This is a genomic window from Delftia sp. JD2 (assembly GCF_001682645.1).
Classification (GTDB): domain Bacteria; phylum Pseudomonadota; class Gammaproteobacteria; order Burkholderiales; family Burkholderiaceae_C; genus Comamonas; species Comamonas acidovorans.
The window spans coordinates 1-55,738 of record NZ_LFJT01000038.1 but is presented as its reverse complement, the minus strand read 5'-3'; the positions used below and the strand labels follow the sequence as shown (position 1 = coordinate 55,738).

Below are 55,738 nucleotides of genomic sequence, written 5' to 3'. Positions count from 1 at the left end.
ACCCAGTCCACGCCGTACTTGCCTTCCAGTGCCTGGTAGACACCGATCTTCTGCATGGCCGACTTGATGGCCGCAGGGACTTCGGGCTTGACCATGTAGAACAGGTAGGAGACGACGACGCCTGCCAGTGCCAGCCAGAACGGCGCGGCCGTGAAGCCGTGCAGTGCCATGGGCACCCAGCCGTGGATCTTCTCGGCCAGTTCGGCCATGGCGCCGTGCTTTGCGCCATCGACGTGGATCACGCCCTTGAAGAAGTCACCGAACAGCATGGGCATCAGCGCGATGGCACCGATCACCACCGAGGGGATGGCCAGCAGCATCAGCGGACCGGTCACGACCAGGGGCGACTCGTGCGGCTTGGCATCGTGGCCATGGCCGTGGTGGTCGTCATGGGCATGATGGTCATCGTGGTGCGCGTCCGGGTTCTGGTCGTAGCGCTCCTTGCCGTGGAAGACGATGAAGTACAGGCGGAAGGAGTAGAAGGCCGTGATGAACACGCCGGCCAGCACCGCGAAGTTCGCGAAGCCTGCGCCCGGCAGGTTCGTGGCGTGCACGGCTTCGATGATGGCGTCCTTCGAGTAGAAGCCCGAGAAGAACGGCGTACCGATCAGCGCCAGGTTGCCCAGCAGGAAGGTGATCCAGGTGATGGGCATGTACTTGCGCACGCCGCCCATCCAACGGATGTCCTGGTTGTGGTGCATGCCCATGATCACCGAGCCGGCGCCAAGGAACAGCAGGGCCTTGAAGAAGGCGTGGGTCATCAGGTGGAACACGGCCACCGAGTAGGCGGAGGCACCCAGGGCCACGGTCATGTAGCCCAGCTGCGACAGCGTGGAGTACGCGATCACGCGCTTGATGTCGTTCTGGATGATGCCCAGCACGCCCATGAACAGCGCCGTGATGGAGCCGATCACCAGGATGAAGCTCAGTGCCGTGTCCGACAGCTCGTACAGCGGCGACATGCGCGAGACCATGAAGATGCCGGCCGTCACCATGGTGGCGGCGTGGATCAGTGCCGAGATGGGGGTCGGGCCTTCCATCGAATCGGGCAGCCAGGCGTGCAGCGGGAACTGTGCCGACTTGCCCATGGCGCCGATGAACAGGCAGATGGCCGTCACCGTCACCAGCAGCCAGCCGGTGCCCGGCAGCAGGGTGTTCTGGATCTCGGGCAGCTTGGCGAAGATTTCGCCGTAGTTCATGGTGCCGGTGTAGGCAGCGATCAGGCCGATGCCCAGGATGAAGCCGAAGTCACCCACACGGTTGACCAGGAAGGCCTTCATGTTGGCGAAGATGGCCGTGGGCTTGTTGTAGTAGAAGCCGATCAGCAGGTAGGACACCAGGCCCACGGCTTCCCAGCCGAAGAACAGCTGCAGCAGGTTGTTGCTCATGACGAGCATCAACATGGAGAACGTGAACAGCGAGATGTAGGAGAAGAAACGGTTGTAGCCGTCATCTTCTTGCATGTAGCCGATGGTGTAGATGTGCACCATCAGCGACACGAAGGTCACCACGCACATCATCATGGCCGTGATGCTGTCGATCAGGAAACCGACCTCCATCTTCAGGCCGCCGATTTCCATCCAGGTGTAGATGGACTGGTCGAAACGCGCGCCGTCGAAGATCACGCTGTTGAACGTGATGGCCGACAGGATGAAGGCGATCAGCACGCCCGCAATGGTGAGGGTATGGCTGCCGCCGCGACCGATCTTGTTGCCGCCGAAGGCCGTGCCCCAGATGCCCGCGAGCACGGAGCCCGCCAGCGGTGCCAGCGGCACCGCCAGGAGCATGGATGCAGAGAGTGTTTGACTCATTCTTAAGAACCTTGCAAGTTACGGCGGACTCAACCCTTGAGGGAGTTGAGATCTTCCGCATTGATGCTGGTCTTGTTGCGGAACAGAAGCACCAGGATCGCCAGACCGATGGCCGACTCGGCGGCTGCCACTGTCAGGATGAAGAACACGAACACCTGGCCGTGCATGTCACCCAGATAGCTGGAGAACGCCACGAAGTTGGTGTTGACGGCCAGGAGCATCAGCTCGATGGCCATCAGCAGCACGATCAGGTTCTTGCGGTTCAGAAAAATGCCAACGACGGAGAGCGCGAACAGCATGGCGCCCAGCGTCAAATAATGGCCCAAAGTCAACGTCATGCTTTTGTCTCCACGGCGGGGGTTGCCTCGGCGGCCGGTGCCTGCGGCGCCTGGGTGACCGGCACCTTGACCAGCTCGAGGCGATCCTTTGCGCGCACGCGGATCTGCTGGGCCGGGTTCACTGCCTTGCTGTCCTTGCGCTTGCGCAGGGTCAGGGCGATGGCGGCAATCATGGCCACCAGCAGGATCACGGCAGCGATCTCGACGGGGTACAGGTATTCGGTGTACAGCAGCTTGCCCAGGGCCTGGGTGTTGGAGTACTGCACGGTCTGGCCGGCAGCGTTGACCGTGGCCGCAATGGCCTTGGGCTCCTCGACGCCGCTGAAGCCGCCCATCAGCACCATGCCCATTTCAAAGGCAATCAGTGCGCCGATCAGGGCAGCGAAGGGGAAATGCTTCCAGAACCCCTGGCGCACGGCGTCGATGCGGATGTCCAGCATCATCACCACGAACAGGAACAGCACCATCACGGCGCCCAGGTAGACCAGCACCAGGGTCACGCCCAGGAACTCGGCCTTGAGCAGAAGCCAGATGCCGGCAGCCTGCGAGAAGGCCAGGATCAGGTTGAGCACGGCATGCACGGGGTTGCGTGCCGTGACGACCCGGAAGGCTGCAAACAGCAGCACGACCGAGAACAGATAGAAGAAACCAGTTTTGGCGTCCATGGATCGAATCTTTTCAAGTGATCAAGGAGCCGCTTCAGCGGTACTTGGCGTCCGCAGCCTTGGCGGCGGCAATCTCGGGTTCGTAGCGATCGCCAACGGCCAGCAGCATGTCCTTGGTGAAGTACAGGTCGCCGCGCTTTTCTCCGTGGTATTCGAAGATATGCGTCTCGACGATCGAGTCCACCGGGCAGCTTTCCTCGCAGAAGCCGCAGAAGATGCACTTGGTCAGGTCGATGTCGTAGCGCGTGGTGCGGCGCGAGCCGTCGTCACGCACATCGGACTCGATGGTGATGGCCATGGCCGGGCACACCGCCTCGCACAGCTTGCAGGCAATGCAGCGCTCTTCGCCGTTGTCATAACGGCGCAGGGCGTGCAGTCCGCGAAAACGCGGCGACAGGGGTGTCTTTTCCTCGGGGAACTGCACCGTGACCTTGCGGCGGAAGGTGTAGCGGCCAGTCAGGGCCATGCCCTTGGCCAGTTCCCAGAGCATGAAGCTCTTGAGGAAATCTTTGATCGAAAATGGGGTAGCAGCAACCGCAGACATTCTTGCTCCGCTCAGTTCCAGATGTTCCAAGGCGAGTGCATCCAGCCACCCACGACGACCAGCCACACCAGGGTGACGGGAATGAAGATCTTCCAGCCCAGACGCATGATCTGGTCATAGCGAAAGCGCGGGAAGGTGGCACGGATCCAGATGAACATGGACACGACCAGGAAAGTCTTCGCCGCCAGCCAGATCCATCCGGGGATGAACGACAGGAAGTCGAACGGAGGCAGCCAGCCGCCCAGGAACATCACCACGGCCAGAATGGACACCAGCCACATGCTGGCGTATTCGGCCAGGAAGAAGATGGCAAAGCCCATGCCCGAGTACTCGACCATGTGGCCGGCCACGATTTCGGCTTCGCCTTCGACCACGTCGAAGGGGTGGCGGTTGGTCTCGGCCACGGCCGAGATCAGGTACACCACGAAGATCGGCAGCAGCGGCAGCCAGTTCCACGACAGGACGCTGACACCCATGCTGGCGAATTGGCCCTGGCCCTGGCTCAGCACGATCTGCGTCAGATTCATGCTGCCCGTGACCATGATCACCACCAGGAAGCAGAAGCCCAGCGCGATTTCATAGCTGACCATCTGTGCCGAGGCACGCAGCGCGCCCAGGAAGGCGTACTTGGAGTTGGAGGCCCAGCCCGCAATGATCACGCCATAGACTTCGATGGACGTGATGGCCATGATCAGCAGCAGGCCGGCATTGACGTTGGCCAGGGCCACGTCGGGACCGAAGGGGATCGCCACCCATGCCGCCAGGGCGGGCATGATGGCCATCACCGGGCCCACGTAGAACAGGCCCTTGGCAGCAGCCGTGGGCTGGATCAGTTCCTTGGTCAGCAGCTTCAGGCCGTCGGCCAGAGGCTGCAGCAGACCGAAGGGACCCACGCGGTTGGGACCCATGCGAACCTGCATGAAGCCCAGCAGCTTGCGCTCCCACAGCGTCAGGTAGGCCACGGCGCCCATCAGCGGGGCGACGATGGCAACGATGCCCAGCAGGATCCAGAGCACGGGCCAAGCCACGTCGGTCCACCAGGGTGCGGCGATCAGGCCGGCACCGGCCGTCTTGAGTGCGTCTATCATGCGGCGCCTCCCTCACGAGCCTGACGTGCATCTGCCGTCAGTTGCAGCGATGTCGCGCGGCGCACGATGCTGTCGAGCTGATAAATGCTGGCCACCACGGGCGCGGCATGGCCGGCACCGTTGGCGATGGAATTCACGGCAGGAGCACCGTTGCCCAGCAGGTTGGCCGGCACGCTGGTGGCAGCGGCCGTGGCGGCTGCGAGCACGTCCTGCGACGTCTCGTAGTCCACGCCCTGCACGCCCAGCAGGTTGGCCAGCACGCGCAGCACCTTCCAGCCCGGACGGGCTTCGGCCAGCGGCTTGACCACGGCGTGGAAGCTCTGCAGGCGGCCTTCGGCGTTGACGAAGCTGCCCGAGGTTTCCGTGAACGGGGCGATGGGCAGCAGCACGTCGCTGAATTCCATGTTGGCCTTGAAGGGGCTCAGGGTCACGACCATCTCGGCCTTGCCCAGTGCCTCTGCGGCGCGGGCGCCGGCAGCGGAGTCGAACACGGGTTCGTTGTTCAGCAGCAGCACGGCCTTGAGGCCGCCGGCCAGCATCTGGCCTGCGTTCAGGCCCGAAGCGGCAGGCTGTGCGCCCACCCACTGTGCGCCCACCGTGTTGGCGGCTTCGGTCAGGTAGCCGACCGAGGCGCCGGTCTGCTCGGCAATCCAGTTGGCCAGCGACAGCAGGGTCGATGCCTGTGCGTGGTGCGCAGCGGCATTGCCCAGCAAGATGGCCTTGCGCTCGCCGCGCAGCAGCGCGGCGGCGATGGCCTGGGCCTCGGCATGCACGTCGGCGGCGGCCACGGGAGCGGCAACGCCCTTTTCCTGCGCCACGGCGGCGGCCACATCGGCCAGCGCCTGGGCCCAGTCCGGGGCGGCCACGATGGACGCCGTCACCGGCATGGCCCAGTCGTAGACACGCTCATTGATGGCGAGCACGGCGCAGCCCTGCTTGGCCGCCTGGCGGATGCGCTGCGCGAACAGCGGATGGTCCTTGCGCAGGTTGGAGCCCAGCACCAGGACGCCTTGCAGCTTGGACAGCGACGCGATGGGCGTGCCCAGCCACTGCACGCCCTGGGCGGCGGTGAACTCGGCATTGCGCAGGCGGTAGTCGATGTTTTCGCTACCCAGGCCGCGCACCAGCTTGCCGGCCAGGTACAGCTCTTCCAGCGTGCTGTGCGGGCTGACCAGCGAACCGATGGCGGAGGCGCCATGGTCGTTCTTGATCTGGCGCAGGCCGTTGGCCACGTATTCGAGGGCGGTCTGCCAATCGACTTCCTTCCACTCGCCGCCTTGCTTGAGCATGGGGCGGGTCAGGCGCTCGTCGCTGTTCAGGGCTTCGTAGGAGAAGCGATCGCGGTCGGCGATCCAGCACTCGTTGACCTCTTCGTTCTCGAAGGGCACGACGCGCAGAACCTTGTGGTTCTTGACCTGGACGATGAGGTTGGCACCCGTGGAATCATGGGGCGAGACCGACTTGCGGCGCGACAGCTCCCAGGTGCGGGCGCTGTAGCGGAAGGGCTTGCTGGTCAACGCGCCCACGGGGCAGATGTCGATCATGTTGCCCGACAGCTCGGAGTCCACCGTATCGCCCACCACCGTGGTGATCTCGGAGTGCTCGCCGCGGTTGATCATGCCCAGCTCCATCACGCCGGACACTTCCTGTCCGAAGCGCACGCAGCGGGTGCAGTGGATGCAGCGGCTCATCTCCTGCATGGAGATCAGCGGGCCCACGTCCTTGTGGAAGACCACGCGCTTTTCTTCCTCGTAGCGCGAGGCGGAGCTGCCGTAGCCCACGGCCAGATCCTGCAGCTGGCATTCGCCGCCCTGGTCGCAGATCGGGCAGTCCAGCGGGTGATTGATGAGCAGGAACTCCATCACCGACTGCTGTGCCTTGATCGCCTTCTCGCTCTTGGTGCGCACGATCATGCCCTGCGTCACGGGCGTGGCGCAGGCGGGCATGGGCTTGGGGGCTTTTTCCACATCCACCAGGCACATGCGGCAGTTGGCGGCGATGGAAAGTTTCTTGTGATAGCAGAAATGCGGGATGTAGGTGCCTGCCTTCTCGGCTGCATGCATGACCATGCAGCCTTCGGCGACCTCCACCTTTTTTCCGTCCAGTTCAATTTCAACCATATGCTTTTCTCGCGATCAGGCGGCGTGGACCGTCTGCTTGGAAGCGTTCTGGATCTTCGCTTCAAACTCGTGGCGGAAGTGCTTGATCATGGCGCGCACAGGCATCGCTGCCGCATCGCCCAGCGCACAGATCGTGCGCCCCATGATGTTCACGGACACCGAGTCCAACAGCTCGATGTCTTCAGGACGGCCTTCGCCGTGCTCGATTCGGTTGACCACGCGCCACAGCCAGCCCGTGCCTTCGCGGCAAGGGGTGCACTGGCCGCAGGACTCGTGCTGGTAGAAGTAGGACAGGCGCAGCAGGCTCTCGACCATGTCGCGCGAGTCGTCCATCACGATCACGGCGCCCGAGCCCAGCATGGAGCCGGCCTTGGCGATGGAATCGTAGTCCATCGTGCATTCCATGATGATGTCAGCCGGCAGCACGGGCGAGGACGATCCACCGGGGATCACCGCCTTGAGCTTGCGGCCCGTGCGCACGCCGCCGGCCAGCTCCAGCAGCTTGCTGAAGGGCGTGCCCAGCGGCACTTCGTAGTTGCCGGGCAGGTTCACGTCACCGCTGACCGAGAAGATCTTGGTGCCGCCGTTGTTGGGCTTGCCGCACTCCAGGTACGCAGCGCCGCCGTTGCGGATGATCCAGGGAACGGCCGCAAAGGTTTCGGTGTTGTTGATCGTGGTCGGCTTGCCGTACAGGCCGAAGCTGGCCGGGAACGGCGGCTTGAAGCGCGGCTGGCCCTTCTTGCCTTCCAGCGACTCCAGCAGCGCCGTCTCTTCGCCGCAGATGTAGGCGCCGAAGCCATGGTGCGCGTGCAGCTGGAAGCTGAAGCTGCTGCCCATGATGTTGTCACCCAGGTAGCCGGCAGCGCGGGCTTCCTCCAGCGCGGCCTCGAAGCGCTCATAGGCTTCGAAGATTTCGCCGTGGATGTAGTTGTAGCCCAGGGAGATGCCCATCGCGTAGGCGGCGATGATCATGCCCTCGATCACGATGTGCGGGTTGTGCACCAGGATGTCGCGGTCCTTGCAGGTGCCCGGCTCGCCTTCGTCCGAGTTGCAGACCAGGTGCTTCTGGCCAGGGAACTGGCGGGGCATGAAGCTCCACTTCAGGCCCGTGGGGAAACCTGCGCCGCCGCGGCCGCGCAGGCCCGATTCCTTGACGGTGGCGATCACCTGGTCCTGGGTCAGGCCTTCGCTGCCATCCTTGCCCAGGATCTTGCGCAGCGCCTGATAGCCGCCGCGTGCCTCGTAGTCCTTGATGGACCAGTTGGCGCCGGTCAGGTCGGCGTAGATCTGCGGATTGATGTGGCGGTCGTGAAAGCAGGTTTCGCTGCCCGAAGAGGCAAACTTGGCCAGGACCGATTGTGCGGCGGCGTTCATGCCTTGCCCTCCGCGGCGCGCAGGCCGTCGATCAATTCGTCGAGCTTCTCGTTGCTCATGAAGCTGCACATGCAGCGGTCGTTCACCAGCATCACCGGCGAATCCGCGCAGGCGCCCAGGCACTCGGACTGCTGCAGCGTGAACATGCCGTCAGGCGTGGTCTCGCCCATCTTGATGCCCAGGCGGGATTCCAGATGGTGCAGCGCCTTGTAGCCGTCGCGCAGCTGGCAAGGCAGGTTGGTGCAGACGTTCAGCTTGTACGTGCCCGTGGGGCGCTGGTTGTACATGTTGTAGAACGTGGTGACTTCATGCACCGCGATCTCGGCCATGCCCAGGAACTCGGCAATCACGGCCTCGCTCTCGGCGCTGACCCAGCCCTGCTCCTGCTGCACGATGGACAGGCAGGCCATCACGGCAGACTGCTTCTGGTCGGCCGGGTACTTGGCCACCTCGCGCGCAAAGCGCTCCTTGGTCGCTTCGGTAATCATCGGTCAACGTCTCCAAACACGATGTCCAGGGTACTCAGCACCATCACGGCGTCGGCCAGCATGTGGCCTCGGCACATTTCGTCCATGGCGGACAGATTGGCGAATCCCGGCGGACGGATCTTCAGGCGGTAGGGCTTGTTGGCCCCATCGCTCACGATGTAGATGCCGAACTCCCCCTTGGGGTGTTCGATGGCCGCGTAAGCCTCGCCTTCGGGCACGCGGAAACCTTCGGTGAAGAGCTTGAAGTGGTGGATCAGCTCTTCCATGTTGGACTTCATGCCTTCGCGCGGCGGCGGGGCAATCTTGTGGTTGTCCACGATCACCGGGCCCGGGTTGGCACGCAGCCAGTCCACGCACTGCTTGATGATGCGGTTGGACTGGCGCATTTCGGCCACGCGCACCAGGTAGCGGTCGTAGCAGTCGCCGGTCTTGCCCACGGGCACGTCGAAGTCCATGCGGTCATAGACCTCATAGGGTTGCGACTTGCGCATGTCCCAGGCCACGCCGGAGGCACGCAGCATCGGGCCGGTCAGGCCCAGGTTCATGGCACGCTCGGCCGTCACCACGCCGATGTCCACGTTGCGCTGCTTCCAGATGCGGTTGTCGGTCAGCAGGGTCTCGTACTCGTCCGCGCACTTGGGGAAGCGCTGCGTGAAGTCGTCGATGAAGTCCAGCAACGAGCCGTGGCGGTTGCGGTTCATGATCTCGACCGAGCGCGCATTGCGCACCTTGCTGGCCTTGTACTGCGGCATGGTGTCGGGCAGGTCGCGGTAGACGCCGCCCGGACGGAAATAGGCCGCGTGCATGCGCGCGCCCGAAACCGCCTCGTACATGTCCATGAGGTCTTCGCGCTCACGGAAGGTGTAGATCAGCGTCGTGGAGCTGCCCGCATCGTTGCCACTGGAGCCCAGCCACATCAGGTGATTCATGATGCGGGTGATCTCCGAATACATCACGCGGATGTACTGGGCGCGGATGGGCACCTCGATGCCCAGCAGCTTCTCGATGGCCAGGCAGTAGGCGTGCTCGTTGCACATCATGGACACGTAGTCCAGCCGGTCCATATAGGGCAGCGACTGGATGTAGGTCTTGCTCTCTGCCAGTTTTTCTGTCGCACGGTGCAGCAGACCGATGTGCGGGTCTGCGCGCTGCACCACTTCACCGTCGAGCTCCAGCACCAGGCGCAGCACGCCGTGCGCTGCCGGGTGCTGCGGACCAAAGTTCAGGGAATAGTTCTTGATTTCAGCCATGGTCGTCCATCAAAAAGGCGCCTGGAGCGCCTTCAGTGCAGGCCCCCGTAGTTGTCTTCGCGGATGATCCGCGGCGTGATCTCGCGGGGCTCGATGGTGACCGGCTGGTACACCACGCGCTGTTGCTCGGGGTCATAGCGCATTTCCACATGGCCCGACAGCGGGAAGTCCTTGCGGAAGGGATGGCCGATGAAGCCGTAGTCGGTCAGGATGCGGCGCAGGTCGTCATGGCCGTCGAAGACGATGCCGAACAGGTCGAACGCCTCGCGCTCGAACCAGTTCGCACCTGCCCAGACGGAAGTGACGGAAGCCACCACCGGGAAATCGTCGTCGGTGCAAAAGACACGAACGCGCAGGCGCTGGTTCAGGCTGATCGACAGCAGGTGGGATACCACGGCAAAGCGCGGGCCTTCACGCCCGACTTCTGCATAGGTGGAGTAGTCCACGCCGCACAGGTCCACCAGGACCTCGAACCGGCAATCCGGGGCGGTGTGCAGAACCTGCATGGCCTCCAGATACTGGGCGGCGGACACTTCGACCGTCACCTCGCCCAGGGCCACGGTCACGCTGCGCGCCTTGTCGCCCAAGGCAGCAGCCACCACATCCCGAAGCACTTCGGGGTGAATCGCAATAGCAGTCATCATCTAGCCCTTAGACGCGAGCGATGGTATGGGTGCGGCGGATCTTCTGCTGCAGCTGGATGATGCCGTAGATCAGGGCTTCCGCCGTGGGGGGGCAGCCAGGCACATAGACATCGACCGGCACGATGCGGTCACAGCCGCGCACCACGGAATAGCTGTAGTGGTAGTAGCCGCCGCCGTTGGCGCACGAGCCCATGGAGATGACCCAGCGGGGCTCGGACATCTGGTCATAGACCTTGCGCATGGCGGGCGCCATCTTGTTGCACAGGGTGCCGGCCACAATCATCAGGTCCGACTGCCGCGGGCTGGCACGGAAGACTTCCGAGCCAAAGCGACCGATGTCGTAACGCGCCGCCGCAGCGTGCATCATCTCCACCGCGCAGCAGGCCAGACCAAATGTCATGGGCCACAGCGAGCCCGTCTTGGCCCAGTTCACCACAGAGTCGTAACTCGTGGTGATGAAGCCTTCTTTCATCACGCCTTCGATCATCGTGTTTCCTTAGTGAACCCGCTTCAGTCCCAGTCCAACGCACCCTTCTTCCATTCGTAGACAAAGCCCACGACGAGAACGGTCAGGAAAATAAGGACAGCGGCGAAACCAGCCCCACCCACGTCCCGAAGCGCAACGGCCCAGGGCAGCAGAAAGGCGATTTCCAAATCAAACAGGATGAACAGGATGGCGACGAGGTAGTAGCGCACATCGAACTTCATGCGCGCGTCTTCGAAGGCCTCGAAGCCACATTCATAGGGGGAGTTCTTGGCGGCATCGGGTCGGTTCGGACCCAGCACATACCCCAGTACCAGGGGGACTACGCCGACACCCATGCCGACGAGAATGAACAAAAGAACGGGAAGATACTGGTCGATGTTCATCGTGTGCGGCTACCTTGAAAGGCATGCCCGCACCGATCAGCCTGATCAGCAGGGCAGGCTCTTAGTTATATCTTGGTGCCGTCGGCGAGACTCGAACTCGCACAGCTTTCGCCACTACCCCCTCAAGATAGCGTGTCTACCAATTTCACCACGACGGCAAGTCTTGATTTCGGCTGGCTCTTTATCTCCGTTGCAAAGATTCCGCCTACCGAACAATCTCTAGATTCTACTCTGAAAAACCCTCGGACCCGGAGGACCGAGGACTTTGTTCGAAATTATTTCGTGGGGATCTGGGCAGCGCCTTCAGCACCGGCAGCAGGCGCCTGGCCTGCAGCAGGAGCAGGCACTTCGCCAGCAGCGCCAGAGGCCGCAGGAGCCGGCGCCGTGATGGGTGCGGCACCTTCCAGCACGCTGCCCGAGCTGACGGGACGCGCATTGCTCAGATAGGCCAGCGCCAGCGTGGCCACGAAGAACACTGTGGCCAGGCCTGCCGTGGAGCGCGACAGGAAGTTGGCGCTGCCCGAGGCACCGAACAGGCTGCCGGAGCTGCCGCTGCCGAACGAGGCGCCCATGTCGGCACCCTTGCCGTGTTGAATCAGGATCAGGCCGATCATGCCGAGAGCCGACAGCATCTGAACGGCGAGGATCACGCTTGCGAATGCATTCATTGGTTGTACCTGCTAGTAACGCGAGAGCTAAAAAAGCGAATGGAAAAACCGCCCCGGCTTACTGGGCCGCAGCGATGATGGTCAGGAAATCGGCCGCCTTGAGCGACGCTCCGCCCACCAGGCCACCGTCAATGTCGGCCTGGGCCAGCAGCTGGGCTGCATTGGAGGCATTCATGCTGCCGCCGTACAGCAAGGCGATGCGATCGGCCTGCTGGCTGGCAGCCGCCAGCTGGGCGCGCAGCACGGCATGCACCTGCTGGGCCTGCTCCGGCGTGGCGGTCCTGCCGGTGCCAATGGCCCAGACGGGCTCATAGGCCACGACCAGCTCATTGATGCACTGGCCCACCTGGTGGATTACGGCCGCCAGTTGGCGCTTGACCACTTCTTCGGTCTGCCCCGCCTCGCGCTCCGCCAGCGTTTCACCCACACAGACGATGGGCGTGACGCCCTTGGCCAGCGCAGCCTGCGCCTTCAGCGCCACCACGGCATCGGTTTCGCCATGGTATTGGCGACGCTCCGAGTGCCCCACCAGCGTATAGCGCACGCCAAAATCCCGAAGCATTGCCGCCGACAGCTCGCCCGTATAGGCACCCGATTCATGCTGCGACACGTCCTGCGCGGCCACGCCGATGGCCGAGCCTTCAAGCTCGGCCTGGGCCTGGGCCAGATAGACGGCAGGCACGGCCACAGCCACGCCCGCATTACCCCCCTTGGGCAGACCCTCCTTGAGGGCCTTGAGCAAAACGGCATTGGCAGCCAGGCTGCCATTCATCTTCCAGTTGCCGACGATGAGTTTCTTCTTCATGGTTACCACGTCAAAACGATTTTGCCGGTGTGCTGACTCGACTCCATCAGCGCGTGCGCCTTGTCGGCATCAGCGGCAGCAAAGGTGCTATGGATCACAGGACGAATGCCGCCTGCCTCGATGAGCGGCCAGACCTCGCGGCGCAGGGCCTGGGCGATGGCTGCCTTGAAAGCCACAGGCCGCGGACGCAGTGTGGAGCCCGTCACCAGCAGACGGCGACGCAGGACCAGGCCCGCGTCGAACTCCGCCTTGATGCCACCCTGCACAGCAATAATGACCAGACGGCCATCCTCTGCCAGGCTTTGCACTTCGCGTGCCACATAGCCACCCGCCACCATGTCAAGGATCACGTCCACGCCCCTGCCTTCGGTGATGCGCTGCACCTCCGCGGCAAAGTCCTGGGTACGGTAGTTGATGGCATGGTCGGCCCCCAGCTTGAGGCAGTCGGCACACTTGGCGTCGGAGCCAGCGGTCACGATGACCGTGGCGCCGCGCGCCTTGGCCAACTGGATGGCCGTCACACCGATGCCGCTGCTGCCGCCCTGCACCAGCAGGGTTTCGCCCGCCTGCAAGGCACCGCGGTCGAACACATTGCTCCAGACGGTGAAGAAGGTCTCGGGCAATGCCGAAGCCTCCACCTCGCTGAGCCCTGCCGGGATGGGCAGGCACTGGGCCACGGGCGCAACGCAGTACTCCGCATAGCCACCGCCGGCCAGCAGCGCGCACACTCGGTCTCCCACGCGCAGGCCTGCCAGCCGCATGGCCTCGTCGTCGCCCGACACGATCACCCCGGCCACTTCCAGCCCGGGCAGGTCGGAGGCACCAGGCGGCGGAGCGTAGTGCCCCTTGCGCTGCAACACATCAGGGCGATTGACACCACTGGCCGACACCTGGATCAGCAACTCCTGCGCACCCGCAACGGGCAGCGGACGCTCGCCCAGGCGCAATACCTCGGGAGCACCAAAGTCCGTGAGTTCCACGGCACGCATGATTTGCTTTTCCATCTTTCGACCTCGCAATCCCTGTCAAAAATGCCACAAGCGCTGAACAGGTCAGCGCTTTTTGCCAGTCACCACATGCACCTGCAAGGCTACCCCCCTTTTGGGGAATGGCCTTGCCGGGCATTACTGCTGCTGTTGCTGTTGCTGCTCGCCCTCGGCAGCCGGACGGCCGCCGTCACGGGGCTCGCGGGGTTCACGCGGCTCGCGGAACTCGCGCTGCTGGCGGGGCTCACGCGGCTGGCGGAACTCACGCTCGGCAGGCGCGGGGCGCTCGCTGCGCTCCATGCCGGCAGGGCGCTCGGTCAGCGCCTTCAGCGACAGCTTGACACGACCCTTTTCGTCGGTCTCCATGACCTTGACCTTGATGATCTGGCCTTCCTGCAGGTAGTCGGCGACGCGCTCCACGCGCTCGTGGGCAATCTGGCTGATGTGCAGCAGACCGTCCTTGCCGGGCAGCAGGTTCACGAGAGCACCGAAGTCCAGGATCTTGGTGACCGGGCCTTCGTAGATCTTGCCGATTTCGACTTCGGCCGTGATCTCTTCGATGCGGCGCTTGGCTTCGTCAGCCTTGGCGGCATCGCTGGAAGCGATGGTGATGGTGCCGTCTTCGCCGATGTCGATCTGCGTGCCGGTCTCTTCGGTCAGCGCACGGATGGTGGAGCCGCCCTTGCCGATCACGTCACGGATCTTCTCGGGGTTGATCTTCATCGTGTACAGCTTGGGAGCGAAGGACGAGATCTCGGCCTTGGCTTCGCCCATGGCTTCCTGCATCTTGCCCAGGATGTGCATGCGCGCTTCCTTGGCCTGGGCCAGGGCGACCTGCATGATTTCCTTGGTGATGCCCTGGATCTTGATGTCCATCTGCAGCGCAGTGATGCCGCTGGTGGTGCCGGCCACCTTGAAGTCCATGTCGCCCAGGTGATCTTCATCGCCCAGGATGTCGGTCAGCACGGCGAAGCGGTTGTCTTCCTTGATCAGGCCCATGGCGATGCCGGCCACGTGGGCCTTCATCGGAACGCCTGCATCCATCATCGACAGGCAGCCGCCGCAGACCGAAGCCATGGACGAGGAGCCGTTGGACTCGGTGATTTCCGACACCACGCGGATGGTGTAGGGAAATTCTTCCTTGCTGGGCAGGCAGGCCGCCAGGGCGCGCTTGGCCAGACGGCCGTGGCCGATTTCGCGGCGCTTGGTCGAGCCCATGCGGCCCACTTCGCCGGTGGCAAAGGGAGGCATGTTGTAGTGGAACAGGAAGCGGTCCTCGAACTCGCCAGCCAGCGCGTCGATGCGTTGTGCATCGCGCTCGGTGCCCAGCGTGGACACGACCAGGGCCTGCGTCTCGCCGCGCGTGAACAGGGCCGAGCCGTGCGTGCGGGGCAGCACGGAGTTGCGGATTTCGATGGGGCGCACGGTGCGCGTGTCACGGCCGTCGATGCGCGGCTCGCCGGCCAGGATCTGGCTGCGAACGATGCGTGCCTCGATGTCGAACAGCATGCCTTCGACCTTGACGCCGTCGAACTCCACGCCCTGGGCCGTCAGGCCGGCCTTCACGGCGGCGTAGGCTTCGCGGCAGGCTTGCGTGCGGCTTTGCTTGTTGCGGATCTGGTAGGCCGTGCGCAGGGCTTCGTCGCCCAGTGCCGCCACCTTGGCGATCAGCTCTTCATCCTTGGCGGGAGCGACCCAGTCCCAGACGGGCTTGCCGGCTTCGCGCACCAGCTCGTGGATGGCTTCGATGGCGATGCGGCCTTGCTCGTGGCCAAAGACCACGGCGCCCAGCATCACGTCTTCAGGCAGTTGCTGCGCCTCGGACTCCACCATCAGCACGGCGGCTTCGGTACCGGCCACGACCAGATCCATCTGCGAATCCTTGCGCTGGGTCTGACCGGGGTTGAGCACGTACTCGCCATTGATGTAACCCACGCGGGCAGCACCGATGGGGCCATTGAAGGGAATGCCCGACACGGACAGGGCAGCCGAGGTGGCGATCAGGGCGGCGATGTCGGCATCGACTTCAGGGTTCAGCGACACGGTGTGGATGACCACGTGCACGTCGTTGTAGAAACCTTCGGGGAACAGCGGGCGGATCGGGCGGTCGATCAGGCGGCTGGTCAGGGTTTCGAGTTCGCTGGGCTTGGCTTCGCGCTTGAAGAAGCTGCCGGGGATCTTGCCTGCGGCGTAGGTCTTCTCGATGTAATCGACGGTCAGCGGGAAGAAGTCCTGGCCGGACTTGGCCTGCTTGGACGCCACCACGGTGGCAAGCACCACGGTGTCATCGATGTTGACCAGCACGGCGCCGGAAGCCTGGCGGGCGATCTCGCCGGTTTCCATGGTGACCGTGTGCTGGCCCCACTGGAAGGTCTTGGTGACTTTGTTGAAGATGGACATTGTTGCTCCTTTGGAATGGGTGGACCGATGCACTCATCGGGCCATGATGGAGAGCAATTCAGAACACGATGCCATTCCAGTGCTGGATTCACTGCTATCAAATCAGCAGCATTGGAATGACACAGCTTCGCTCTGTCTTGCATTCTCCGAAGTAAAAAACGCCTGAGCTAGACAGGCTAACTCAGGCGTTTTGATCTCCCACCGTGCTTACTTGCGCAGGCCCAGCTTGGCGATCAGTGCGGTGTAGCGATCAGCGTCCTTGGACTTGAGGTAGTCCAGCAGCTTGCGACGACGGCTCACCATGCGCAGCAGGCCGCGACGACCGTGGTGGTCCTTGGCGTGTTGCTTGAAGTGAGGGGTCAGCTCGTTGATGCGTGCGGTCAGCAGAGCCACTTGCACTTCTGGGCTGCCAGTATCGTTGGCAGAGCGTGCGTTGGACTTGACGACTTCAGCCTTCACGGAAGATGCGATCATTTTTTTTCCTTTGAAATTGGCCCCTCACAGACAAAAGCAGGGAGGCAGCCTTGGTTACTTGCGCCGGGACTGGAAAGGCCCCGACGTGCGTCTTGCACCATGCAAAACCCTGGGATTATAACAAGCGCGCCCTGTCCAGCATCCACACATGCTTTGTGGCCCCACACCGCGCCGGCCGACAGCCCGCCCAGAATGCCGCGAAACCTGCAGACATTCATAGATCACGGGAGGGCAACACCATGGCGACGCGTTTTTCATTCACTGCTGCAACCTGGCGCGCACATCGGCAGCAATGCACCCTGCTGTGCCTGGTCGCGGCCCTATGCCTGGCCCTGCCGGCCCAGGCGAGCCCTCACCGCTCCGACACATCGGCCGCGCAAGGCGCCAAGCGCAAAAAAGGCGGACAGCGGGTCCGTGTTCCAACCCAGCGCAGCAGTTCCGAGGAATCGCCCGAACAACGCGACAGGCGGCTGTACCGCGAATGCCAGGGCCGGCACAACGCCGGGGCATGCGCCGGATATACCCGGCCGCCACCCGGCAGACAGCAGCGCTGAGGGTTCTCCAAACAAAAACAGTCCTACCCCGGAGTCCGATAGCGGCAAAGCCGGCAACACCTTTTCACCATTGGATTTTTTTACGCATCGTCATGCCGAATGACCCTGCACCAACGGTACGACTCCTAATTGTTGAGGTCAGAAACAGATTTGTCTGAAAGACATGTACGAAGAACCCCAATAGATTGAGCGGCGCGCAAAGACAACCAGCGCTTCGCAAGCAGATCGACGGGGAGGGATTCAAGACATGTCATCGACCTGGCCTCAGGCCCACCCGGGCACACAAGGCTTCACGGCCATCGAGATGATGGTGGTCGTCGCCATCCTCGCCGTGCTCACCACGCTGGCAGCACCCAGCTTCCACCTCATCATCGAGCGATGGCGCGTTCGCCAGACCGTCGAGGGCCTGCAGTCGACGCTGCAATACGCGCGCTCCGAAGGCGTGCGGCGCGGGGGCGGCGTCTTCATCCAGAAACTACCCCAAGGCACCAACGGCTGCACTCTGGCTGCACGTCACGCGGACTGGGGCTGCGGCTGGGTGGTGTTCGTTGACCGCAATGGCAACAAGCGCTGGGATCCCCGGGAAGAACTGCAGCGCTTCGACACTCCCGCACGCACCCTTGTCATCCGTTCCAGATCCGCCGCCATCATCAGTGTGGACCGATGGGGACAAATGGGTGGATTCACTGCCATGGGCTTCGCCGTCGCCCCGTCTTCCGCCGGCCTCGTCTCCGCTGCAGCGAAAGGCATCTGCGTTTCGTCCGGCGGACGTATCCGGGTGGTCGGCCGGGAGGGCATTCCATGCGCCTGACAAGCACCCAAGCTCGGCACGCCAATGGCTTCACCCTGATCGAAACCCTGGTTGCCACCGTCGTCACGGCCTTGGGTGTTCTGGGAATCCTGAGCCTGCAGATGCGCACCCTGGCCGACACCCAAAGCGGCGTGCGCCGCGCTCAGGCCATCCGGCTGATAGAAGACTTCAGCGAGCGCACCCACGCCAATCCCAACTCCCTCGGGCAGATGGGCAACTACGAATCCGATTGGGATCACACCCCTGAATCCACCGCCGACTGCAGCGCCACACCATGCGACCCGGAAACGCTGGCCAGCTACAACCTCGCGCTGTGGAAGGCTTCCGTGCACCAACTGCTGCCAGGCGGAGCCGCCAAGGTCTTCCCTGCAGCAGACGACGTCAGCAACGGACGCCACCTGGGCATCGTGATCAGCTGGCGTGAAAACGAGAAATCCAGCAAAGCCGGCTACAAAAAACCCATCGGACTCCATAGCGATGGCACACACGGCGACGAAGCCATGGCCTGCCCCACCGGCAGAACCTGCCACCTGCAATACATAGCGCTCAGCGCTCGTTGCGCGCCATATCTTGCCAACAACGCAGTCCAGTTCTTCTGCGCAAGCCCATGAAGCACACCCGCATCGCCGCCGCAACGCTTATGCAGCCTGATCAACGCGGCCTGAGCCTGGTCGAACTGCTGGTGGGCCTTCTCCTGGGACTGTTGATCATCGGCGTGGCCCTGGGCGCACTCATGGCATCACGCGCCGTCTCCGGCACCGTCAGCGATGCCAGCCATCTGCAGCAGCAGGCATCCCACATCTTCCGGGTCATGGGCCGGCAGATCCGGCAGGCGGGGTCTCTTCGGCTGCTTCTCTCGTCTGCAAAACAGGGAACAGACACCGTTGACGTGGCGGACCCCGTTGCATTCGAGGCGAGCGCACAAGATTTCAACCCTGCGCACGACACCATCCTGGGCCTTGATGCGCCAGGCCGCGCTCAATACAAGCTCACCGTGGGCTACAGCAACTACACGCAACCGCTGCACGGCTCGGCCATCGAAACCTCACTGCAGCGCAATTGCCTGGGCCAGGCCAACAGCCACAACCTGATCCTGAGCCGCTTTGCGCTGGACGCCCGCAAAAACACCCTGCGCTGCACCGGAGCACCCTCTGCAGGAGCCCAGCCACTGGCCCAGAACGTCGCCAACTTCCAGGTGCGCTATCTGATCCAGTCGCCGAAAGGTGATGCACGCCTGCAGTACGTCAACGCAGCCGCCGTGGGCCAGGACTGGTCACGCGTCGTTGCCGCCGAGGTCTGTCTGGTGCTTTTCGGGATCGAAGTCATCAACATGCCCGCCGACAGCCGCTACACCGATTGCGCAAGCAGTGACGGCACAGCCGAATCCATCGACATGACCACGCTGCCGGCGCCCAGGACCCGGCGCCTGCACATGGTCTTTCGCAGCGTGTATCAGTTGCGCAGCCAGGGGATGGCTGGATGACCGCCAAAGCAGCCGGCATGCGGCATGCCCACACCTGTGCCGCGCAGCGCCAGAAAGGCGTCGCACTGTTCATCGTGATCACCCTGGTCATGCTTTCCATGCTGCTGGCACTTTGGGCATCGCGCAGCGCCCTGTTCAACGAAATGTTCGTGGGCAACGATGCCGACTACCAACGCGCCCTCGAAGCTGCACAGGCATTGCTGCAGGATGCCGAACTGGACATTCGAGGCGAACAGGCCAACGGCGCCGCCTGCATCGCCAACAGCAGCCAGCCATCCGTCTGCCGCAACGCTGCAACCATCACCCAGTTTCCCCAGGAAACCCAGCAGGTAGGTCTGCTGCTGGCCAACCTGAACCGAGCCACCCCCACAAGCTGCCGAGACGCCCTGTGCACCAAGCGCACAGGGCCTCAGGACTTCTGGAACAACGTGGACGAGACCAAAGGGATCACGCTGAGCCAGATGACCGCCCCCGATGTAGCCGCACGCTACGGCCAGTTCACGGGCGCCATTTCTGGAGGCAAGAGCAATCCCATCCTGGCAAGCCGTGAGACAGGAAAGGGGGGTTGGTACTGGATAGAGATCCTGCCCTATGACGCCAACGCAGGGAACTCAGGCCTCATCGCCAATGACTCACCCCGTCTGGCCCTCTACATGCAGCCCCAGGTGATCTATCGCATCACGGCCATCGCTCACGGCCGCAAGAGCGGCACCCAGGTGGTGTTGCAACAGACCTATGTCCGCCAGAAGCGCCGCGACTGATTCAGAACGTCTGACATGCCTTATCTCTTCCACCCTGGGCTCCGCCCCCTCCTGCTGCCAGCCGTGATCGCCGCACTCCTGGCCGCGCAAAACAGCCAGGCCCAACGCTTCTCTGAGGCAGGCACGCCAGTTTCCCTGGCACAGAGAGAAGACAACGAATTTGCCACGCCCATTGAAGACTGCCTGAGAGGCCAGACAGCCGATACCAAGGGCCGCAGCAGCTCCGCCACTTCCAACAGCAGCGTGATTGCACAGGCAGGCGTGGACATATTCACGGCCCGCTACAGTGCCAAAACCGCCTGGAGCGGCTGGATCAACGCAGAAACGGTCCAAGCCGACGGGAGCATCACCGCAGCAGCCGGCTGGCAAGGCAAAAGCACGGCTGACCACCTGGATGCACTCAGTGATCAACAGGTACTCAATGAACGCCTGATCCTGACCTGGAGTGACAGACTGCAAAGGGGCGTGTCCTTCCAATGGCATGAGCTGGACCGCCCCCAGAAGGCGTCTTTCGGCGTCGATGCCGAAGGCAGGGCAGACAAACTGGGCAAGCACAGGTTCAACTTCATACGTGGCGTCCGCCGCATGGAAGCTGCGGGACAACCGCCGCGCCCTGACCCGGCCCACCCTTTTCGCCAACGCGGCTCGCGCCAGGGCGATATCGTCAACTCCCAGATCTGGCACACCGGCCACCCCGTGGACAACTCGCCTTTGCCGGGCTATGCGGCCTATGCGCTCGCCCAGCAGAAGCGCCAGCCCATGATTTACGCGGGCGGCAACGACGGCATGCTGCACGGCTTTTCTGCCACTGACGGCAGCGAGAAGATCGCCTACATCCCCCGTGGCGTGATTTCGGGGCTGGCCCGCCTTTCCGATCTCGATTACGACACCCGGCATCGCTACTTCGTGGATGGCTCTGCCATGAGCGGCGACATCAACTCAGGCAGCCATGCATCCCCGCAGTGGCGCACCGTGCTGGCAGGCATGCCGGGCGCCGGTGCCAAAGGCTACTTTGTGCTGGACATCACGCACCCAGAGGCTTTCAACGAACACGGCGCCGGCACGCTGGTCCTGCTGGACCGCACCCAGGCCCGCAACAGCAATCCCGGTGACTGCGCCATCTCCGCCGACCTCTGGCAGCGCACCACTTGCCAGGAAGACAGGGACCTGGGCCATATCCTTGCAGCCCCCGTACGGGACGATGCCAACCCGCAACGCAGCATCCAGATCACGCAGTTGAACAACAACCGCTGGGCTCTGGTGACGGGCAACGGCTACCACAGCATCAACCAGCGACCCGTGCTGCTGATCCAGTACCTCGATGGCAATCAGGAGCTGCTGCGCATCGTGGCCACAGGTGACATCCCCACCGGCACCACACCGGAGACCACCAACAATGGGCTCTCCGCACCACGCCTCGTGGACATCAATGGCGATGGCCGGCCCGATGTGGTCTATGCGGGCGACCTCCAGGGCAATCTGTGGAAATTCATCATCGCCAGCGATGCCTCCTCCGCTTGGGGCATGGCCTTCAACGGCCGGCCGCTGTACACCGCCATGGGTGGCAGTTCGCCAACGGCCTCTCGCGCACTGCGCCAGCCCATTACCGCCCCTGCGTCCGTACGCGCCAATGACCGGTACAGCGTCACCACAGAACCCAAAGGAAGCGATGAACGCGTGACTGTGGGCGGCATGCTGGTGGCATTCGGCACAGGACGCAACATCACCCAGCAGGACACTGGCAACACGGCGGTGCAGAGCATCTATTCCATCCTCGACAACACCCGCTACAAGCTGCTCGCGGACGGCCGGGTACAGCCTTGCACGGGTGACTCGGACTCTGAGTGCAAGCTGCCTGCAGGGCAGCGTCCAGCCCCTGTATCCGGCATCGATGAGCTGGCCAAACGCTCGGTGAACCCTCAGACGCAAGGGATCGTAGGCCGTGGCACCTGGCGAGTGGACTCCACCACCGACCTCGACTGGACGCGGCACAAAGGCTGGTACATGGACCTTCCCCTGTCAGGCGAGCGCCTGCTCAAGCCGATGAGTTTCTACGACGGCAGCAACCTCCTCGCGATCTATAGCCAGATACCCGCCAGATCCTCCAGGCGTCCTGGTGAAGCCATAAGCCGCCCCGCTGACGCCTGCAATGTGAGCGAGGAAAGCCAATTTCTGACGCTCATGAACATCATGGATGGCAAGCGGCCCAGTGTTCCATTGATGGACAGCAACGGCGACGGCGTCTACGACACGGCGGATCAGGAAGCCTCGCGCACAACCGTGTCCGGGGGATCCCAGACGTTGCTCAAAAAAGGCCATCACGCCATTGGCTACGACACCGATGGCCGCCGCAACGTCCTCGCCCGCATGCCCGAGCAATCCCTGCGCCCCAGTTGGCGCCAAATGAAATGAGCCGCACAATGCGCCGCCCTCCTCCCCCGGGCTTCACACTCATAGAACTCATGATCGTCGTGGCCGTCATAGTCATCCTCGGCACCGTCGCCGTGCCCAGCTACAACGAATACATTCGCGGAGTCCACCGCGCCGATGCCCGCGCCGGCCTGCTGCAGGCCCAGCAATGGCTGGAGCGCGCAGCCACGGCCAACGGGGTCTACCCCACCAAGCTGCCTGCAGACCTGACTTGGACCCACGATTCCAGCAAGCGCTACACCATCGACTTTTTGGCAACCAGCGGCCACGACGACGACACTTACACCCTGATCGCCACGCGCCGTGGCTCCCAGCTCAACGACCGATGCGGCGATTTCACACTGACCCATACGGGCGAGCGCGATGCACGGAACCTGGGCGCGAATACCAAAGCGATAGAGTGCTGGGGACGGTAGCTGCGACCGCGTGCGATGCCTCAGGTGGAGCCGTCCATACCAAGCCGATCCGCTCCTACCTTCCGAAGAATCACCCGCAAGTCGTCGCCCACGCTTGCGACCGACTGGAATGACATGGCCTGCGCATCGGCGAGCCTGCTCAAAGAGGGCGTATCGGCCCAACCAGCCCCGCCCCACAGAAGCTTGGGGGCCAGATAGGCCAACCACTCATCCACCAGCCCTGCCTCGACAAGCGCTGCGTTGAGTCGATGACCCGCCTCGACGTGCAGTTCATTCACTTCCAGCCTCGCCAGATCGTGGATCATGGCCCGAACATCCACACGCCCCTGCCCATCAGGCATACACAGCAACTGCGCTCCACGCTCCACCAGCGCAAGCGCACGGCTTGACGCCAGATCACTGACTGCTGTGTAGATGACCACCTTGCGTTGCGCCGCAAACAGGGCTGCATCCGGAGGTGTCTGAAGCTGGCTATCCGCCACGATGAGGGCAGGCTGCCGAAACGTTTCGACCTCCCTGACATCCAGGCGAGGATTGTCGGCAAGCACCGTGCCTATGCCCGTGAGAATCGCACAGGAGCGAGCGCGCCAGGCATGGCCATCATGTCGGGCTTCGGCAGAGGTGATCCACTGACTCTGCCCATTGCTCAATGCAGTGATGCCATCCAGGGAGGCCGCCACTTTGGCGCGCACCCAAGGCCTACCCCGAAGCATGCGGCTGAAAAATCCCAGATTCAGTTCCCACGCCTGATCTGCGCCATCACCAATCTCAACCTCGACACCTGCGGCGCGCAGCCTCTCAAAGCCCTGTCCGCCCACGCGGGGATTGGGATCCGTTAACGACGCCACGACCTTGCCGATGCCAGCCTCGATCAGCGCATCGCAGCAAGGCCCTGTGCGGCCATGGTGGGCGCAGGGCTCCAGGGTCACATAGGCCGTGGCTCCCTGGGTGGAGTGCCCACGGGTCCGGGCATCGCGCAGGGCCATGACCTCCGCATGCGCCTGGCCTGCGGGCTGTGTGGCTCCCTGGCCCAGCAGGCGCCCCTGGGAGTCGACGATGACGCAGCCGACGCGGGGGTTGGGTGAGGTTCTGAACAGGGCGCTGGCGGCCAGTTCCTGGGCTTGCGCCATCCAGGGGGAGGACAAATTCAACCTCTTTCCAGGCAGTAGAAGATGGCCTGGATTGTCCTCCCAAAAGCCCTGTTTACTTCCAGCAGTAGTTCAACGCTGCCTGCTTGGTCGCAAACAGCGTGCTGCTGTAGTTCTTCAGGTCCTTTCGGCCATACTGGTCCAGGTAGTAGTCGCCGCAACGATCCCCCGCCATGGCGCTGCCGGCCTTACGCACGGCCTTGAGCGAATACACATCGCGCACACCATCGGTGACCACGACGCTAACGTCATAGACCGCACTGCCCTGCCCAGGCATGGGCGACACCGAGAAATACTTCGGGAACTGCGTGCCGTCGGTAACCGCGACATTGGCACTGCTCTTGTCATAGCGGAAGTTTTCCGAGTAGAAGCGCTCCATCCATTGCTGGGCAGAAGCCAGCATGGCGCTGACCTCCGCCCGCTTGGCCTTCGCCACGAACTCCTTGTACGAGGGATAGGCAATCGACGCCAGGATGGCGATGACCGCCACCACCACCATCATCTCGATCAGGGTGAAACCCTTCTGTCTGTCTTGTGAGGAAAGTCGATGCTTCATTGGTTGGTCCTCATGCCAGGCACATCGCGCCACTGCATGCGCGGCGAGGGGCTGTAGCACATGATGGCATCCGCACTGCGCCCAATCGCACGCTTGGCCAGTTGTCCCGGCCCGCACGGCGGAGGGGGATCGCATTTGTCACCTTTACAGCACTTTGGATCGCCAGGCTCGCATCCCTTGTATGGCTTTATCGAAATATCGCTCACCACCTTGATTTTCTGGTCCTCGATATCGCGCCCGCCAATATTCACCTTCTTGGGGCCCAAGATGATAGTTCCCTGCACGTTACGCTCAACAGCGCCTGAAATGGGATCCACGGTGTACATGGTTGCATTGGGTGTGTCCGAGCATTGATTAGTGCCGGACTTGGGCCTCACACCCACCATGGTCATGACACCGGCATCCAGTGAGGGATCGGACAACAAGGCTTCCGCTGCGCCTGGAAATGCCATGACCCAGCCGTCATGCTTGCTCCAGTCCAGTTCAACCCCGGATGACAGGTAAACATTGCCATTGCTGTCACGGGTATAGGTTCTTGTCGCCAACGTACGTCCATCCTTGTTGGGAAGCGGCCGGCCCGTCGGCATACCCGGACGATCCCAGATGCCAAACACCTTCTGGTTCAGACCCGTGGCAGGAAAGTCTCCCGTTTCGAAAGCATTGCCTGTACCGAACATCACCATGATTCCGCCGCGGCCCATGAACATGGTCCGTGGCGCCGTAGTGATGGGCAACGGCGTGATGGTGGTGGTGTTGCCGCTCACCGTGGTCTGCACGGCCTGGAAGAGGGGAAGATTCTCGGAAGCGCTTCCCTTGTAGGCCACGCGCCAGGCAGTGTCCGAAAGGCCGGAAATATCGAACTTCCACATGTTGCCTTTGAGGTCGCCGGCATACACCACATCTGCAGTTCCATTGCCATCCACGTCCTCCCAATGGGGCATGGACAGGCCATTGTCAGTGCCTGCGTCCGCAACGATCTTCTTGTACTGTCCATTCCAGCTGCCTGCGGTGGGACCATCCATATAAAGGATGAAAAGCGCGGATTTACCATTGGTGGACTTGTTGCCGTTGCCCAGCAGCAGCGCATATTTGCCGTTATTGAGCTTCACCACCGGGGTCGGCTGATTGGTCGCGGTATGGACTCCGACATCACCCGTGATGTAGCCCAGGTCCGGATCATCATCCGAAGTGAACTGCCACTTGAAGATATTCGCAGCATCCGACTCTGAATAATTGGCCGGATTCGCGGTGGTGATATCCAGGGCAAATACCGCACGACCACCGCGCCCCAGGGACGAGAAGGCATAGGTTCTCCAGACAGACTTTGAGCCCGATGCCACCTTCACATCTGCAGTAAATGGATTGCCATCCACGTACGGCCAGGCTGTACCTGAAGGTAAGCTCTCGGACGAGCCCAGCGTGAAATTGGCATTGTTCAGTTTGGTCCGGCTGGTCGTACCGCGTTGCAACGGAAGCTCGGCCAGGCGGTTGGCCAAGGCACCTGGAACATAGGCAAGCAATTCGGCACCGGTGTCTGCGTTGAACGCGTGCAGCATGCCGTCGTTGGCCGCCACCCACAATACCCGAGGCCGTTCGCGGTACTCGTTGTAATACTTGGCGTAATCGCCATCACCCACAACAAAGGCCTTGGGGCGATCCTGAAGCCATGGGGAGCCGTTGATGATGGGCCCCAGAAGTGTGGATCCGCGCTGGCGCAAAGCCGTGGCCCCCTCCTGAGACTGATCACCCCTCACATAGTTGAGCGCCACCTGGGCATTGTCTGTCGACAGCTTGTTCACAGAGGCTGTCGTCATCTGCTCCTTGTAGGCAGCAGGCAGCGAGTTCCAGCGGAATGGAGTTCCCGCACCGCCACTGTTCGTGATGATCTTGCGCCGATCTCCGGCCGCTGCAGCCTTCAGCAATGCACCGGCCTCCCATGAATATACGGTACTCACATTGCCCGAACCATCCACTTGGTAGGCTTCCAAGGCCCCCGAAGAGGTCGCACTGTCGAACTTGGCCACGTATTTGAAGGTGCCAGATGCAAATTGCATGGATGACACGGCGGGAGCTGCATTCGAATCCTTGGCTACTGCTTCAAGCACTCGGCGCAGCTGAGACTCCAGCAATTCCGGCCTGCGCGCCAGGAAGTAGCCGTCAGGCACGCCGTCCGAGCCGGCTGTGCCATCGCTGCCCACGCTGTCCCAGCTGGACTGGTCCGGCGGCATGCTCAGCGTGCGGTAGGTTCCGTCGGAGAGCTTTTCGCTGGACTTGAAATATCCGTACTTCGCTGCGTACCACAGCGGGTCCTTCACCAGCGCGTCCGTCTCGCCGACCATATTGAAGGTCTTGGTGACCAGGAAGTCCCTGTCCTTGACCGTGCAGTAGGACGGCAGAGTGATCTTGGTCTTGTCCGTGAATGTGACCGAGCCGTCGCCCGTTACGTTGCAGACGGTGGTCGCATAGGTTTCATTGGTACCGAACTTGGTGGCACGGTAGGTGGGGTCGCCGCACAGGTACTCGGAGGTCGCCGGCATGTTGGACAGGGCGTTGCCGCTGTTGTGCTGATGTGTCAGGTAGCGGCCATTGGCCGAGGTTCCATTGTTCTGGACGCCGATCACGCTGAAACCATGGGTGCCCGCAGCGCCCCCGCAGACGCCAGGAATATCGGTAGTGATCGAGATATCCCAGCCAGAGGGAGACTTGGAATTCTTGACAAGGTCATACCGCAGGAAACCCGTGATGTCCATGTCGTAGTCGCCGCCCATCAAGATATCGTTCCAGGTCACGATGAACGAGCCATACGTCTCTCCGGAGTTGATGGAGGCGAAGGTCAGCGGCGCACTGACGGCGCCATTGTTCTGCACGCTTTCGGGGGTGATGTAAACATACTTCCTGGGATTGCTTCCGGGGATGGGTACGTCGATACGCGGGGAGCCACCAGTCAGCGATGCTGCCATGGTGCGCACTTTCAGCGCATTTTCCACCTTCGCCAGGTCGGAGGGCGGGTTGCTCACAGTGCGGATCTTGCTGGTGTTTCCGTAGAGGGCGGCACCAGCGACCTGATAGGTCCCGCCCATGGCCGGCGCCTCGGGGCAAATGCCATTGACGCTGGACAGCTGGCCGATGGTCTTGGCAGAGCAGGAGTTCTTGTCATCGTTGGAAGTCAGGCCCTTGCCCGAGACCGAGCCCACCGAGCGAAGCGAGCCCGCAAGCCCTTCTGCCGTGCCGATGTTGTTGACATAGGAGTCCAGGCTTCCACTGCGATTCGACAACGTGGTGAAGGGGGTATCTGCTTGGCCATCGAAGCTCAGCGCATTCGACGAGAAGGCGAGAATATTGAGCGGTCGGCAGATGGCATTGCCGTACTTGGCTCTGGCATCGGTATTGGCAAGCGTATCTTCCCATTTCACGACAGGAAGGCCTGCATTGCTGTCATTCGAGGTACTGCTAGGATTGGTCGGCGAGGGCGTGGAGCCGTTGTAGGCATAGTATTGCAGCGCCTGGACCACCATTTCCCCTATGGGGTTGCCCCAGGCCGGCAAATCCCCGTCGGGGGATCCGCTGGGATTCTTGCCACTCCCATAGGAAGTTCCATTGCGACCATACAAAATGATGGAGTCAAAGGTCTTGATGGCACCCTTGCCCGTGTCCCGGGTGTCCACCTTCGCCGCACAACCTGCATTGGTACTATGGCAAAAAACACCAGTATTCCTGTTGATCTCGTCATCCAGGTCGCGGATGTTCTTACGCAATGCCCCGGCCGTATGATTCATGTCATAACTACCGGTAATAAGACCGAACTCCACACGGGCCGCAGAATTGCTGCTACTGGGATAACCGAACTCCTGCAGCAAACCATATGGCTTATAGTTCTTTGTGGAATCCGCTGGAAATGGCTGGCATCTTTCATCACCCAGGAGATTAGGGTCGCACACCTTGACATTGACATTCAGATCTGGCCCTATGCCAGAATAGGTAGCACCGTCATTGACTCGCGAAGGTATTTTTTCCTCATGCTTGACACCGCCATTACCTTTGTCTATGTCGCCATAGAATCGCGCGAGTTTTGGACCGAAAGTACCTGAATTATAATTATCAGGCGAATCACTCCAGCGGCACAGCTTGATTTCCACCGTGGACCAGAACCTGACATTACCCTTGACCATGCGCATGACAGGTTGCGAGGCCTTCGGATCTTCGCTACTTCCTGTGACGCACATGCTCAGACCGGCATACACCTTCGGATTGGCGCCCGTTGATTTTGTCAGATCTGTCGTACTGAAGGGTGTGAAATCCCGGATATCCGTCCCCTTGTAATACTTGACGAAGGAGTGCGCATCTTGGACGAGCCTGGAACCCATGAGCGTGGTCGAACCATTCGTGTCATCGCTGCGATATCCACCATACAGCATCTTGCGCACGGTATCCAACCGGGTCATGGTAGCCCAGTTGAGGAAGTTCCCACTCCAGTAGGACTGGCTTGAAGGACAGGTGTATTTGATGGATGTAACAGAGTTATTCGTTACATTGGTCTTATTGGCAAGCACCTTGGGATTAAACACCCCGCTTTCATACGCATAGCACTTAGTGGCATCGAAATACCCATAGTACTTGAACGATGAATTAAACGTGGTATCAATCACACCATCGCCATCAAGATCCTCGAAGTCCGTATATACCGGCCCGAACAGGGTATGGTCCTTGGATGCAGTAAGCATCACCATCGGCTTGTTCGCCGTTGTAACTATGTTGGGAGGAACACCTTCACGAGGCGTGGAAACCTCCACTGGCGTGGCACCGATGCCCACGTAAGCGAATACGGCGCACACCCCTCCCAGAGAGAGCAAAAATGATTTTCTATTATTCATTTGTTCCTCGGCCTTCATCAAGGAAAATAAACCGTCTGTACCACCACCTGAGTCCGCTGGGAGTATCCAAATCCGCGCGCAGTGACCCTGTACATGTAGGACCACTGGTTTGCGTTCTCACCTGTGGAAGTCACACTTTTCTCATCGAGATTCATTCGAACATGCTTGCGACGAAAAATCTCGATCAGATATTCCGGTTGCTGTGCAACACCCGTGAGCGCTGCAACGCCGGTATAGGTTCCCAGAGGAACGCCGCCCGTGAAGGCCTGGCAGTTATTGCTGGTAACGGGAGAACGCCCCGGCTTGGAATCCGGGTCGTCGTTCCACAACCCCCCTTTGCTGGTGGGCCACCAGGGCTCGGCCACGGCAGGGTTTGAGGTAGAAGCATTCGCCCACTCTGTGGATCCGTAACTGGCTTCGTCCTTGACACACAGGCCCATAGTGCAGGTTGCCGAGAAGTCGTTGGGATTGAGCTTGTCCGTTCCACGCGAGCAAGAAGCCTTGCTTCGCGTGGCAAAGGTCGGCGCCATGATGTCGCGCTCCGCATCACGAAGCGCAGACTCGGCCGCCTGCCGCGCAGCCTCCTGGTCCATCTGGTTGCGGGCCATCCCCTCCGACAATGTGGATTGCTTGACCATCCACAGCGTGATGCTGGTAATCGCAACCAGCACCAGCATGACCAATACCAGAGCCATCCCGCGCTGGCCTTGTTTCTTGATTGTTCTTGGCACAGACATAGTCCCGACCTAGTAGCTTTGCTTCAAGCTGTTGCGCACACCAAACACCTGCACGAGCGAAGTGTATGTTTCCCCCGGAGGTTGTTGCTTGGTTACACCCTGGCAGTCAACATACGTCTTTTCACTTCCTTTTTTATCTCCAATCCGAGTCTTTCCCTGAAGGGTTTTCGTTAAAATGCATGCCCTTACTGCAACGACCCGTGGCCAACCCAGATCACCCAATGCATTGACTTCGGTGGCCGTATAAAATCTATCAGGACTCAAAGACTTCGTTGTCGAATAGACACCATAGGTGAACTGCATATCCTCTATACCCGACAATAAGGGCATGTATGCGTCGCCATCGGACGACCCGTGCGGATTTTTCCCATTCCCGCTGCATACCAGGCTTTTTGTCTTCACTTCGGCTCGCCCTGCATAGGCCATACTGGCCTGAAGCGTATAGCGATTGGAACCGAACAGCGGCAGTCGCGGCGGGTTGCCATCGACAACATTCCCCCCTGAGGGGCTCTTGTTGCGTTCCAGATTGCTGGGATCCCTTGCCACGTCGGTTCCAGTACAGTCGAAACGGGAGCCAGATGCGCCCCCCATCGCATCCACCGTGAAATAATTGATGACCAGCGTATCTGCCCCACCATCTTCTGAATCACCGCAGGAACTGCTGGACGGATTCAACTTCGCACCATCACAACCATAGATTCCGGTCTGGAACGCCGGGGGAGGCCAATTGGCTTCAGGATTGGCCCAATCGGTGACGGCCCTTTTTGTAGCGGGAATAGGCGGATAGGTGTCATACATTCCCGTCTGTGTGACATCAACCGGAATGGGTGGCGAGGGTGCCGGATAGAATCCGGAGTTCATGATGGCACGTCCCAGCATCTGCATGGCAAAAACGCCTGTTTCATTGCTTGCCGTATTGCGGTCGAGCACGCGCTGAGAGTCGCTTGAGGCTATGTAGACATAGACAGCAGCCGCCATGATCATCAGGCTGATGGCCATCGCGACCAGCAGTTCGACCAAGGTCAACCCCGATTGGGATCTGCGTTGATATTTCATGGCATCAGGGCACAAAGGAAAAGCGGGAGCAACGCACCCCTTCAGGAGCCTTGGCCTCTTCAGGGCAGCAGGTCTGTTGCGCCATACCGGTCTGCTGCGCATTGCATACGGGTGCCTTCTTGAGAGCGATGTTTGACGTCCCATCGCTGGCAGTCGTCTTGTCCGTCAGCTCTTTGTCGAACCACATAAGGGTCAGTAGAAGGCCTGAAGGTTTGTTCCCCGACAACATCGCAGCCCCCTGGGGGACTGAATCACGAAGCTTCTTTCGCCAAGTCTGCAAATCGTAGACTGCACGTTCTTCCGGAGTACAGCTATTGGCAGCACAATCTTTATCGAGCGTCAAGGAATCCGTCTGCTGGGTTGCCCAGTCCGACCCAATCGCATACAACGACAGCTTATCTTCAGTCCCAGGCTGCAAGAAGCTGCCCCCCGCCGAATCCGCATTCACCCTGATCCTTTCCGACAGATCAAAGACCAGGCCCGTCATGGAGGCACGCGCCATGGTATTGATCCGGTACTTGGTGGTGGAAGCCTGCAGTCCCGCCACGCCCAGAAGGCCGATGGAAAGTACGACCAGCGCCACCATCATTTCCACCAGAGTCAATCCCCTGGAGTTTCTGCGGTCAGCAATGGGAGAGAACGGCATGGTCATGTCTCAGAAGTTGCTGCATTTCTTGTCACTGGGAATCTGCCTGGACCGTCCTTGCGCATCGATGCAGATATTGACCCCGTAGCTCTTGGTGTAGGTGTTCTGCTCATCTTTGTAGAGCAGGCTGAAGTTGGAGGAGCTGGGAAGCGACGGAGCGCCAGAGGCGTTGAACATCATTTTCCTGACCGCTGTGTCATCCGTGGAGTCCAGCAGAATCTCACCGCCGCTGGCCACTTTGGCAAAGATCAGGTCATTGCTCGCTGCAGGCGCATCCCGGCTCGCATCGCAGGCGGTATTAAGGAAGGCAATCCAGCCGACCTGCCAGTTCTTGCCAGCCACCGTACATGCAGGTGCTGCGTTGGCGGCGGTGCTGCTCATGCACAGCGTGACACAGGTATTCCTGCTGACCGCTTCGTTTCTGGAGCGCAGGATTCCGCTGGAAAACTCGTTGGCCACGCCATTCATCTGGTTCTTCACGATGAACTGGCTGATGGACGGCGCGGCCAATCCGGCCAGGACCGCCGCGATGGCCAGCGTCACCATGAGCTCCATCAAAGTGAAGCCCCGCTGCATGCCCCCCCGTGAAAACAAATGCTTGCATTTAGCCATACCCTATTGTCAGGCCTCTCATCTGCTTACAAGTGACCGCTCGGCGGCGCCGACGTGCCGCCCATCAAGGCGACGGACGGGTCTGGCAGGCGGACGCTCCATTTCGGCGACGCCTGCCCTGCAGGGGGCATGACAGAATCCTTGACGAATCCCACAGCAAACCCGGACAGCCCACCAACCGAAGCGCGCCATGCCCCTGCGATCTCCCTCCCTGAGTTGGCTTCGGCCCTGGCTTCTTTGCATTGCGCTGGCAGGATGCGGCGGCCTGCCCCAAGGCGTGGACCGGCATGTCACCAAAGCATTGGATTCCCCGCAGAACACCCCCCTGGGCCAGTTGATCCAACAGCAGCGCTCCGAGGCGGGAAGCAAGCAGACCTCCGCCTTCACCCTCCTGTCCGGCGCCCAGGCGGCCTATGGCGCCCGGCTGGCACTGGTCGAGGGAGCGCAGCAGACGCTGGACCTGCAGTACTACGCCATCCATGCCGACGAGAGCACGCAGCGCCTGCTGCGCGGCGTGGTCGAGGCAGCCCGGCGTGGCGTGCGCGTGCGCGTGCTGCTGGACGATTTCCACAGCACGGGCGCGAATGCACAGGTCATGCGCCTGGCCTTTGTGCCGGGTATCGAGATGCGCATGTTCAACCCCCTGGCGGGCGCGCGCAGCTCGGCACTGGGCCGGGCCTATACGCTGCTGACGGATTTCCAGCGGGCCCAGCAGCGCATGCACAACAAGCTGTTCATCGCCGACAACGCCATGGGCGTGATCGGCGGGCGCAATCTGGGCGATGCGTATTTCGATGCGGACAGCGCCAGCAATTTCGTGGACCTCGACGTGCTGGCGGCGGGGCCGGTGGTCGGCGACCTGTCACGCAGCTTCGACAGCTATTGGAACAACCAGCGCGCCTATCCCGTCCAGTCGCTGATCAGCCTCAAGGAACTCAAGCAGTTGCGCGAGCGCTTTGCGGGCGATGATGACCAGGCGCAGGAGGAGGACCCCACGCCTGCCGTTCCCCCGAAGGAGGCAAAGGCAGATGACCAGACGGCCGAGCAGCGCCGGATCATCTGGGACCAGCAGCCCATGGATTTGCGCAAGGCTCGCTGGACCTGGGCATCGGCCGCCGTGCTGGTGGATGAGCCCGCCAAAATTCCGTTGGACAGGGATGACGGCCCAGGCTCCATCACAAGCGCTGGCACGGATGCGTCCGCACAGGCCAGCCCCGCTCCACACAGCCCGCAGGCCAGGCCTGCCGGCACGCTGCCCATGGGCCAGCCAGCCCCTGCCTTGCGCCAGGCGGCGCGTCCGGTGCTGGAGGCCGATTCGGTGGTCGATGGTCTGCTGGCCCTGGTGCGCAAGACCCGGCGCGATCTGCTGGTGGTCTCGCCCTACTTCGTGCCGGGCCCGGACATGATGGAGGCGTTTCGTGGCGCACGGCAACGCGGAGTGCGCGTGCGGATTCTGACCAATTCGCTGGCCTCCAACGATGCACCTTTGGCCCATGCCGGCTATGCGCGCCACCGCAAGGCACTGCTGGAGATGGGCGTTGAACTCTACGAAATGCGCAGCACGGCGGCCAGCGTCCGCTCTGCATTCGGCTCGGGCAGCACGGGTGGCGGCAGTCCTTCCGGGTCGACAGGCGCCTCGCGTGCAATGCTGCACTCCAAGCTGCTGGTGGTGGACGGGCATCTGGTGGCAGTCGGCTCGATGAACCTGGATCTGCGCTCCCAGTTGCAGAACACCGAGATTGCCCTGCTCATCGCCAGCCGCGAGTTCGGCCGCCTGGCCACGCAAAGCATTGACGAGGGCCTGCAGGATGGCAGCTGGCGCGTCGAGCTCGACAAGGATGGCGAGCTGGTGTGGCGGGCTTCGGAAGACAGTGAGCGCGGTGACGAACACAGCGAGCCCGATGCCAGCTGGGGCCTGCGCCTGATGCTCAAGCTCATTGGCCCGCTGGCGCCCGACCATCTGCTGTGACCGGCCGATCGCGCTAAAGCCCGGCCCACTCCTGGCGCCGCGCCAGCGCCTGAACCCACAGCGTGATCTCGCGCTGGTCAGTCTGCGTGCGCACTTCCTGATAAGCCTGCTCGGCTTCGGGAAAGCGGCGGCGCAGCAGGTTCAGCCATTGCTTGAGGCGGCCTGCGCGCTGGCGCGGCTCCAGATCCTCGCAAACCATGTCCCAGAAACGCTGGACCTGCGGCACCAGATCGCTCCAGGACACCTGCGCTGCAAGCTGTTCCGCCGGTGCCTGCCCGCCTTCCACGGCAGCGCGAATGGCCAGCGCCAGGCCTGGGTCGGCAACGATTCCCCGGCCCAGCATCAGATCGCCGCAGCCCGATTGCTCGCGGCAGCGCAGCGCATCCTCCACCGTCCAGATCTCGCCATTGGCCACCACGGGCACGGTCACGGACTCGCGGATGCGCGGGATCATGTCCCAGTAGGCAGGCGGACGGTAGCCGTCGAGCTTGGTGCGGGCGTGGACGACGATTTCGCAGGCGCCACCGGCCTGCATGGCCTGGGCGCATTCGGTCATCAGGGTCGTGTCGTTGAAACCCAGGCGCATCTTGGCCGACACAGGCATGGCCGCCGGCACGGCAGCACGCACGGCACCCACCACGCGCGCGATCTGCTCCGGGTCCTGCAGCAGCGCAGCACCGCCGCCATGGCGGTTGACCACCTTGGCGGGGCAGCCGAAGTTCAGATCGATGCCTTCCGGACCCAGGCGCGCCAGATTGGCCGCATTGGCCGCCATGCTGTCCGGGTCCGAGCCCAGCAGCTGCGCACGCACAGGGACACCTGCCAGCGTCCGGCTGCCGTTGTTGAGCTCCGGCATGGTGCGCAGGAACACCTTGTCGGGCAACACGGTCCCCGTGACGCGGATGAACTCCGAGACACAGCGGTCTGCGCCGCCCACGCGCGTGAGCACATCGCGCAGCACGAAATCAAGCAAGCCCTCCATGGGCGCAAGCAACAGTCTCATCACCTATGTCGCGAGGCCTGCGCCCCGTCTTCCTGTTACAGATCAAACAATATTTCTGCGACCGGCATCGGCCGCCAGCCCCTGGAAATCAGCGCCCGCCCATGCGATGGCAGGCGATTGTGCGCTTGCCGCAGAACACCGGGCGGACCAGTTGTCATGGCTTCTTCACGCCACGGTCATTCATGTAACGTGCAATCGGGGCTTGTCGGACTCCCTGCCCCCACCATGCTGCTGCAAAAAACCGCCAAGGCCCTTGAAGAGCTGCAGCCCGGCCGCCGCAGCCTGCCGCTGCGCGAGCGCTCGGTGCTGCTGATGGCCGATGGCCGCACCGAGGAGCAGTTGCAGCAGGTCCTGGGCACACAGGCCGGCGAACTGATCGAGCAACTGATCGCCAGCGGCCACCTGCAGCGCCTGGCTGGCCAAGCCGCCGCGTCATCGCCCCAGGCCCCTTCCATGGCACCGGCCGCTGCGAAGGAATCCAGCCCGCCCGGCCCCGCCGCCACGCTGAATCTTGCCGGCACACGCATGTACCTGTTCGATATGTGCGAGCGCATGTTCGCCAACCGCCATGAGGACAAGGCACAGGTGCTGCGCCATCTGCTGCGCGAGGCGCGCGATCTTGAGGCACTGCAGGCCGCCGCCCTGCAGCTGCTGCAGACCGTGCAGGAACATGCGGGCGACGAGCGCGCCGATGCCCTGCGCGAGCGCCTGCGGCATCTGCTGCCCCAGGAGGCAGCGACGGCACAGGGCGCCTAGACGAATTGAAGGGTGGACGCGCGCGATCAGCGCGGCGCCAGGCGCCACAGCGAGGTGAGCTCGGCGGCGCGTGCCGCGTGCAGCGGATCGGTGGAGTCCGCAGCCTTTCCATGGCGCGGGCGGATGTCCTCGCGGCCCAGGACCTGCAGGCCTGCGGCATCGATCCAGCCCAGCAGTTCCTCGCGCGAGCGCAACTGCAGGTGCTCGGCCAGATCCGACAGAATCAGCCAGCCTTCGCCGCCCGGCAGCAGATGTGCAGCAAGGCCCTCGACAAAACCGCGCAGCATGCGGCTGCCTTCGTCATAGACGGCCTGCTCCAGCAAGGAGCTGGCCTTGCCCGGCAGCCACGGCGGATTGCAGACCACCAAGGCGGCCCGGCCTTCGGGGAACAGGTCCGCCTTGCGCAGGCTCACGCGCTGCGCCAGACCCAGCCGCTGCAGGTTGTCCTGCGCGCAGGCCAGTGCCCGGTCGCTCAGGTCGGTGGCCACCACCTGCCGCACGCCACGGTGCAGCAAGAGAGCGGAAAGCACACCCGTGCCCGTGCCGATATCCCAGACAGCGGCGTCGGCCTGCTGGGCCACGGCGGGCAGGGGCGCCTGGGCCACCAGATCCAGGTACTCGCCGCGCACCGGGGAGAACACGCCGTAGTGCGGGTGAATGCTGAACTCCGGCATGCCCGGCACGGCCAGGGCCACGCCCTTCTTGCGCCACTCATGTGCGCCGAGGGCCCCCAGCAGTTCACGCAGGGGAACGATCACGCTGTGCGCACCCTGGTCGGCGGGAATCTCGCCCCAGGCTTCGCGACAGGCTTCGCTCCAGTCCGGTGCGCGGCGCAGGGCGCAGTGCCAGCGGGTATCGAGCTCGATCATCACGCTGGACAGGATGCGCGCACGCTGCGCCAGTGCCTGGCGGTGCAGGTGGAAGGCGTGGGGAAAGACCGGCTTGGCGTCTTCCTTGCCGGCGCGGCGCTGGCGCGCCTTGGCGGAAGTCTCACGTGCGGGCTTGTCGAGGCGGCGGCCCAGGGCCGACAGCAACTGCCGGGCATTCTGGAAATCGCCGCGCCACAGCATGGCCTGGCCTTCGCAGGCCAGGCGGTAGGCGCTGTCGGCGGCCAGGCTGTCGTCAGCGATGACGATGCGGCGCGGTGCGGTCATGGTGCTGTCCGCGCGCCACAGGGCAACCTGGGTGGCCTCGTGCTCCTGCCACTGCAGCAGGGACCAGTTCTGGGAAGAGGACAAGGCCTGCTGCTCCGTGAGTGATGGGTGGATGGTTTGGCGAATCGATCAGTTCAGTGCGCGCTTGAGCCGCACTTCCTCGATCTTGAGAGCGCCGACCTGGGCCGTCTTGGCGGTGGACATTTCGCGCTTGAAGCCGGCGAGCTCATGAAAGCGCAGCGCGCGTTCATTGCGCAGCGGCACCCACGAGGTGACATTGGTGCAGCCTTCTTCGAGCAGGCCGTCGCGTGCGGCGTCCCACAGGGCCACGCCCACACCCTGATTCCAGTGCGTGGGAGAGGCATAGATGGCCCAAATTTCACCGGTGGTCTGGCGCGACTTTTCATCGCGCGAGCGGTCGAAACCGACGAAGCCGACGATCTTGTCGCCGTCGATGGCGACCTGAACCTGGGGTTCGCAAAATTCGATGGCTTCGCGCCAATAGGCCTGGCGTTTTTCTACCGACGACATGCTCTTGAGCTGGTCATCGGGAACCAGACCGCGATAAGCCTCCATGGCGGAAGCAGTATGGATCTGGGCAATCGCTTTTGCATCGCGGAGAGTGGCTGGACGAACCTGGATACTAGACATGGAAAAACCGAAACGAAAACAGGTGAAAATAGAAGGGCGTGATTTTCACAGGAATCGCGCTTTTTGCGTGCGTTGCGGCTCTTAGCCATGCACGCAAGTACGGCTGTGCTCGTTTTCTTGCCCTCGGCATTGGGATGTGCTATGTGCTCTCCAAAAAAGAGCAGCTGGCGCACGCGACACAAGGCTTGGCAAGGAATCAGTTGACAATTTCTCACGATGCAGGCAAGCCCGGCAACGGCGAGAAATCACCCCCTCGCTCACAGCCAGCGGCGCATCAACTCCATGATGCGGTCGAACCTTGCTCCATAGGGCGGATACAGCATCGAAGCCCCCGACCAGCGCGACTGCACGAACACCGCCTTCTGATGGCTCAGCCGTGCAAAGCCCTGCTCCGAATGGTAGGCACCCCAGCCGCTGTCGCCCACGCCGCCGAAGGGCAGGTTCTCGTGGGCGAAGTGCAGCAGGGTGTCGTTGACCGTCACCCCGCCGCTGATGGTGCGTGACAGCACGGCATCACGCACTTTCTCATCGCGGCCGAACCAGTACAGCGCCAGCGGCCTGGGCCCCGCATTGATGGCCGAGACCACGTCATCCAGCCTGTCGTAGCTGATCACGGGCAGGATGGGGCCGAAGATCTCCTCCTGCATGAGCTGCATCTGGCTGGTGGCATTGAAGACCAGGGCCGGCGCCATCTGGCGCTCCACGGCATCGCCCCAGGCCATGTCGGCGCTCTCCTGGCCGGCTCCGCCATCCTCCATCCACTCGACATGCGCCCCCATGCCCTGGGCCTGGCGCAGCATCTGCCGCAGGCGCGCCAGGTGGCGCTTGGTGAGGATGGCCGCATAGTCCGGATTGCCGGCAAAGCGCGGGAACAGCCGCCGCGCCGCGGTGCGGAAGGCCTCGGCAAACTCCGCCTCCTGCCCGCGCGGCAGCAGCACGTAGTCGGGGGCGATGCAGGTCTGGCCCGCGTTGACGAGCTTGCCATGGGCGATCTTGAGCGCGGCCTCCTTCAGGTCGCAGTCGGTGGAGATGATGCAGGGCGACTTGCCACCGAGCTCCAGCGTCGTCGGCGTCAGGTGCGCCGCCGCCGCCTGTGCCACGCGCCGGCCCACGGCAGTCGAGCCGGTGAACAGCAGATGGTCGAAGTGCAGGCCCGAGAACTGCGTGGCAATGCTCACATCGCCTTCGATGACGGCGAATTCCTCGGGCGCGAAAAACTGCCCCACCAGCGCTGCCAGCTGGGCCGAGGTGTGCGGCGTGAGTTCGCTGGGCTTGAGCATGACGCGGTTGCCCGCCGCCAGGGCCGTGATGGCCGGCCCCAGCGCCAGCTGCACCGGATAGTTCCACGGGGAAATCACGCCCACCACGCCCAGCGGCTGGCGCTCTATCCAGCCCCGGCCGGGCATGAGCATCAGCGGCGTTCGCACCCGCTGGCGCCCCGACCAGCGCGCCAGATGGCGCAGCGTGTGCTTGAGCAGGTTGCGCAGCACGAACAGCTCCACCATCTCGGTCAGCCGTGGCGAGCGCATGCCGAAGTCGGCCTGCACGGCGGCGGCCAGCACGGGGCCGTGTTCGTCCAGCAGCTTTTGCATGCGCAGCAGGCGTTCCCGGCGCACCAGCAGGGGCACGTCCACCTGCGCCCGGCTGGCCTGGTACTGAAGGTCGAAGACGCGGTGGAGATCCAGCTGGGTCATAGGCTCAATGGTAAGAAGACACTTGCATGCGCCGCATTCCAAGGATGCGTCGCGGCACATGTTGGCATGCAGCGGCAGGAAAAAAAAGGGAGCCTTGCACGGGCTCCCGAGGGTTTCAGACTATACGGGCCGCCACGCGCGGCCTGAGCACGAAGATGCGCAGGACGCGTAAAGGCTGCAGCAAGACGCTTCAGGGCTCGCGCACTTCACGGGGCTGAACGTCGGTCACCTCGCCCGCACCCGGCAGTACGCCGGCACCGGCGCGGCGGCCACCGCCCTCGGCAGCGCCATAGGCGCGCTGGGGACGCTGTGCCATCCACTCGGAGCCGGAGCGGTACACGGTCTGCCAGCCCGCCCGCGGGCTCATGCGCATGGCCCACGGCATCACCGGCTGGCCGGTGAGCCTGGCCCACAGCGCTCTCACAGCCCAGACCAGGGCCAGCAGCGCCGCGGCGGTCAGCAGGCTGACAAAGAAGACCAGGCCCACAAGCATCAGCAGGATGCGAACAGCCCAGCGGGTCAGGGTGGCGACAAAATCGTTCAAAGCAAAGCCTTTCTTGGCTGGCCCGGTGCGTCAGGCGGGGTCTGCCGCATCGAACCGGAATACGCCCGGCTCCAGTACCGGGTCCACATGTACCGCAATCGTGCTCTTGGGCGGGAAGCGCCCTTCGAGCAGCAGTTTCGACAGCGGATTCTCGATCCGCTGCTGTATCGCGCGCTTGAGCGGCCGGGCCCCGAAAACGGGATCGAAGCCCACCTTGGCCAGTTCGGCCAGTGCCTGGTCGGACACCTGCAGCGCAAGGTCCATTTTCTCCAAACGACGCTCCAGCAGCTTGAGCTGAATCCTTGCGATCGACTCGATATTCTTCGCGTCGAGCGCGTGGAAGACCACGGTTTCGTCGATGCGGTTGAGGAATTCGGGTCGGAAATGGTTCTTGAGTTCCCCCCAGACCGCATCTTTCACATCATCGTAATCCTCGCCGACCATGGCCTGGATCAGCAAAGAGCCTATGTTGCTCGTCATCACGATGACCGTGTTCTTGAAGTCCACGGTACGGCCCTGGCCATCGGTCAGGCGACCATCGTCCAGCACCTGCAGCAGCACGTTGAACACGTCGGGATGGGCCTTTTCCACCTCATCGAGCAGCAGCACGCTGTAGGGCTTGCGGCGCACGGCCTCGGTCAGGTAACCGCCTTCCTCGTAGCCCACGTAGCCCGGCGGCGCGCCAATCAGGCGGGCCACGGAATGCTTTTCCATGAACTCGCTCATGTCGATGCGCACCAGATGGTCTTCGCTGTCGAACAGGAAGCCGGCCAGCGCCTTGCACAGCTCGGTCTTGCCCACGCCCGTGGGGCCCAGGAACAGGAAGGAACCCGTGGGCCGGTTGGGATCGGACAGGCCCGAGCGCGAGCGGCGAATGGCATTGGCCACGGCCGAGATGGCCTCGTCCTGGCCGACGACGCGGTCATGCAGCCGGTCTTCCATGCGCAGCAGCTTGTCCTTCTCGCCCTGCATCATCTTGGCCACGGGAATGCCCGTGGCACGGCTGACCACTTCGGCAATTTCCTCGGCGCCGACATGGGTGCGCAGCAGCCTGTGGGCGGGCGCGCCGCCCTGCCCCTGCTCGTTGGCCTGGGCTTCGTTGAGCTGCTTTTCCAGCGAGGGCAGCTTGCCGTACTGCAGCTCGGCCACCTTGTTGAAGTCGCCCTTGCGCTTGAGCTCCTCGATCTGGATGCGGATCTGGTCGATCTCCTTGCGGATCTGCTCGGAGCCCTGGGCGCTGGCCTTCTCGCTCTTCCAGACCTCTTCCAGGTCGGCGTACTCGCGCTCCAGGCTGCCGAGTTCTTCCTCGATCAGCTGCAGGCGCTTTTGCGAGGCCTCGTCCTTTTCCTTCTTCATGGCCTCGCGCTCGATCTTGAGCTGGATCATGCGGCGCTCGAGCTTGTCCATGACCTCGGGCTTGGAGTCGATCTCGATCTTGATCTTGGCCGCCGCCTCGTCGATCAGGTCGATGGCCTTGTCGGGCAGGAAGCGGTCGGTGATGTAGCGGTGGCTCAGCTCGGCCGCAGCCACGATGGCCGGGTCGGTGATGTCCACGCCGTGGTGGGCCTCGTAGCGCACCTGCAGTCCGCGCAGGATGGCGATGGTGTCCTCCACGGAAGGCTCCTCGACCAGCACCTTCTGGAAGCGCCGCTCCAGCGCCGCATCCTTTTCGATGTACTTGCGGTATTCATCGAGCGTGGTCGCGCCGATGCAGTGCAGCTCGCCGCGCGCCAGGGCCGGCTTGAGCATGTTGCCCGCGTCCATGGCGCCGTCGGCCTTGCCGGCACCGACCATGGTGTGGATCTCGTCGATGAACAGGATGATGCGGCCCTCTTCCTGGGCCACTTCCTTGAGCACGGACTTCAGGCGTTCCTCGAAGTCGCCACGGTATTTGGCGCCGGCCAGCAGGCCCGCCATGTCCAGCGACAGCACGCGCTTGTTCTTGAGGCTTTCGGGCACCTCGCCGGCCACGATGCGCTGGGCCAGGCCCTCGACGATGGCGGTCTTGCCCACGCCGGGCTCGCCGATGAGCACGGGGTTGTTCTTGCTGCGGCGCTGCAGCACCTGGATGGAGCGGCGGATTTCGTCGTCGCGGCCGATCACCGGATCGAGCTTGCCGATGCGCGCGCGCTCGGTCAGGTCCATGGTGTACTTCTTGAGGGCCTCGCGCTGGCCCTCGCCTTCGGCGCTGTCCATGGTCTGGCCACCGCGCACGGCGTTGATGGCCGACTCCAGGCTGGAGCGCGTCACGCCGCTTTCCTTGAGCAGTTGGCCTGCGCGAGTGGAGGAGCCGCTGCTGTCGGTCAGCGCCAGCAGGAACAGCTCGCTGGCAATGAACTGGTCGCCGCGCTTGAGGGCTTCCTTCTCGGTCGCCTGCAGCAGCCGGCCCAGCTCGGAGCCGACCTGCACCTGGTCCTGGTGCTGCACGCGCGGCAGATCGGCCAGGGCCTTCTCGGCCGCGGCCTGCAGCTGGCCCACGTTGGCGCCGGCGCGCTGCAAGAGCGAGCGCGGACCATCGTCCTGGCGCAGCAGCGCCACGAGCAGGTGCAGGGGTTCGATATTGGATTGGTCTCCGCCCAGGGCCAGCGTTTGCGCGTCGGCCAGGGCTTCCTGGAACTTGGTTGTCAGTTTGTCGATTCGCATGGTGTTTCTTTTCGCTCCTGAAACAGGGTCATTGCGATTTATCTGATACCGGCAGGGCAAATTTCAAGCCATGCCCGGCCTGCAAGGACAGACGCTTGCGCCAGATCAAGGCCGGCGAGGCCGGCCATCCTTCTCAAGCATTGCGCTGAAAGATCGAGAACTGCGTAGGCGTAACGCCCAAATGCGCCCGGAAGCTGCGTACCAGGTGGCTGGCGCTGGAAAAGCCGCAATCCAGCGCCAGCTCGGCCAGCGGCGGCACGTTGCGCGCAGACAGGGCGCGCCGTGCCCGGGCCAGGCGCTGCTGCAGCACCCATTCGTGCACCGTGCAGCCCATGCTCTGGCGGAACATGCGTGCGAAATGGAATTCGGAGAGGCAGGCCTGTCTCGCCAGTGCCGGCAGCGACACGGCCTTGGAGTCATGCAGATGCGCCTCGACATGGGCCAGCACCCTGCGCCGCATGGCCGCAGAAAGCCCGCCCAGCGGCCGCTGCAGCGCCTGCAGCTGTCGCTGCGTGGCGGACTGCAGCACCAGCCGGTCCACCAGCTGCTGGCCAATGGCATCGGCCGCCAGTTGCTGCTGCGGGTCCTGCCAGTCCAGCTGCATCAGCGCACGGGCACCGGCGTGGAAGGCCTGATCATCCCCGTAGATCTGCGCACGCAAGGTGCGCGAGCGGGGCTCGGCATCCAGCATGCGGACCACGCGCCCCGCCCAGGCCAGGTCGGACACATACAGGTGCAGGAACTGCACGGGCGAGCGTACCAGCCAGTGCGATTCGTCCTCTGGCGTGAAGATGCAGATGCGCCCCGGCGCCCCCATGGCCTCGGGCCGCGCCTTGAGCTGCGAGCCCTCGCCCCCGGCCAGGTAGACCGACAGCGTGTGGTGACCGGGCTGGCAGTAGCGCACCTCGTCGTCCACATTGGCCCAGACGGCCAGCTCCACCCCTTCGCTCAGGCGCACGCGCCGCTGCAGCCGGGCCTTGGAGCGTGACAGCACCTGGCACAGGTGGCTGGAGGGCAGCTCGGGCAGCGGCGTGGGCGTCATGGCAGCGATTGTGGTCCCGCAGCCATACCGATGCATGGCGCCAGGCCATCAAACCGCAGGAATCTGTCATGCCCGCCCAGCCTGCGGCGCCATCATCACCGGCCATGACTGCCACCCTCTATGCCCTGGTCGTGCTGATCTGGGGTTCGACCTGGATCGCCCTGAAACTGCAGCTGGGCGCCGTGCCCGTGGAGCTGTCCATTGCCTACCGCTTTGCGCTGGCCGCCGTGCTGATGTTCGCCTGGCTGGCCTGGTCGCGGCAGCTGCGCGTGCCCCGCGGCCCGGCGCTGCCGCGCGTGCTGGCGCAGGGCCTGTGCCTGTTCAGCTTCAACTTCGTGTGCTTCATGCATGCCAGCGAGACGCTGGCCAGCGGCCTGGCCGCCGTGGTGTTCTCCAGCGCCAATCTCTGGAACGCGCTGCTGGTGCGCATCATCCACGGCCGCAGGCTGGCGCCCCATGTGCTGGCCGGCAGCCTCTTCGGCCTTGCAGGCCTGGTGGCGCTGTTCTGGCCCGAGCTGCGCGCAGGCCGGCATGCCAGCCTGCCTGGCCTGGGCTGGGCGGTGCTGGGCACGCTGTGCTTTTCCTGCGGGAACATGCTGTCTGCCTCGCTGCAGTCCATGGGCTGGCGGCCCGCACAGACCAATGCCTGGGGCATGCTGGCCGGCACGCTGCTGCTGACCGGCTATGCGCTGGTGGCAGGCCTGCCCTGGCGCTTCGATGCCAGCTGGACCTATGTGGGCTCCTGGCTGTACCTGGCCATTCCAGGCTCGGTGATTGCGTTCACGGCCTACCTGACCCTGGTGGGCCGGCTGGGCCCGGAGAAGGCGGCCTATGCGACGGTGCTGTTCCCCATTGTTGCGCTCAGCATCTCGGCGCTTTTCGAGGGCTATGTCTGGACGCCGCTGGCCGTGGGCGGGCTGCTGCTGGTGATGCTCGGAAACCTGCTGGTGTTCCGCCCGCCGCAATGGTTGCGGGGCGCCGCGCTCAAGGCCTGAAGGCCCGCTGCCTCACTGGCGCCAGCGCGCCAGCGCCTCTTCGTCGCTGACGCGCGCATCCACCCAGCGCGCGCCCTCGGGCGTCTGCTCCTTCTTCCAGAAAGGCGCCAGCGACTTGAGGTAGTCCATGATGTATTCGCAGGCCTGGAAGGCCATGCCCCGGTGCGATGCGGTGACGGCCACGAGCACGATCTGGTCCATGGGCTGCAGCGGACCGATGCGGTGGATGACACGCGCGCCATGGATGCCGAAGCGCTGGACCGCCTCGTCGATGATGGCCTCGATGGATTTCTCGGTCATGCCCGGGTAGTGCTCCAGCTCCATGCTGGCCACGGCGGCGCCCTCGTTGCGGTCGCGCACCGTGCCGATGAAGCTGCAGACCGCGCCCACGCGCGCGTCGCCGCCGCGCAGGGCGGCGAGTTCGGCCGATACGTCGAAATCCTCGGTCTGGATGGATACACGGGCTGCTTGCATGCCCGCATTGTCGCAGGGCGGCGGCGCACCAGGGCGCACCAGGGACTGGCGAACGCGGTAGCATTGCCCTCCCCCGCCGCCGGCCTTTTGCTGCAGCGGGCCATGCATGGCCACACTCACGATCACCACCCCCGAATACACGCTCTACCCGTCGCCGCGCAACGAGCAGCGCGTGGTCTACGAGCACCAGCTGTTCGTGTCCCATCCCTACACCATCATCCATCTGCCCGACTACAACTTTCGCGGCAAGGCCACGCTGTTCGCAGCCCACCGCCTGGCCGACGGCAAGATGGGCCAGCTCGTGAGCTGCGAGCTGGCCGAGGACCTTGCACGCTTCGAGCGCCTGTTCGAACCCGATTGAGGCGCGCCATGGACGAGACCAGCCAGATACAGCCGCCGCCGAGCTTTGCCGCCTTGTATGCCGACCGGCACGGCCGGCTCAAGGCATCGATTGCAGACGTGGTCGGGCGCTATGAACTGTGCGAGGACCTGGCCAGCCACCTGGTCGAGCAGGCGCAGACGCTCTATCACTCCGGCAACTCCTCGGAGCAAGGCGTGCTGCTGGGCATGCACGCGGGCCTGGCGGCCGAGGGCTCCATCGTCAGCCCTGGCGAGGCGCGCTGGATCGTGCAGCGCCTGGCCGAGCTGCTGGAGTGGCAGGCACCGCTGCTGCCCGATGCATCACCCCCTCCCGGCGCCGAAGGCGCAGCCTGAAGGCCACCACCCTGGCGCTCAGGCGCGCTACACTGCGCGCCATGCCTGCAATCTTTGCCTTCCCCACATGCCACGGTGATGCCGTGCGCCTGTGCCTGGGCAAAGCCTGCAAACCCCAGCTCGTCTGACCGGAGCTGAGGTTCCGTCCAGATGAGCGACGGAACCGGCCCGGCAGCCTCCATCTCCCCTTCCCGCATCCCTTCAGGCGCCTGCTTTTCCGCCCTCGGTCTGGCCGGTGGCTGCGTCCGGTCGTTCATTGTTTGAATCACCCGAAGGGATCTTCCATGTCTTTGCCTTCCACCACCTCGCCGCAAGCCCGATTCCAGGGGCTGTGGCTTCCGCTGGTCACGCCCTTTCTTCCTGGAGATGAGGCGGCGGTGGACCACGGGGCGCTGCGCGCCCTGGTGCAGCACTACAACGCCACCGGCATCGCCGGCTACGTGGCCTGCGGCTCGACCGCCGAGGCCGCCGCGCTGAGCGAAGCGGAGCACGATGCCACCCTGTCCACCATCCTCTCAGCGGCCCATGGCATGCCCGTGGTCATGGGAGTTTCCGACTGCCACCTGGGGCATGCGCTGGCCCGCGTTCAGGCACTGAACGCCCTGCCGCTGGCCGGCATTCTGGTGCCCGCGCCGCATTACATACGCCCGTCGCAGGCAGGGCTGCTGCAGTGGTTCACGGCGATTGCCGAGCGCAGCGCCCATCCGGTCATCGTCTACGACATTCCCTACCGCACCGGCGTGGTGCTGGAGCTGGCCACGCTGCGTGCGCTGGCCGCACATGAGCGCATCGTGGCCATCAAGGATTGCGGGGGCGATGCCGCCAAGACCCAGGCACTGATCGCCGATGGGCAACTGCAGGTGCTGGCCGGCGAAGACGCGCAGATCTTTTCCACGCTGGCCCTGGGCGGTGCGGGAGCGATTGCTGCCAGCGCGCACGCGCATACACGGCACTTCGTCGCGTTGATGCAATGCCTGGAGCGTGGCGACCTGCCCGCTGCCCGTGCGCTGTGGCAGCCGCTGCAGCCGCACATCGCCGCCTGCTTTGCCGAGCCCAATCCCGCACCCATCAAGGCCTTGCTGGCGCAGCAGGGCCGAATGCGGGCAACGCTGCGGGCGCCCATGCAACCGGCCTCGGCCGCGCTGGCGCAGTGGCTGGCCGGGATTCAGCTGCCGCTGCTGCCGTCTGCAGATGGTGTTGCAGAGCGCAGGTCGGCATAGCGGTTCAGGATGCGTTGCACCTGACCGTGCGTCCACTCGCCGCCCCGGGCCGCGGCAATGCCGCGCGCATTGAGTTCGGCGGCCATGGCGCGGTGCGTCAGCCCGCGCGCCTGCAGTTCGGCGAACAGCGCCTCATGCTGCTGGGCGAAGGCATCGGCCGTGGATTTGCGCTTTTCCACGGTGGCGCGCAGGTTGTCTGCGCCTGCGCGGCCCAGTTGCACGCCGCGCGCCTTGGCTTCGGACAGGGCCTTGCGCGTGCGCGCGCTGATGGCCTGGTCCACGGGCTTGTCGGTGGTCATTTGGGTCAACCTCCGGTCACGGGAGGAAAGAAAGCCACCTCGTCCCCCTGGCGAATGGCGGCACCGGCATCGCACAGGACCTGGTTCAGCGCCATGCGCACGGCCTTGCCAGGGGCCAGCGCTTCGGCGGCTGCACCGCCACGCGCAATCAGTTCCTCGCGCAGCGCGCCCACGGTGGCTGCCTCGGTGGACAGGGTTTCGCTGCCCGTGCCCAGGGCTTCGCGGATGGAGGCGAAATAGCGCACGGTGATGGTGATGGCGATGGGGACGGCCTGGCTCATGACAGCAGCTCCGAAAAGGCGATGAAGCGCACCCGGTCGCCCGGCGCAATGGCCTGGCCCGGCGGGTTGTCCACCACGCCATCGCCCCAGGCCGCCGAGGTCAGCACGCCCGAACTCTGGTTGCGGAACAGCTCCAGCCCGCCGCTGTCGTTGTAGCGCACGCGCAGGAATTCGCGGCGCTTGTCCCCGCGCGGCCAATGGAAGTCGGCGCGCACCTCGACCGAGCGCGGCAGCGCCTGCTGCACGCCCTGCAGGCGCAGCACGAAGGGGCGCACCAGCAAAAGGAAGGTGACGAAGCTGGAGACCGGATTGCCGGGCAGGCCGATGAAGTGGGCAAAGCCTTCGCCCTCGCGGTTCACACGGCCATAGGCAAAGGGCTTGCCGGGCTTGACGGCGATCTGCCAGAGGTCGAGCTGGCCCAGCGCCTGCACGGCGGGCTTGACATGGTCTTCTTCGCCGACAGACACCCCGCCGCTGGTCAGGATCAGGTCATGCGCGCGGGCCGCTTCGCGCAGGGCCTGCACGGTGGCCTCGCGCCGGTCGGGGACGATGCCGAAGTCGGTGACCTCGCAGCCCATGCGCTGCAGCAGGGCGCGAAGGAAGAATCGGTTGCTGTTGTAGATGCTGCCGGGCGGCATCTGTTCGGGCGCCACGGTGCCCGGCATGACCAGCTCGTCGCCTGTGGAGAACAAGGCCACGCGCGGCTTGCGTGCCACGCGCAAAGAGGCCAGGCCGATGCTGGCCGCCAGGCCCAGCTCGGCCGGCGACAGGCGCGTGCCGGCCGCGATGACGGTGGCGCCGCGCCGGATGTCTTCGCCCGAGCGGCGTATCCATTGCCCGGCCTCGGGCCGCGCCTTGATGCGCACGCGACCGTCTTCCAGGACTTCGCAGTCTTCCTGCATGACGATGGCATCGGCACCTTCGGGCACCGGAGCGCCCGTGAAGATGCGCGCCACCGTGCCCACGGCCAGCGGCTGGCCCACGGCGCCTGCGGGTATGCGCTGCGAGACGGGCAGCTCGGCATTGCCCTGCGTGCATTCGGCGCTGCGCACGGCGTAGCCGTCCATGGCACTGTTGTCCTGGGGCGGCACTTGCAGCGGAGAGACGGCATCGGCCAGCAGCACACGGCCATCGGCATCGAAGCTGTCCACGGTGTCATCGCCGGCCAGCGGCAGGGCCTGGGCCAGCAATTCGGCCAGCGCTTCGTCAAGGGGCTTGAGCGGGGCTCGCATGGTGTTTTCCTAATTTCGAGGGAGGCCTGGGGCACGGTAGCGCAGTTGCTGCGCATGCTCCAGCAGCCATTGCAGTATCTGCCCTGGCGCATTGAGATCGAGCACGGGCTGGCGCGGCGGCTCTGGCAGGCGCTGCGGTGCGTCGGTGGCAATGGCCAGCACATGGGGGTCGTGCGGATACAGGGGCGCCTGGGTCTTGCCGGCGCTGGCGCGCTCGGGCTGATCGCGCCAGATCTCTATTTTGGGCAGGTCGGCGTGCTTGAAGCCTTCGACCAGCACCCAATCCACGCGCGGATCGAGTTCGGCCAGCATGTCATGCACCGACAGCTCCGTGGGACGGGGGAATTCGCGCATCAGCGCCAGACGGCGATCCGAGGCCAGCACCACTTCATAGGCGCCCGCCTTGCGGTGGCGCCAGCTGTCCTTGCCCTCATGATCGACATCGAAATGGTGGTGGGCATGCTTGACCACCGAAACGCTGAGCCCCTGCGCACGCATCAGCGTGATCAGGGGCTCCACCAGGCTGGTCTTGCCCGAGCCCGAGTAGCCGGCGAAGCCGATGACCTTCATCGCCATGCCCTCCTGCTGCGGACCTTTGGACAGCCCGGCTGCCGCATCAGTCGCAATGCCGGGCGATATAGGCCTTGACCTGCTCGGCGTCGGCCGGCAAGTCGGTCACGCGCTTGGGCAGGTCCTCGATGCCTTCGAACTTGGCCGGGCGATCGGGCAGGCGGCCCAGGGCCTCCTCGATGGTGGCGGCGAACTTGATGGGCAGTGCCGTCTCCAGCACGATCATGGGCACGCCGGCCTGCAGCTGCTCGCGCGCCACCTTGACGCCGTCGGCCGTGTGCGTGTCGATCATGGTGCCGAAGCGCTCGAAGGTATCGCGGATGGTGGCCAGGCGGTCAGCATGCGTGCTCTTTCCGCTAACGAAGCCGTAGCGGGCAGCAGCTTCCTGGAACAGCGGATTGCCGCCCAGGTCGAAGCGGCCCTGGCGTGCCACGCCCTCGGCGAACAATTCGCGCGTGGCTTGGCCATCGCGGCCCAGCAGGTCGAACACGAAGCGTTCGAAGTTGCTGGCCTTGGAGATGTCCATCGAGGGGCTTGATGTCTCGTAGGTATGTTCGCTGCCGCGCACCACGTAGGCGCCCGTGCGGAAGAACTCGTCGAGCACATCGTTCTCGTTGGTTGCCACCACCAGGCGCGCTATCGGCAGGCCCATCTGGCGCGCCACGTGGCCGGCGCAGATGTTGCCGAAGTTGCCGCTGGGCACCGTGAAGCTGACCTTCTGGTCATTGCTCTGCGTGGCCTGCAGGTAGCCGGCAAAGTAGTAGACGACCTGGGCCAGCAGGCGGGCCCAGTTGATCGAGTTGACCGTGCCGATCTTGTACTTCGCCTTGAAGGCGTGGTCGTTGGAGACGGCCTTGACGATGTCCTGGCAGTCGTCGAACACGCCCTCGATGGCGATGTTGTGGATGTTGGCGTCCTGCAGGCTGAACATCTGGGCCTGCTGGAAGGGGCTCATGCGGCCGCGCGGGCTGGTCATGAACACGCGCACGCCCTTTTTGCCGCGCATGGCGTACTCGGCCGCGCTGCCGGTGTCACCGCTGGTAGCGCCCAGGATGTTGAGCTCCTCGCCACGGCGGCCCAGTTCGTACTCGAACAGGTTGCCCAGCAGCTGCATGGCCATGTCCTTGAAGGCCAGCGTGGGACCGTTGGACAGGGCTTCGAGCCACAGGCCGTCTTCCAGCGGGCGCAGCGGCGTGATCTCGGCCGTGCCGAACACCTGCTGCGTATAGGTCTTGGCGCACAGGGCGCGCAGATCCTCGGCCGGGATGTCGTCGATGTACAGGCTCAGGATCTCGAAGGCCAGCGCTGCGTAGCCCTGCTCCTTGTAGATGCTGCGCAGCTCGCCCAGGCGAGCGGCATCGATCTGCGGATAGTGCTCGGGCAGGTACAGCCCGCCATCGGGCGCCAGGCCCTCGAGCAGGATGTCGCAAAAGCGCTTGCGGTCCGCGTGGCCGCGCGTGGAAAGATAAAGCATGTCGCTTCCTCGTCAGTATTCTGTGAGACGGGGCGCGGCCGATGCCAGGGATGCCGAGCAAGGGCCGCCCCGCAGCGAGGGCGTCGTCCCCCTCCCGCGTGCGAGAGAGGGGGAAGCGGCGCAGCCGCTCAGGGGGTGTCTTAGTTCAACTCTTCCTTGCGGATGCGGTTGATAGGAGCCAGCACCGTGGGCAGTTGCTGGATCTGGGCCAGGGCCGTGTCCATATCGCCTTCGCGCGTGGCATGGGTCAGGATGATCAGGTCGGTCTGCGGCACGCCCTGGCTACCTTCGCTGTCGCCGCTCACTTCGCCGGCCTCTCGCTGCAGCAGGGCGTCGATGCTGATGCCCATGCCCGCGAGGATGCTGGTGATCTTGGCCAGCACACCGGCTTCGTCGGCCACGCGGATGCGCAGGTAGTAGCTGGTGACCACCTCGCTCATGGGCAGCACGGGCAGCTCGCCACCTGCGGCGACCAGCGTGTTCGACTGGAAGGCCAGCGGGGGCACGCGGTGCTCGGGGTCGGCCGTGTGCAGGCGGGCGATGTCCACCAGATCGGCGATCACGGCGCTGGCCGTGGGCTCGGAGCCTGCGCCCTTGCCGTAGTACAGCGTGGTGCCAACGGCATCGCCATGGACGACGACGGCGTTCATCGCGCCTTCCACGTTCGCGATCAGGCGCTTGGTCGGCACCAGGCTGGGGTGCACGCGCAGCTCGATGCCCTTGTCCGTGCGCTTGGTGATGCCCAGCAGCTTGATGCGGTAGCCCAGTTGCTCGGCGTACTTGATGTCGGCCGCAGACAGCTTGGTGATGCCTTCCACATGCGCCTTGTCGAACTGCACGGGAATGCCGAAGGCGATGGCGCTCATCAGCGTGACCTTGTGGGCGGCGTCCACGCCTTCGATGTCGAAGGTCGGATCGGCTTCGGCATAGCCCAGGCGCTGGGCTTCCTTGAGCACCACGTCGAAGTCCAGGCCCTTGTCGCGCATTTCGGACAGGATGAAGTTGGTCGTGCCGTTGATGATGCCGGCCACCCACTGGATCTGGTTGGCCGTCAGGCCTTCGCGCAGCGCCTTGATGATGGGAATGCCACCGGCCACGGCCGCTTCGTAGGCCACCATCACGCCCTTCTCGGCGGCGGCCTTGAAGATTTCGCTGCCATGCACGGCCAGCAGGGCCTTGTTGGCCGTGACCACATGCTTGCCGGCGGCAATGGCTTCCAGCACCAGGGCCTTGGCAATGCCGTAGCCGCCGATCAGCTCGATCACCACGTCGATCTCGGGGTTGGCGATGATCTCGCGCGCATCGCCGACCACCTTGGCCGTGTCGCCCACGACGGAGCGGGCGCGTTCCGTATCCAGGTCGGCCACCATGGCAATCTCAATACCGCGGCCCGCACGGCGGCGGATCTCTTCCTGATTGCGCTGCAGCACGTTGAAGGTGCCGCTGCCCACGGTGCCAATGCCCAGAAGGCCTACTTGGATCGGTTTCATAAACTACTTGCCAGTCAAAAAACGCTGCGGCGCCCAGAGGGTGCGCGCCGGCAGCCGGTAAAAAGCAATGGCCGGCGGAAGGCCCTCTCCTCCACCGGCCCGCACAGCTCAGCCGCGGTCCGTGCCGTGGCGCTTGCGGTATTTCTCGAGGAACACTGCGAGACGGCGGATGGCCTCGCGCAGGTCGGTGTCGTGCGGCAGGAAGACGATGCGGAAATGGTCGGGGTGCGGCCAGTTGAAGCCTGTTCCCTGCACCAGCATGACCTTGGTCTCTTGCAGCACTTCCAGGAAGAACGCCTGGTCATCCTTGATCGGGTAGATCTCGGGGTCCAGGCGCGGGAACATGTACAGCGCGGCTTGCGGCTTGACGCAGCTCACGCCGGGGATTTCGGTGATCAGCTTGTGGGCCAGATCGCGCTGCACGCGCAGTCGGCCGCCCTCCTGCACCAGCTCGTCGATGCTCTGGTGGCCGCCCAGCGCCGTCTGCACGGCCCATTGGCCGGGCACATTGGCGCACAGGCGCATGTTGGAGAGCATGTTCAGGCCCTCGATATAGTCCCGGGCCGCCTTCTTGTCGCCCGAGACCACCATCCAGCCGGCGCGGTAGCCGCAGCTGCGATAGGCCTTGGACAGCGAGTTGAAGGTCAGCGTCAGCACATCGGTGGACAGGCTGGCGAGCGGCGTGTGCACCACGTCGTCGTACAGCACCTTGTCATAGACCTCGTCGGCAAAGATCACCAGGCCATGCTCGCGGGCCAGCGCCACGATGCTTTGCAGCAGCTGCTTGCTGTACAGGGCGCCCGTCGGGTTGTTGGGATTGATGACGACGATGCCCTTGGTGCGCGGCGTGATCTTGGCGCGGATGTCGTCCAGGTCGGGCATCCAGCCGTTGGACTCGTCACACATATAGTGCACGGGCGTGCCGCCCGACAGGCTGGTGACGGCGGTCCACAGCGGATAGTCGGGCGCCGGCAGCAGCATCTCGTCGCCGTCGTCCAGCAGCGCGTTCGTGGCCAGGCTGATCAGCTCGGATGCGCCATTGCCCAGGTAGATATCGTCCAGTGTCACGCCCAGGATGCCCTGGCGCTGGGTCTCATGCATCACGGCCTTGCGCGCTGCGAAGATGCCCTTGCTGTCCGAGTAGCCTGCCGAATTGGGCAGGTTGCGGATCATGTCCTGCTGCACTTCCTCGGGGGCATCGAAGCCGAACACGGCCAGGTTGCCGATATTGAGCTTGATGATCTTCTGCCCGTCCTCTTCCATCTTCTTCGCCGCGTCCATGATGGGCCCGCGGATGTCATAACAGACGTTGGCTAGTTTTGCGGATTTGAGAACGGTTTTCATGCTGAGAATATGAAAGTGGCCGGCGCGGGCTTGCGGCCTTCATGCACGCCAAAGTGCCCCATGCACCCTGGTGAAACCTATAATTTGACCACAGTTCCGCAATGCAGCATCGCCCTGGCCCCGGCCATGTGGCGGCCACCCCCATCGCGCAGACCGCGCCACCCTCATCCATGAAATTCCACGCCGACAAATCCGAAGCACAGAGCATCACGGGCTATGGCCCCGGCTGGGTCGCTGTGGACAGGGAAAAATTCGAGCACAGTCTGCTGGTAGGCGCCAAGGGCCTGCGCCAGGCCTGGGACTGCGTCCGCTTCGAGGACCTGACGCCCGAGCACTTTGAGGCGCTGTCCCAACTGGATGCCGAAGTCATCATCCTGGGCAGCGGCCAGCGCAACCGCTTCCCACCGGCGGCCTGGCTGCGCCCCCTCATGGCCCGGCGCATAGGCCTGGAAAGCATGGACACGCAGGCCGCGTGTCGCACCTACAACATCCTTGCCAGCGAAGGCCGTAACGTCGTCGCGGCCCTACTCTTGGAGTAGACTCCTGCCCCCCTGATTGGGTGAAATCCCGTTTTCAGGGTAAAATTGCAGGTTGCGGTTGGGGGCATTTCCGATAAAAGCAAAAACACAAACACGGCCCTCGGCATTTCAACGACTACACCCGAGAGATATAAGCGCATGGCGATCGTTGTCAACAAACCCCTTCCCGAATTTGAAGCCAACGCTACCGGCGGGATCAAGGTGACCAACACCTCCCACACGGGCCAGATTCTGATCCTGTATTTCTACCCAAAGGACAATACGCCTGGCTGCACCACTGAAGCCATGCAGTTCCGCGACAAGTACAAGGACTTCGTGAAAGCTGGTGCCACCGTGTTTGGCGTCTCGCGCGACAACATGAAGTCGCACGACGACTTCAAGGAAAAGCTGGAACTGCCGTTCGAGCTCATCGCCGATACGGAAGAAAAGATGTGCCACATGTTCGGCGTGGTCAAGAACAAGATCATGTACGGCAAGAAGGTGAAGGGCATCGAGCGTTCCACCTTCCTGGTGGGCACCGATGGCCTGCTGGTGCAGGAATGGCGCGGCCTGAAGGTCCCCGGCCACGTTGACGAGGTGCTCAAGGCTGTCAAGACCCTGAAGGCACTGAAGCAGGCCGCCTGATAGCGACAATCTGACAGGCGACAAAGCGCCGGCCGACATATTCAGGCCATCAGCCTATGCATAATGGGACGATGCCTCTTAGCAAAGACGCTTTTCCCTGTCACCCCACCAAAGCCGCCTCGGTTTCCAGGCGGCTTTGTGCTTTTTGATCCCTGTTGAGGAACGGTTCGTCCACTATGCCCCTGCCCCCCGCACCCGGCCGCCGTGCCGCCAAGCTCTCCCCCGAAGCCTTTCTTCCCGTGCGCGGTGCCCAGCACGCAGACCCCCTGCCCGCTGACGATCTTCCCGATGCAGCCGAGGCCGTAGCTGCCGCCGCGACGCGCAAGCGCAAGCCGGCCCCAGCCGCCGCCTCCAACAACACCGCCACAACTGCAAAGCCCGCACCTGATCGCGGCTGAGCGAGCGCCCGGCCGAGGGGCG

55 protein-coding genes and 1 tRNA gene (1 of these 56 cut by a window edge) are annotated in these 55,738 nt (G+C 63.6%); 16 read left to right on the top strand and 40 right to left on the bottom strand.

Translation table 11 applies throughout. The annotated features are described in order from the left end of the window. From nuoL to rpsO, 18 genes are all read right to left on the bottom strand, one after another. Positions 1-1,811 carry the 5' portion of an NADH-quinone oxidoreductase subunit L gene (gene nuoL, locus ACM14_RS19730; RefSeq protein ID WP_013801065.1) on the bottom strand. Its footprint begins 229 nt before the window's first position, so the window shows 1,811 of its 2,040 coding nt (coding positions 1-1,811); it begins with the start codon at positions 1,809-1,811; its stop codon lies beyond the left edge, outside the window. A gap of 29 nt (positions 1,812-1,840) precedes the next feature. Continuing rightward, positions 1,841-2,149, bottom strand: a complete 309-nt coding sequence (gene nuoK / locus ACM14_RS19725; protein WP_012206969.1) for an NADH-quinone oxidoreductase subunit NuoK — start codon at positions 2,147-2,149, stop codon at positions 1,841-1,843. Then, a complete protein-coding gene (locus tag ACM14_RS19720; protein ID WP_012206970.1) occupies positions 2,146-2,814 on the bottom strand; it encodes an NADH-quinone oxidoreductase subunit J in 669 nt (222 codons plus the stop codon). The genes nuoK and ACM14_RS19720 overlap by 4 nt, the downstream gene beginning before the upstream one ends. A gap of 34 nt (positions 2,815-2,848) precedes the next feature. After that, positions 2,849-3,358: an NADH-quinone oxidoreductase subunit NuoI gene (gene nuoI, locus ACM14_RS19715; RefSeq protein ID WP_012206971.1), complete on the bottom strand. Its 510-nt coding sequence runs from the start codon at positions 3,356-3,358 to the stop codon at positions 2,849-2,851. Positions 3,359-3,369: 11 nt separating this feature from the next. Next, positions 3,370-4,446, bottom strand: a complete 1,077-nt coding sequence (gene nuoH, locus ACM14_RS19710) for an NADH-quinone oxidoreductase subunit NuoH (RefSeq protein WP_013801064.1) — start codon at positions 4,444-4,446, stop codon at positions 3,370-3,372. Beyond that, on the bottom strand, positions 4,443-6,566 hold the full coding sequence (gene nuoG, locus ACM14_RS19705) for an NADH-quinone oxidoreductase subunit NuoG (RefSeq protein WP_013801063.1): 2,124 nt from the start codon (positions 6,564-6,566) through the stop codon (positions 4,443-4,445). The genes nuoH and nuoG overlap by 4 nt, the downstream gene beginning before the upstream one ends. A gap of 15 nt (positions 6,567-6,581) precedes the next feature. Next, positions 6,582-7,940 (bottom strand): NADH-quinone oxidoreductase subunit NuoF, encoded by a 1,359-nt coding sequence (gene nuoF, locus ACM14_RS19700; RefSeq protein ID WP_034396578.1) that lies wholly within the window; start codon positions 7,938-7,940, stop codon positions 6,582-6,584. Continuing rightward, entirely contained in the window at positions 7,937-8,428 is a 492-nt protein-coding gene (nuoE, locus tag ACM14_RS19695) for an NADH-quinone oxidoreductase subunit NuoE (protein ID WP_012206975.1), read from the bottom strand. The genes nuoF and nuoE overlap by 4 nt, the downstream gene beginning before the upstream one ends. Beyond that, positions 8,425-9,678, bottom strand: coding sequence for an NADH-quinone oxidoreductase subunit D (locus tag ACM14_RS19690; RefSeq protein WP_013801061.1), 1,254 nt, complete (start codon positions 9,676-9,678; stop codon positions 8,425-8,427). Before ACM14_RS19690 ends, nuoE begins: the two co-directional genes overlap by 4 nt. Before the next feature lie 32 nt (positions 9,679-9,710). Continuing rightward, positions 9,711-10,319: an NADH-quinone oxidoreductase subunit C gene (locus ACM14_RS19685; protein WP_043783660.1), complete on the bottom strand. Its 609-nt coding sequence runs from the start codon at positions 10,317-10,319 to the stop codon at positions 9,711-9,713. A 10-nt stretch (positions 10,320-10,329) separates the two neighbouring features. Beyond that, complete coding sequence (locus ACM14_RS19680) at positions 10,330-10,809, bottom strand: NADH-quinone oxidoreductase subunit B family protein (protein WP_012206978.1); 480 nt, start codon at positions 10,807-10,809, stop codon at positions 10,330-10,332. Between the two features lie 23 nt (positions 10,810-10,832). After that, positions 10,833-11,192 (bottom strand): NADH-quinone oxidoreductase subunit A, encoded by a 360-nt coding sequence (locus tag ACM14_RS19675; protein WP_012206979.1) that lies wholly within the window; start codon positions 11,190-11,192, stop codon positions 10,833-10,835. A 73-nt stretch (positions 11,193-11,265) separates the two neighbouring features. After that, positions 11,266-11,350: transfer RNA gene (locus ACM14_RS19670), tRNA-Leu, on the bottom strand. Positions 11,351-11,467: 117 nt separating this feature from the next. Continuing rightward, positions 11,468-11,860, bottom strand: a complete 393-nt coding sequence (gene secG, locus ACM14_RS19665; RefSeq protein ID WP_012206980.1) for a preprotein translocase subunit SecG — start codon at positions 11,858-11,860, stop codon at positions 11,468-11,470. 58 nt (positions 11,861-11,918) lie between these two features. Then, the gene (gene tpiA, locus ACM14_RS19660) at positions 11,919-12,665 is read right to left on the bottom strand and encodes a triose-phosphate isomerase (RefSeq protein WP_065347083.1); all 747 of its coding nucleotides are present in this window, start codon (positions 12,663-12,665) and stop codon (positions 11,919-11,921) included. 2 nt (positions 12,666-12,667) lie between these two features. Continuing rightward, positions 12,668-13,669: an NAD(P)H-quinone oxidoreductase gene (locus ACM14_RS19655; RefSeq protein WP_012206982.1), complete on the bottom strand. Its 1,002-nt coding sequence runs from the start codon at positions 13,667-13,669 to the stop codon at positions 12,668-12,670. 120 nt (positions 13,670-13,789) lie between these two features. Beyond that, positions 13,790-16,051, bottom strand: a complete 2,262-nt coding sequence (pnp, locus tag ACM14_RS19650) for a polyribonucleotide nucleotidyltransferase (protein ID WP_013801059.1) — start codon at positions 16,049-16,051, stop codon at positions 13,790-13,792. Positions 16,052-16,258: 207 nt separating this feature from the next. Further along, the gene (rpsO, locus tag ACM14_RS19645; RefSeq protein WP_012206984.1) at positions 16,259-16,525 is read right to left on the bottom strand and encodes a 30S ribosomal protein S15; all 267 of its coding nucleotides are present in this window, start codon (positions 16,523-16,525) and stop codon (positions 16,259-16,261) included. 239 nt (positions 16,526-16,764) lie between these two features. Between rpsO and ACM14_RS32755 the strand changes: the two genes are divergently transcribed. The 7 genes from ACM14_RS32755 to ACM14_RS19615 all read left to right on the top strand — a co-directional run bounded on the left by ACM14_RS32755 (position 16,765) and on the right by ACM14_RS19615 (position 22,980). Further along, the gene (locus tag ACM14_RS32755) at positions 16,765-17,079 is read left to right on the top strand and encodes a hypothetical protein (protein ID WP_082848287.1); all 315 of its coding nucleotides are present in this window, start codon (positions 16,765-16,767) and stop codon (positions 17,077-17,079) included. Between the two features lie 247 nt (positions 17,080-17,326). Beyond that, positions 17,327-17,890 carry a GspH/FimT family pseudopilin gene (locus ACM14_RS19640; protein WP_081816105.1) on the top strand — a complete coding sequence of 188 codons (564 nt, stop codon included), beginning with the start codon at positions 17,327-17,329 and terminating at the stop codon, positions 17,888-17,890. Next, the gene (gene pilV / locus ACM14_RS19635) at positions 17,881-18,501 is read left to right on the top strand and encodes a type IV pilus modification protein PilV (RefSeq protein WP_065347082.1); all 621 of its coding nucleotides are present in this window, start codon (positions 17,881-17,883) and stop codon (positions 18,499-18,501) included. The genes ACM14_RS19640 and pilV (ACM14_RS19635) overlap by 10 nt, the downstream gene beginning before the upstream one ends. Further along, positions 18,498-19,373, top strand: a complete 876-nt coding sequence (locus tag ACM14_RS19630) for a PilW family protein (RefSeq protein ID WP_065347081.1) — start codon at positions 18,498-18,500, stop codon at positions 19,371-19,373. The genes pilV (ACM14_RS19635) and ACM14_RS19630 overlap by 4 nt, the downstream gene beginning before the upstream one ends. Further along, positions 19,370-20,134 carry a pilus assembly protein gene (locus ACM14_RS19625; protein ID WP_065347080.1) on the top strand — a complete coding sequence of 255 codons (765 nt, stop codon included), beginning with the start codon at positions 19,370-19,372 and terminating at the stop codon, positions 20,132-20,134. Before ACM14_RS19630 ends, ACM14_RS19625 begins: the two co-directional genes overlap by 4 nt. A gap of 15 nt (positions 20,135-20,149) precedes the next feature. Next, the gene (locus ACM14_RS19620; protein ID WP_065347079.1) at positions 20,150-22,546 is read left to right on the top strand and encodes a pilus assembly protein; all 2,397 of its coding nucleotides are present in this window, start codon (positions 20,150-20,152) and stop codon (positions 22,544-22,546) included. Between the two features lie 8 nt (positions 22,547-22,554). Next, complete coding sequence (locus ACM14_RS19615) at positions 22,555-22,980, top strand: type IV pilin protein (RefSeq protein WP_065347078.1); 426 nt, start codon at positions 22,555-22,557, stop codon at positions 22,978-22,980. 20 nt (positions 22,981-23,000) lie between these two features. On the opposite strand, the gene ribD is transcribed toward ACM14_RS19615, so the two are convergent. The 7 genes from ribD to ACM14_RS32280 form a co-directional block, all read right to left on the bottom strand. Further along, positions 23,001-24,110: a bifunctional diaminohydroxyphosphoribosylaminopyrimidine deaminase/5-amino-6-(5-phosphoribosylamino)uracil reductase RibD gene (gene ribD, locus ACM14_RS19610; protein WP_065347077.1), complete on the bottom strand. Its 1,110-nt coding sequence runs from the start codon at positions 24,108-24,110 to the stop codon at positions 23,001-23,003. Between the two features lie 73 nt (positions 24,111-24,183). Beyond that, the gene (locus ACM14_RS19605; RefSeq protein WP_065347076.1) at positions 24,184-24,684 is read right to left on the bottom strand and encodes a type IV pilin protein; all 501 of its coding nucleotides are present in this window, start codon (positions 24,682-24,684) and stop codon (positions 24,184-24,186) included. Continuing rightward, a complete protein-coding gene (locus ACM14_RS19600) occupies positions 24,681-29,555 on the bottom strand; it encodes a pilus assembly protein (RefSeq protein WP_254662100.1) in 4,875 nt (1,624 codons plus the stop codon). Before ACM14_RS19600 ends, ACM14_RS19605 begins: the two co-directional genes overlap by 4 nt. Before the next feature lie 17 nt (positions 29,556-29,572). Further along, the gene (locus tag ACM14_RS19595) at positions 29,573-30,250 is read right to left on the bottom strand and encodes a PilX N-terminal domain-containing pilus assembly protein (RefSeq protein ID WP_254662099.1); all 678 of its coding nucleotides are present in this window, start codon (positions 30,248-30,250) and stop codon (positions 29,573-29,575) included. 51 nt (positions 30,251-30,301) lie between these two features. Next, complete coding sequence (locus ACM14_RS30830) at positions 30,302-31,348, bottom strand: PilW family protein (protein ID WP_084027412.1); 1,047 nt, start codon at positions 31,346-31,348, stop codon at positions 30,302-30,304. A 4-nt stretch (positions 31,349-31,352) separates the two neighbouring features. Then, a complete protein-coding gene (gene pilV / locus ACM14_RS19590; protein WP_254662098.1) occupies positions 31,353-32,000 on the bottom strand; it encodes a type IV pilus modification protein PilV in 648 nt (215 codons plus the stop codon). 3 nt (positions 32,001-32,003) lie between these two features. After that, the gene (locus ACM14_RS32280; protein WP_279211420.1) at positions 32,004-32,570 is read right to left on the bottom strand and encodes a GspH/FimT family pseudopilin; all 567 of its coding nucleotides are present in this window, start codon (positions 32,568-32,570) and stop codon (positions 32,004-32,006) included. A gap of 226 nt (positions 32,571-32,796) precedes the next feature. Here ACM14_RS32280 and ACM14_RS19580 point away from each other — a divergent pair, with 226 nt between their 5' ends. After that, on the top strand, positions 32,797-34,575 hold the full coding sequence (locus ACM14_RS19580) for a phospholipase D family protein (protein ID WP_065347073.1): 1,779 nt from the start codon (positions 32,797-32,799) through the stop codon (positions 34,573-34,575). 13 nt (positions 34,576-34,588) lie between these two features. Here the strand turns inward: ACM14_RS19580 and ACM14_RS19575 are convergent, their stop codons facing one another. Next, positions 34,589-35,578 carry a tRNA dihydrouridine(16) synthase DusC gene (locus ACM14_RS19575; RefSeq protein ID WP_065347072.1) on the bottom strand — a complete coding sequence of 330 codons (990 nt, stop codon included), beginning with the start codon at positions 35,576-35,578 and terminating at the stop codon, positions 34,589-34,591. Positions 35,579-35,803: 225 nt separating this feature from the next. On the opposite strand from ACM14_RS19575, the gene ACM14_RS19570 reads away from it, so the two are divergent. After that, positions 35,804-36,334, top strand: a complete 531-nt coding sequence (locus tag ACM14_RS19570) for a hypothetical protein (protein ID WP_065347071.1) — start codon at positions 35,804-35,806, stop codon at positions 36,332-36,334. Between the two features lie 26 nt (positions 36,335-36,360). Here ACM14_RS19570 and ACM14_RS19565 read toward each other — a convergent pair whose 3' ends face one another. The 6 genes from ACM14_RS19565 to ACM14_RS19540 all read right to left on the bottom strand — a co-directional run bounded on the left by ACM14_RS19565 (position 36,361) and on the right by ACM14_RS19540 (position 44,062). Continuing rightward, positions 36,361-37,572: a class I SAM-dependent methyltransferase gene (locus ACM14_RS19565; protein WP_065347070.1), complete on the bottom strand. Its 1,212-nt coding sequence runs from the start codon at positions 37,570-37,572 to the stop codon at positions 36,361-36,363. A 45-nt stretch (positions 37,573-37,617) separates the two neighbouring features. After that, the gene (locus ACM14_RS19560; RefSeq protein WP_013801040.1) at positions 37,618-38,139 is read right to left on the bottom strand and encodes a GNAT family N-acetyltransferase; all 522 of its coding nucleotides are present in this window, start codon (positions 38,137-38,139) and stop codon (positions 37,618-37,620) included. 257 nt (positions 38,140-38,396) lie between these two features. After that, positions 38,397-39,893 carry a coniferyl aldehyde dehydrogenase gene (locus ACM14_RS19555; RefSeq protein ID WP_080736955.1) on the bottom strand — a complete coding sequence of 499 codons (1,497 nt, stop codon included), beginning with the start codon at positions 39,891-39,893 and terminating at the stop codon, positions 38,397-38,399. A 130-nt stretch (positions 39,894-40,023) separates the two neighbouring features. Further along, on the bottom strand, positions 40,024-40,377 hold the full coding sequence (locus ACM14_RS19550) for a hypothetical protein (protein WP_012207005.1): 354 nt from the start codon (positions 40,375-40,377) through the stop codon (positions 40,024-40,026). Positions 40,378-40,407: 30 nt separating this feature from the next. Further along, positions 40,408-43,020 (bottom strand): ATP-dependent chaperone ClpB, encoded by a 2,613-nt coding sequence (gene clpB / locus ACM14_RS19545; RefSeq protein WP_012207006.1) that lies wholly within the window; start codon positions 43,018-43,020, stop codon positions 40,408-40,410. 133 nt (positions 43,021-43,153) lie between these two features. Then, positions 43,154-44,062: a helix-turn-helix domain-containing protein gene (locus ACM14_RS19540; RefSeq protein ID WP_065347069.1), complete on the bottom strand. Its 909-nt coding sequence runs from the start codon at positions 44,060-44,062 to the stop codon at positions 43,154-43,156. Positions 44,063-44,166: 104 nt separating this feature from the next. Between ACM14_RS19540 and ACM14_RS19535 the strand changes: the two genes are divergently transcribed. Further along, entirely contained in the window at positions 44,167-45,057 is an 891-nt protein-coding gene (locus tag ACM14_RS19535) for a DMT family transporter (RefSeq protein WP_254662097.1), read from the top strand. Between the two features lie 12 nt (positions 45,058-45,069). Here the strand turns inward: ACM14_RS19535 and ACM14_RS19530 are convergent, their stop codons facing one another. Further along, positions 45,070-45,531: a molybdenum cofactor biosynthesis protein MoaE gene (locus ACM14_RS19530; protein ID WP_047469218.1), complete on the bottom strand. Its 462-nt coding sequence runs from the start codon at positions 45,529-45,531 to the stop codon at positions 45,070-45,072. 106 nt (positions 45,532-45,637) lie between these two features. Here ACM14_RS19530 and ACM14_RS19525 point away from each other — a divergent pair, with 106 nt between their 5' ends. From ACM14_RS19525 to dapA, 3 genes are all read left to right on the top strand, one after another. Further along, positions 45,638-45,892, top strand: a complete 255-nt coding sequence (locus tag ACM14_RS19525; protein WP_012207010.1) for a hypothetical protein — start codon at positions 45,638-45,640, stop codon at positions 45,890-45,892. Positions 45,893-45,900: 8 nt separating this feature from the next. After that, entirely contained in the window at positions 45,901-46,245 is a 345-nt protein-coding gene (locus ACM14_RS19520) for a hypothetical protein (RefSeq protein ID WP_013801035.1), read from the top strand. Positions 46,246-46,529: 284 nt separating this feature from the next. Beyond that, positions 46,530-47,465, top strand: a complete 936-nt coding sequence (dapA, locus tag ACM14_RS19515; protein ID WP_065347068.1) for a 4-hydroxy-tetrahydrodipicolinate synthase — start codon at positions 46,530-46,532, stop codon at positions 47,463-47,465. On the opposite strand, the gene ACM14_RS19510 is transcribed toward dapA, so the two are convergent. The 7 genes from ACM14_RS19510 to ACM14_RS19480 form a co-directional block, all read right to left on the bottom strand. Further along, positions 47,411-47,764, bottom strand: a complete 354-nt coding sequence (locus ACM14_RS19510; protein ID WP_016447744.1) for a recombinase family protein — start codon at positions 47,762-47,764, stop codon at positions 47,411-47,413. The two genes, dapA and ACM14_RS19510, sit on opposite strands and share 55 nt — an antisense overlap. A gap of 5 nt (positions 47,765-47,769) precedes the next feature. After that, a complete protein-coding gene (moaD, locus tag ACM14_RS19505) occupies positions 47,770-48,045 on the bottom strand; it encodes a molybdopterin converting factor subunit 1 (RefSeq protein ID WP_013801032.1) in 276 nt (91 codons plus the stop codon). Further along, positions 48,042-49,277, bottom strand: a complete 1,236-nt coding sequence (gene glp / locus ACM14_RS19500; protein ID WP_065347067.1) for a gephyrin-like molybdotransferase Glp — start codon at positions 49,275-49,277, stop codon at positions 48,042-48,044. The genes moaD and glp overlap by 4 nt, the downstream gene beginning before the upstream one ends. A 9-nt stretch (positions 49,278-49,286) precedes the next feature. Continuing rightward, a complete protein-coding gene (mobB, locus tag ACM14_RS19495; RefSeq protein WP_034396637.1) occupies positions 49,287-49,847 on the bottom strand; it encodes a molybdopterin-guanine dinucleotide biosynthesis protein B in 561 nt (186 codons plus the stop codon). 46 nt (positions 49,848-49,893) lie between these two features. After that, the gene (gene thrC / locus ACM14_RS19490; RefSeq protein ID WP_065347066.1) at positions 49,894-51,321 is read right to left on the bottom strand and encodes a threonine synthase; all 1,428 of its coding nucleotides are present in this window, start codon (positions 51,319-51,321) and stop codon (positions 49,894-49,896) included. 140 nt (positions 51,322-51,461) lie between these two features. Beyond that, complete coding sequence (locus ACM14_RS19485; protein WP_012207018.1) at positions 51,462-52,811, bottom strand: homoserine dehydrogenase; 1,350 nt, start codon at positions 52,809-52,811, stop codon at positions 51,462-51,464. A 108-nt stretch (positions 52,812-52,919) separates the two neighbouring features. Beyond that, positions 52,920-54,155, bottom strand: coding sequence for a pyridoxal phosphate-dependent aminotransferase (locus ACM14_RS19480; RefSeq protein ID WP_013801028.1), 1,236 nt, complete (start codon positions 54,153-54,155; stop codon positions 52,920-52,922). Between the two features lie 170 nt (positions 54,156-54,325). Here ACM14_RS19480 and ACM14_RS19475 point away from each other — a divergent pair, with 170 nt between their 5' ends. The 3 genes from ACM14_RS19475 to ACM14_RS30825 all read left to right on the top strand — a co-directional run bounded on the left by ACM14_RS19475 (position 54,326) and on the right by ACM14_RS30825 (position 55,716). Beyond that, positions 54,326-54,694: an Mth938-like domain-containing protein gene (locus ACM14_RS19475; RefSeq protein ID WP_012207020.1), complete on the top strand. Its 369-nt coding sequence runs from the start codon at positions 54,326-54,328 to the stop codon at positions 54,692-54,694. Between the two features lie 138 nt (positions 54,695-54,832). Continuing rightward, positions 54,833-55,318 (top strand): peroxiredoxin, encoded by a 486-nt coding sequence (locus ACM14_RS19470; RefSeq protein ID WP_013801026.1) that lies wholly within the window; start codon positions 54,833-54,835, stop codon positions 55,316-55,318. A 176-nt stretch (positions 55,319-55,494) separates the two neighbouring features. Further along, on the top strand, positions 55,495-55,716 hold the full coding sequence (locus ACM14_RS30825; RefSeq protein WP_254662096.1) for a hypothetical protein: 222 nt from the start codon (positions 55,495-55,497) through the stop codon (positions 55,714-55,716). Positions 55,717-55,738: the final 22 nt, after the last annotated feature.

Excerpts from the sequence above, each read along its gene's own strand:
- nuoK (WP_012206969.1), bottom strand. The coding sequence starts at position 2,149 with ATGACGTTGACTTTGGGCCATTATTTGACGCTGGGCGCCATGCTGTTC.
- ACM14_RS19720 (WP_012206970.1), bottom strand. The coding sequence starts at position 2,814 with ATGGACGCCAAAACTGGTTTCTTCTATCTGTTCTCGGTCGTGCTGCTG.
- nuoI (WP_012206971.1), bottom strand. The coding sequence starts at position 3,358 with ATGTCTGCGGTTGCTGCTACCCCATTTTCGATCAAAGATTTCCTCAAG.
- nuoH (WP_013801064.1), bottom strand. The coding sequence starts at position 4,446 with ATGATAGACGCACTCAAGACGGCCGGTGCCGGCCTGATCGCCGCACCC.
- nuoG (WP_013801063.1), bottom strand. The coding sequence starts at position 6,566 with ATGGTTGAAATTGAACTGGACGGAAAAAAGGTGGAGGTCGCCGAAGGC.
- nuoF (WP_034396578.1), bottom strand. The coding sequence starts at position 7,940 with ATGAACGCCGCCGCACAATCGGTCCTGGCCAAGTTTGCCTCTTCGGGC.
- nuoE (WP_012206975.1), bottom strand. The coding sequence starts at position 8,428 with ATGATTACCGAAGCGACCAAGGAGCGCTTTGCGCGCGAGGTGGCCAAG.
- ACM14_RS19690 (WP_013801061.1), bottom strand. The coding sequence starts at position 9,678 with ATGGCTGAAATCAAGAACTATTCCCTGAACTTTGGTCCGCAGCACCCG.
- ACM14_RS19685 (WP_043783660.1), bottom strand. The coding sequence starts at position 10,319 with ATGACTGCTATTGCGATTCACCCCGAAGTGCTTCGGGATGTGGTGGCT.
- ACM14_RS19680 (WP_012206978.1), bottom strand. The coding sequence starts at position 10,809 with ATGATCGAAGGCGTGATGAAAGAAGGCTTCATCACCACGAGTTACGAC.
- ACM14_RS19675 (WP_012206979.1), bottom strand. The coding sequence starts at position 11,192 with ATGAACATCGACCAGTATCTTCCCGTTCTTTTGTTCATTCTCGTCGGC.
- secG (WP_012206980.1), bottom strand. The coding sequence starts at position 11,860 with ATGAATGCATTCGCAAGCGTGATCCTCGCCGTTCAGATGCTGTCGGCT.
- tpiA (WP_065347083.1), bottom strand. The coding sequence starts at position 12,665 with ATGAAGAAGAAACTCATCGTCGGCAACTGGAAGATGAATGGCAGCCTG.
- ACM14_RS19655 (WP_012206982.1), bottom strand. The coding sequence starts at position 13,669 with ATGGAAAAGCAAATCATGCGTGCCGTGGAACTCACGGACTTTGGTGCT.
- pnp (WP_013801059.1), bottom strand. The coding sequence starts at position 16,051 with ATGTCCATCTTCAACAAAGTCACCAAGACCTTCCAGTGGGGCCAGCAC.
- rpsO (WP_012206984.1), bottom strand. The coding sequence starts at position 16,525 with ATGATCGCATCTTCCGTGAAGGCTGAAGTCGTCAAGTCCAACGCACGC.
- ACM14_RS32755 (WP_082848287.1), top strand. The coding sequence starts at position 16,765 with ATGGCGACGCGTTTTTCATTCACTGCTGCAACCTGGCGCGCACATCGG.
- ACM14_RS19640 (WP_081816105.1), top strand. The coding sequence starts at position 17,327 with ATGTCATCGACCTGGCCTCAGGCCCACCCGGGCACACAAGGCTTCACG.
- pilV (WP_065347082.1), top strand. The coding sequence starts at position 17,881 with ATGCGCCTGACAAGCACCCAAGCTCGGCACGCCAATGGCTTCACCCTG.
- ACM14_RS19630 (WP_065347081.1), top strand. The coding sequence starts at position 18,498 with ATGAAGCACACCCGCATCGCCGCCGCAACGCTTATGCAGCCTGATCAA.
- ACM14_RS19625 (WP_065347080.1), top strand. The coding sequence starts at position 19,370 with ATGACCGCCAAAGCAGCCGGCATGCGGCATGCCCACACCTGTGCCGCG.
- ACM14_RS19620 (WP_065347079.1), top strand. The coding sequence starts at position 20,150 with ATGCCTTATCTCTTCCACCCTGGGCTCCGCCCCCTCCTGCTGCCAGCC.
- ACM14_RS19615 (WP_065347078.1), top strand. The coding sequence starts at position 22,555 with ATGCGCCGCCCTCCTCCCCCGGGCTTCACACTCATAGAACTCATGATC.
- ribD (WP_065347077.1), bottom strand. The coding sequence starts at position 24,110 with ATGGCGCAAGCCCAGGAACTGGCCGCCAGCGCCCTGTTCAGAACCTCA.
- ACM14_RS19605 (WP_065347076.1), bottom strand. The coding sequence starts at position 24,684 with ATGAAGCATCGACTTTCCTCACAAGACAGACAGAAGGGTTTCACCCTG.
- ACM14_RS19600 (WP_254662100.1), bottom strand. The coding sequence starts at position 29,555 with ATGAATAATAGAAAATCATTTTTGCTCTCTCTGGGAGGGGTGTGCGCC.
- ACM14_RS19595 (WP_254662099.1), bottom strand. The coding sequence starts at position 30,250 with ATGGCTCTGGTATTGGTCATGCTGGTGCTGGTTGCGATTACCAGCATC.
- ACM14_RS30830 (WP_084027412.1), bottom strand. The coding sequence starts at position 31,348 with ATGAAATATCAACGCAGATCCCAATCGGGGTTGACCTTGGTCGAACTG.
- pilV (WP_254662098.1), bottom strand. The coding sequence starts at position 32,000 with ATGACCATGCCGTTCTCTCCCATTGCTGACCGCAGAAACTCCAGGGGA.
- ACM14_RS32280 (WP_279211420.1), bottom strand. The coding sequence starts at position 32,570 with ATGCAGCGGGGCTTCACTTTGATGGAGCTCATGGTGACGCTGGCCATC.
- ACM14_RS19580 (WP_065347073.1), top strand. The coding sequence starts at position 32,797 with ATGCCCCTGCGATCTCCCTCCCTGAGTTGGCTTCGGCCCTGGCTTCTT.
- ACM14_RS19575 (WP_065347072.1), bottom strand. The coding sequence starts at position 35,578 with ATGAGACTGTTGCTTGCGCCCATGGAGGGCTTGCTTGATTTCGTGCTG.
- ACM14_RS19570 (WP_065347071.1), top strand. The coding sequence starts at position 35,804 with ATGCTGCTGCAAAAAACCGCCAAGGCCCTTGAAGAGCTGCAGCCCGGC.
- ACM14_RS19560 (WP_013801040.1), bottom strand. The coding sequence starts at position 38,139 with ATGTCTAGTATCCAGGTTCGTCCAGCCACTCTCCGCGATGCAAAAGCG.
- ACM14_RS19555 (WP_080736955.1), bottom strand. The coding sequence starts at position 39,893 with ATGTGCCGCGACGCATCCTTGGAATGCGGCGCATGCAAGTGTCTTCTT.
- clpB (WP_012207006.1), bottom strand. The coding sequence starts at position 43,020 with ATGCGAATCGACAAACTGACAACCAAGTTCCAGGAAGCCCTGGCCGAC.
- ACM14_RS19540 (WP_065347069.1), bottom strand. The coding sequence starts at position 44,062 with ATGACGCCCACGCCGCTGCCCGAGCTGCCCTCCAGCCACCTGTGCCAG.
- ACM14_RS19535 (WP_254662097.1), top strand. The coding sequence starts at position 44,167 with ATGACTGCCACCCTCTATGCCCTGGTCGTGCTGATCTGGGGTTCGACC.
- ACM14_RS19530 (WP_047469218.1), bottom strand. The coding sequence starts at position 45,531 with ATGCAAGCAGCCCGTGTATCCATCCAGACCGAGGATTTCGACGTATCG.
- ACM14_RS19525 (WP_012207010.1), top strand. The coding sequence starts at position 45,638 with ATGGCCACACTCACGATCACCACCCCCGAATACACGCTCTACCCGTCG.
- ACM14_RS19520 (WP_013801035.1), top strand. The coding sequence starts at position 45,901 with ATGGACGAGACCAGCCAGATACAGCCGCCGCCGAGCTTTGCCGCCTTG.
- dapA (WP_065347068.1), top strand. The coding sequence starts at position 46,530 with ATGTCTTTGCCTTCCACCACCTCGCCGCAAGCCCGATTCCAGGGGCTG.
- ACM14_RS19510 (WP_016447744.1), bottom strand. The coding sequence starts at position 47,764 with ATGACCACCGACAAGCCCGTGGACCAGGCCATCAGCGCGCGCACGCGC.
- moaD (WP_013801032.1), bottom strand. The coding sequence starts at position 48,045 with ATGAGCCAGGCCGTCCCCATCGCCATCACCATCACCGTGCGCTATTTC.
- glp (WP_065347067.1), bottom strand. The coding sequence starts at position 49,277 with ATGCGAGCCCCGCTCAAGCCCCTTGACGAAGCGCTGGCCGAATTGCTG.
- mobB (WP_034396637.1), bottom strand. The coding sequence starts at position 49,847 with ATGAAGGTCATCGGCTTCGCCGGCTACTCGGGCTCGGGCAAGACCAGC.
- thrC (WP_065347066.1), bottom strand. The coding sequence starts at position 51,321 with ATGCTTTATCTTTCCACGCGCGGCCACGCGGACCGCAAGCGCTTTTGC.
- ACM14_RS19485 (WP_012207018.1), bottom strand. The coding sequence starts at position 52,811 with ATGAAACCGATCCAAGTAGGCCTTCTGGGCATTGGCACCGTGGGCAGC.
- ACM14_RS19480 (WP_013801028.1), bottom strand. The coding sequence starts at position 54,155 with ATGAAAACCGTTCTCAAATCCGCAAAACTAGCCAACGTCTGTTATGAC.
- ACM14_RS19475 (WP_012207020.1), top strand. The coding sequence starts at position 54,326 with ATGAAATTCCACGCCGACAAATCCGAAGCACAGAGCATCACGGGCTAT.
- ACM14_RS19470 (WP_013801026.1), top strand. The coding sequence starts at position 54,833 with ATGGCGATCGTTGTCAACAAACCCCTTCCCGAATTTGAAGCCAACGCT.
- ACM14_RS30825 (WP_254662096.1), top strand. The coding sequence starts at position 55,495 with ATGCCCCTGCCCCCCGCACCCGGCCGCCGTGCCGCCAAGCTCTCCCCC.